51 protein-coding genes and 2 pseudogenes (2 of these 53 cut by a window edge) are annotated in these 57,671 nt (G+C 50.6%); 31 read left to right on the top strand and 22 right to left on the bottom strand.

Annotated features, from left to right (window positions below; genetic code table 11):
* Together ACO0LL_RS09595 and ACO0LL_RS09590 are read left to right on the top strand one after the other, a co-directional pair.
* Positions 1–1,204, top strand: partial view of an efflux RND transporter permease subunit gene (locus ACO0LL_RS09595; protein WP_422950623.1) — the 3' portion only. It extends 1,967 nt beyond the left edge of the window; only the last 1,204 of its 3,171 coding nucleotides appear in the window; its start codon lies off the left edge, out of view; its stop codon occupies positions 1,202–1,204.
* A 353-nt stretch (positions 1,205–1,557) separates the two neighbouring features.
* Positions 1,558–1,857 (top strand): annotated as a pseudogene (locus tag ACO0LL_RS09590) (Arm DNA-binding domain-containing protein); the annotation flags it as partial.
* 43 nt (positions 1,858–1,900) lie between these two features.
* Here the strand turns inward: ACO0LL_RS09590 and ACO0LL_RS09585 are convergent.
* Positions 1,901–2,227 (bottom strand): annotated as a pseudogene (locus ACO0LL_RS09585) (helix-turn-helix domain-containing protein); the annotation flags it as partial.
* A 78-nt stretch (positions 2,228–2,305) separates the two neighbouring features.
* Between ACO0LL_RS09585 and ACO0LL_RS09580 the strand changes: the two are divergent.
* Positions 2,306–2,524: a group I truncated hemoglobin gene (locus tag ACO0LL_RS09580; protein ID WP_422950622.1), complete on the top strand. Its 219-nt coding sequence runs from the start codon at positions 2,306–2,308 to the stop codon at positions 2,522–2,524.
* 229 nt (positions 2,525–2,753) lie between these two features.
* Here ACO0LL_RS09580 and ACO0LL_RS09575 read toward each other — a convergent pair whose 3' ends face one another.
* Positions 2,754–3,881 carry a sensor histidine kinase gene (locus ACO0LL_RS09575; protein ID WP_422950621.1) on the bottom strand — a complete coding sequence of 376 codons (1,128 nt, stop codon included), beginning with the start codon at positions 3,879–3,881 and terminating at the stop codon, positions 2,754–2,756.
* A 638-nt stretch (positions 3,882–4,519) separates the two neighbouring features.
* Here ACO0LL_RS09575 and ACO0LL_RS09570 point away from each other — a divergent pair.
* The gene (locus ACO0LL_RS09570; protein WP_422950620.1) at positions 4,520–8,293 is read left to right on the top strand and encodes a chemotaxis protein CheB; all 3,774 of its coding nucleotides are present in this window, start codon (positions 4,520–4,522) and stop codon (positions 8,291–8,293) included.
* Between the two features lie 138 nt (positions 8,294–8,431).
* Positions 8,432–9,049: a PAQR family membrane homeostasis protein TrhA gene (gene trhA, locus ACO0LL_RS09565; RefSeq protein WP_422950619.1), complete on the top strand. Its 618-nt coding sequence runs from the start codon at positions 8,432–8,434 to the stop codon at positions 9,047–9,049.
* Between the two features lie 51 nt (positions 9,050–9,100).
* On the opposite strand, the gene ACO0LL_RS09560 is transcribed toward trhA, so the two are convergent.
* From ACO0LL_RS09560 to ACO0LL_RS09520, 9 genes are all read right to left on the bottom strand, one after another.
* Entirely contained in the window at positions 9,101–9,331 is a 231-nt protein-coding gene (locus tag ACO0LL_RS09560) for a hypothetical protein (protein ID WP_422950618.1), read from the bottom strand.
* A 138-nt stretch (positions 9,332–9,469) separates the two neighbouring features.
* A complete protein-coding gene (gene rng / locus ACO0LL_RS09555) occupies positions 9,470–10,942 on the bottom strand; it encodes a ribonuclease G (RefSeq protein ID WP_422950617.1) in 1,473 nt (490 codons plus the stop codon).
* A 21-nt stretch (positions 10,943–10,963) separates the two neighbouring features.
* Entirely contained in the window at positions 10,964–11,581 is a 618-nt protein-coding gene (locus ACO0LL_RS09550) for a Maf family protein (RefSeq protein WP_422950616.1), read from the bottom strand.
* 20 nt (positions 11,582–11,601) lie between these two features.
* Positions 11,602–12,072, bottom strand: a complete 471-nt coding sequence (rlmH, locus tag ACO0LL_RS09545) for a 23S rRNA (pseudouridine(1915)-N(3))-methyltransferase RlmH (RefSeq protein WP_422950615.1) — start codon at positions 12,070–12,072, stop codon at positions 11,602–11,604.
* 98 nt (positions 12,073–12,170) lie between these two features.
* Positions 12,171–12,914 (bottom strand): ribosome silencing factor, encoded by a 744-nt coding sequence (rsfS, locus tag ACO0LL_RS09540; protein ID WP_422950614.1) that lies wholly within the window; start codon positions 12,912–12,914, stop codon positions 12,171–12,173.
* A gap of 4 nt (positions 12,915–12,918) precedes the next feature.
* Positions 12,919–13,593, bottom strand: coding sequence for a nicotinate (nicotinamide) nucleotide adenylyltransferase (nadD, locus tag ACO0LL_RS09535; RefSeq protein ID WP_422950613.1), 675 nt, complete (start codon positions 13,591–13,593; stop codon positions 12,919–12,921).
* The gene (gene hemF / locus ACO0LL_RS09530; protein ID WP_422950612.1) at positions 13,584–14,483 is read right to left on the bottom strand and encodes an oxygen-dependent coproporphyrinogen oxidase; all 900 of its coding nucleotides are present in this window, start codon (positions 14,481–14,483) and stop codon (positions 13,584–13,586) included. Before hemF ends, nadD begins: the two co-directional genes overlap by 10 nt.
* A 108-nt stretch (positions 14,484–14,591) precedes the next feature.
* Complete coding sequence (gene purD / locus ACO0LL_RS09525) at positions 14,592–15,866, bottom strand: phosphoribosylamine--glycine ligase (RefSeq protein ID WP_422950611.1); 1,275 nt, start codon at positions 15,864–15,866, stop codon at positions 14,592–14,594.
* 1 nt (position 15,867) lies between these two features.
* Positions 15,868–16,593, bottom strand: a complete 726-nt coding sequence (locus ACO0LL_RS09520; protein ID WP_422950610.1) for a YebC/PmpR family DNA-binding transcriptional regulator — start codon at positions 16,591–16,593, stop codon at positions 15,868–15,870.
* 130 nt (positions 16,594–16,723) lie between these two features.
* Between ACO0LL_RS09520 and ACO0LL_RS09515 the strand changes: the two genes are divergently transcribed.
* Positions 16,724–18,394 (top strand): helicase HerA-like C-terminal domain-containing protein, encoded by a 1,671-nt coding sequence (locus ACO0LL_RS09515; RefSeq protein WP_422950609.1) that lies wholly within the window; start codon positions 16,724–16,726, stop codon positions 18,392–18,394.
* 116 nt (positions 18,395–18,510) lie between these two features.
* Here ACO0LL_RS09515 and ACO0LL_RS09510 read toward each other — a convergent pair whose 3' ends face one another.
* The gene (locus ACO0LL_RS09510) at positions 18,511–18,681 is read right to left on the bottom strand and encodes a hypothetical protein (RefSeq protein WP_422950608.1); all 171 of its coding nucleotides are present in this window, start codon (positions 18,679–18,681) and stop codon (positions 18,511–18,513) included.
* A gap of 218 nt (positions 18,682–18,899) precedes the next feature.
* On the opposite strand from ACO0LL_RS09510, the gene ACO0LL_RS09505 reads away from it, so the two are divergent.
* The 4 genes from ACO0LL_RS09505 (at position 18,900) to ACO0LL_RS09490 (ending at position 23,402) form a co-directional block, all read left to right on the top strand.
* Complete coding sequence (locus ACO0LL_RS09505; RefSeq protein WP_422950607.1) at positions 18,900–19,811, top strand: DMT family transporter; 912 nt, start codon at positions 18,900–18,902, stop codon at positions 19,809–19,811.
* A 29-nt stretch (positions 19,812–19,840) separates the two neighbouring features.
* On the top strand, positions 19,841–20,815 hold the full coding sequence (locus tag ACO0LL_RS09500) for a quinone oxidoreductase family protein (protein ID WP_422950606.1): 975 nt from the start codon (positions 19,841–19,843) through the stop codon (positions 20,813–20,815).
* An 11-nt stretch (positions 20,816–20,826) separates the two neighbouring features.
* Positions 20,827–20,970 (top strand): hypothetical protein, encoded by a 144-nt coding sequence (locus ACO0LL_RS09495; RefSeq protein ID WP_422950605.1) that lies wholly within the window; start codon positions 20,827–20,829, stop codon positions 20,968–20,970.
* A 170-nt stretch (positions 20,971–21,140) separates the two neighbouring features.
* Positions 21,141–23,402 carry a DUF1631 family protein gene (locus ACO0LL_RS09490; RefSeq protein WP_422950604.1) on the top strand — a complete coding sequence of 754 codons (2,262 nt, stop codon included), beginning with the start codon at positions 21,141–21,143 and terminating at the stop codon, positions 23,400–23,402.
* A gap of 44 nt (positions 23,403–23,446) precedes the next feature.
* Here ACO0LL_RS09490 and ACO0LL_RS09485 read toward each other — a convergent pair whose 3' ends face one another.
* Positions 23,447–24,082, bottom strand: coding sequence for a DUF4136 domain-containing protein (locus tag ACO0LL_RS09485; protein WP_422950603.1), 636 nt, complete (start codon positions 24,080–24,082; stop codon positions 23,447–23,449).
* A 289-nt stretch (positions 24,083–24,371) separates the two neighbouring features.
* On the opposite strand from ACO0LL_RS09485, the gene pepN reads away from it, so the two are divergent.
* From pepN to ribA, 4 genes are all read left to right on the top strand, one after another.
* Positions 24,372–27,050 carry an aminopeptidase N gene (gene pepN / locus ACO0LL_RS09480; RefSeq protein ID WP_422950602.1) on the top strand — a complete coding sequence of 893 codons (2,679 nt, stop codon included), beginning with the start codon at positions 24,372–24,374 and terminating at the stop codon, positions 27,048–27,050.
* Positions 27,051–27,093: 43 nt separating this feature from the next.
* Positions 27,094–28,095 (top strand): class 1 fructose-bisphosphatase, encoded by a 1,002-nt coding sequence (locus ACO0LL_RS09475; protein WP_422950601.1) that lies wholly within the window; start codon positions 27,094–27,096, stop codon positions 28,093–28,095.
* Between the two features lie 375 nt (positions 28,096–28,470).
* On the top strand, positions 28,471–30,345 hold the full coding sequence (ilvD, locus tag ACO0LL_RS09470) for a dihydroxy-acid dehydratase (RefSeq protein WP_422950600.1): 1,875 nt from the start codon (positions 28,471–28,473) through the stop codon (positions 30,343–30,345).
* A 343-nt stretch (positions 30,346–30,688) separates the two neighbouring features.
* Entirely contained in the window at positions 30,689–31,321 is a 633-nt protein-coding gene (ribA, locus tag ACO0LL_RS09465) for a GTP cyclohydrolase II (RefSeq protein WP_422950599.1), read from the top strand.
* Positions 31,322–31,369: 48 nt separating this feature from the next.
* On the opposite strand, the gene ACO0LL_RS09460 is transcribed toward ribA, so the two are convergent.
* Entirely contained in the window at positions 31,370–32,212 is an 843-nt protein-coding gene (locus ACO0LL_RS09460) for an HDOD domain-containing protein (protein ID WP_422950598.1), read from the bottom strand.
* A gap of 83 nt (positions 32,213–32,295) precedes the next feature.
* Positions 32,296–32,601: a hypothetical protein gene (locus ACO0LL_RS09455; RefSeq protein WP_422950597.1), complete on the bottom strand. Its 306-nt coding sequence runs from the start codon at positions 32,599–32,601 to the stop codon at positions 32,296–32,298.
* A gap of 19 nt (positions 32,602–32,620) precedes the next feature.
* On the opposite strand from ACO0LL_RS09455, the gene ACO0LL_RS09450 reads away from it, so the two are divergent.
* The 4 genes from ACO0LL_RS09450 to ACO0LL_RS09435 all read left to right on the top strand — a co-directional run bounded on the left by ACO0LL_RS09450 (position 32,621) and on the right by ACO0LL_RS09435 (position 38,148).
* A complete protein-coding gene (locus tag ACO0LL_RS09450; RefSeq protein ID WP_422950596.1) occupies positions 32,621–33,277 on the top strand; it encodes a hypothetical protein in 657 nt (218 codons plus the stop codon).
* 428 nt (positions 33,278–33,705) lie between these two features.
* Positions 33,706–34,383 carry a tetratricopeptide repeat protein gene (locus ACO0LL_RS09445; protein ID WP_422950595.1) on the top strand — a complete coding sequence of 226 codons (678 nt, stop codon included), beginning with the start codon at positions 33,706–33,708 and terminating at the stop codon, positions 34,381–34,383.
* 444 nt (positions 34,384–34,827) lie between these two features.
* The gene (locus ACO0LL_RS09440; RefSeq protein ID WP_422950594.1) at positions 34,828–36,912 is read left to right on the top strand and encodes a TonB-dependent siderophore receptor; all 2,085 of its coding nucleotides are present in this window, start codon (positions 34,828–34,830) and stop codon (positions 36,910–36,912) included.
* Positions 36,913–36,933: 21 nt separating this feature from the next.
* Complete coding sequence (locus ACO0LL_RS09435; RefSeq protein WP_422950653.1) at positions 36,934–38,148, top strand: PepSY-associated TM helix domain-containing protein; 1,215 nt, start codon at positions 36,934–36,936, stop codon at positions 38,146–38,148.
* Positions 38,149–38,192: 44 nt separating this feature from the next.
* Here ACO0LL_RS09435 and ACO0LL_RS09430 read toward each other — a convergent pair whose 3' ends face one another.
* The 3 genes from ACO0LL_RS09430 to zwf are packed head-to-tail and all read right to left on the bottom strand — an operon-like array spanning position 38,193 to position 41,244.
* Entirely contained in the window at positions 38,193–39,095 is a 903-nt protein-coding gene (locus ACO0LL_RS09430; protein ID WP_422950593.1) for an SIS domain-containing protein, read from the bottom strand.
* A gap of 5 nt (positions 39,096–39,100) precedes the next feature.
* The gene (gene pgl, locus ACO0LL_RS09425) at positions 39,101–39,769 is read right to left on the bottom strand and encodes a 6-phosphogluconolactonase (protein WP_422950592.1); all 669 of its coding nucleotides are present in this window, start codon (positions 39,767–39,769) and stop codon (positions 39,101–39,103) included.
* A gap of 14 nt (positions 39,770–39,783) precedes the next feature.
* Positions 39,784–41,244: a glucose-6-phosphate dehydrogenase gene (gene zwf, locus ACO0LL_RS09420; protein WP_422950591.1), complete on the bottom strand. Its 1,461-nt coding sequence runs from the start codon at positions 41,242–41,244 to the stop codon at positions 39,784–39,786.
* A 361-nt stretch (positions 41,245–41,605) separates the two neighbouring features.
* Between zwf and edd the strand changes: the two genes are divergently transcribed.
* From edd to ppc, 4 genes are all read left to right on the top strand, one after another.
* Positions 41,606–43,447 carry a phosphogluconate dehydratase gene (gene edd / locus ACO0LL_RS09415; RefSeq protein ID WP_422950590.1) on the top strand — a complete coding sequence of 614 codons (1,842 nt, stop codon included), beginning with the start codon at positions 41,606–41,608 and terminating at the stop codon, positions 43,445–43,447.
* A 22-nt stretch (positions 43,448–43,469) separates the two neighbouring features.
* Positions 43,470–44,111 (top strand): bifunctional 4-hydroxy-2-oxoglutarate aldolase/2-dehydro-3-deoxy-phosphogluconate aldolase, encoded by a 642-nt coding sequence (eda, locus tag ACO0LL_RS09410; protein WP_110257141.1) that lies wholly within the window; start codon positions 43,470–43,472, stop codon positions 44,109–44,111.
* A gap of 64 nt (positions 44,112–44,175) precedes the next feature.
* Positions 44,176–45,810: a glucose-6-phosphate isomerase gene (gene pgi, locus ACO0LL_RS09405; RefSeq protein ID WP_422950589.1), complete on the top strand. Its 1,635-nt coding sequence runs from the start codon at positions 44,176–44,178 to the stop codon at positions 45,808–45,810.
* 251 nt (positions 45,811–46,061) lie between these two features.
* Positions 46,062–48,818 carry a phosphoenolpyruvate carboxylase gene (gene ppc, locus ACO0LL_RS09400; RefSeq protein WP_422950588.1) on the top strand — a complete coding sequence of 919 codons (2,757 nt, stop codon included), beginning with the start codon at positions 46,062–46,064 and terminating at the stop codon, positions 48,816–48,818.
* Positions 48,819–48,948: 130 nt separating this feature from the next.
* Here the strand turns inward: ppc and ACO0LL_RS09395 are convergent, their stop codons facing one another.
* Together ACO0LL_RS09395 and ACO0LL_RS09390 are read right to left on the bottom strand one after the other, a co-directional pair.
* Positions 48,949–49,509 carry a porin family protein gene (locus tag ACO0LL_RS09395; RefSeq protein ID WP_422950587.1) on the bottom strand — a complete coding sequence of 187 codons (561 nt, stop codon included), beginning with the start codon at positions 49,507–49,509 and terminating at the stop codon, positions 48,949–48,951.
* Between the two features lie 193 nt (positions 49,510–49,702).
* The gene (locus ACO0LL_RS09390; protein WP_422950586.1) at positions 49,703–50,827 is read right to left on the bottom strand and encodes an ABC transporter substrate-binding protein; all 1,125 of its coding nucleotides are present in this window, start codon (positions 50,825–50,827) and stop codon (positions 49,703–49,705) included.
* 134 nt (positions 50,828–50,961) lie between these two features.
* Here ACO0LL_RS09390 and mobB point away from each other — a divergent pair, with 134 nt between their 5' ends.
* The 3 genes from mobB to ACO0LL_RS09375 all read left to right on the top strand — a co-directional run bounded on the left by mobB (position 50,962) and on the right by ACO0LL_RS09375 (position 52,464).
* Positions 50,962–51,555: a molybdopterin-guanine dinucleotide biosynthesis protein B gene (gene mobB, locus ACO0LL_RS09385; RefSeq protein ID WP_422950585.1), complete on the top strand. Its 594-nt coding sequence runs from the start codon at positions 50,962–50,964 to the stop codon at positions 51,553–51,555.
* 63 nt (positions 51,556–51,618) lie between these two features.
* Positions 51,619–51,819, top strand: coding sequence for a YjfB family protein (locus ACO0LL_RS09380; protein WP_422950584.1), 201 nt, complete (start codon positions 51,619–51,621; stop codon positions 51,817–51,819).
* 198 nt (positions 51,820–52,017) lie between these two features.
* Positions 52,018–52,464, top strand: coding sequence for a hemerythrin domain-containing protein (locus tag ACO0LL_RS09375; RefSeq protein WP_422950583.1), 447 nt, complete (start codon positions 52,018–52,020; stop codon positions 52,462–52,464).
* Here the strand turns inward: ACO0LL_RS09375 and ACO0LL_RS09370 are convergent.
* Positions 52,452–52,670, bottom strand: a complete 219-nt coding sequence (locus ACO0LL_RS09370) for an RNA-binding S4 domain-containing protein (protein WP_422950582.1) — start codon at positions 52,668–52,670, stop codon at positions 52,452–52,454. The genes ACO0LL_RS09375 and ACO0LL_RS09370 overlap by 13 nt on opposite strands.
* 36 nt (positions 52,671–52,706) lie before the next feature.
* Positions 52,707–52,988: a hypothetical protein gene (locus ACO0LL_RS09365; protein ID WP_422950581.1), complete on the bottom strand. Its 282-nt coding sequence runs from the start codon at positions 52,986–52,988 to the stop codon at positions 52,707–52,709.
* A 234-nt stretch (positions 52,989–53,222) separates the two neighbouring features.
* Here ACO0LL_RS09365 and ACO0LL_RS09360 point away from each other — a divergent pair, with 234 nt between their 5' ends.
* The 6 genes from ACO0LL_RS09360 to ACO0LL_RS09335 form a co-directional block, all read left to right on the top strand.
* Entirely contained in the window at positions 53,223–53,477 is a 255-nt protein-coding gene (locus ACO0LL_RS09360; protein WP_422950580.1) for a DUF2282 domain-containing protein, read from the top strand.
* 76 nt (positions 53,478–53,553) lie between these two features.
* The gene (locus ACO0LL_RS09355) at positions 53,554–54,477 is read left to right on the top strand and encodes a DUF692 domain-containing protein (RefSeq protein WP_422950579.1); all 924 of its coding nucleotides are present in this window, start codon (positions 53,554–53,556) and stop codon (positions 54,475–54,477) included.
* Positions 54,477–55,298 carry a putative DNA-binding domain-containing protein gene (locus ACO0LL_RS09350; protein WP_422950578.1) on the top strand — a complete coding sequence of 274 codons (822 nt, stop codon included), beginning with the start codon at positions 54,477–54,479 and terminating at the stop codon, positions 55,296–55,298. The genes ACO0LL_RS09355 and ACO0LL_RS09350 overlap by 1 nt, the downstream gene beginning before the upstream one ends.
* A gap of 52 nt (positions 55,299–55,350) precedes the next feature.
* Entirely contained in the window at positions 55,351–55,830 is a 480-nt protein-coding gene (locus tag ACO0LL_RS09345; RefSeq protein WP_422950577.1) for a DoxX family protein, read from the top strand.
* A gap of 199 nt (positions 55,831–56,029) precedes the next feature.
* A complete protein-coding gene (locus ACO0LL_RS09340; RefSeq protein WP_422950576.1) occupies positions 56,030–57,211 on the top strand; it encodes an efflux RND transporter periplasmic adaptor subunit in 1,182 nt (393 codons plus the stop codon).
* A gap of 3 nt (positions 57,212–57,214) precedes the next feature.
* Positions 57,215–57,671, top strand: partial view of an efflux RND transporter permease subunit gene (locus tag ACO0LL_RS09335; protein WP_422950575.1) — the 5' end (the start) only. 2,684 nt of this gene lie beyond the right edge of the window; 457 of the gene's 3,141 nt are visible here — the first part of the coding sequence; the start codon lies at positions 57,215–57,217; its stop codon lies beyond the right edge, outside the window.

The raw sequence follows: 57,671 nt of genomic DNA, 5'->3' as shown, positions 1-57,671 counted from the left end.
AGGTCTATCAAATATCTGGGTACCGCCGATCAGAAACCGTATTGACATGCTTGCCACTGGAATCAAGAGTCCTGTAGGCATCAAGGTCTCTGGGGCCAATCTCAAAGAAATCGACCGTATGACAGCTGACATTGAGCGCGCCATCAAGGATGTACCCGGCGTATCTTCAGCCTTGGCTGAACGCCTGAATGGTGGCCGTTACATTGATGTTGATATCAACCGCGATGCCGCTGCACGCTATGGACTGAACATTGCTGATGTGCAGAGTATCGTCTCCGCCGCGATTGGTGGTGACAACATAGGCGAGACAGTAGAAGGCTTGCAGCGCTTTCCCATCAACGTGCGCTATCCCCGGGAAATACGCGATTCTGTTGAGAAACTGCGCCAGTTGCCTGTACTTACCGAGCGCGGCGCTCAAATCCAACTTGGCGATGTTGCTGAAATCCGCATCGACGACGGCCCACCCATGCTCAAAAGTGAAAATGCGCGTCTGTCAGGCTGGGTGTATGTGGATATCCGTGATCGTGACCTCAGCTCAGTCGTACATGAAATGCAGGAAGTCGTTGCCCGAGAGGTCAAGTTGCCTGCTGCGTATTCGATTACCTGGTCAGGTCAGTTTGAATATCTGGAACGCGCCACAGCAAAACTGAAGATAGTGGTACCAGCGACCTTATTGATTATCTTCGTCTTGCTCTATATGATATTCAAACGCTTGGACGAAGCTACGCTGATCATGGCGACCTTGCCCTTTGCTTTAGCTGGTGGAATTTGGCTATTGTGGGTGCTTGGTCATAATCTGTCGGTCGCCAGTGGTGTCGGGTTTATCGCGCTAGCAGGTGTTTCGGCTGAATTCGGTGTGATCATGCTGCTGTATCTGAAACAGTCGTGGGAAAACCGCGTCAGGGCAGGCAATGATACTCAGGAAGATTTGCTTGATGCCATCCGTGAAGGTGCGGTAATGCGGGTGCGGCCAAAAGCGATGACGGTTGCCGTTATCATCGCCGGGCTGGTGCCGATCATGTTTGGTGCCGGAACAGGATCAGAAGTGATGCAAAGAATTGCTGCACCTATGGTAGGAGGTATGATCACGGCTCCCTTGTTGTCGATGTTTGTAGTACCGGCCGTTTATCTGATACTACGTCGTCCAGGATTGAAAACTGCAAAGAAGATTCAAAAAAAGAGAATAATTATTCCATCTCAATAAATGAGATTTCGCGATGGACCCATAGTTATCCTTGCCCATTAAAACGTAGTGAAAATGACGGATGTCCAGTACCGTCCGTCAATTCAAGTATGTTAATGCCGCTTGCAATAATCTCTATAGCGGAATCCCGGCTGCTTTACATCAAAATAATATTGTATTGTTTTTTTGTTGATCTATCTACGTCTATTATCATGCATTTTAAAATGTAAGTGTTTGATTTTTAAAAGTAATTTGTTCATTGTTGTCTATTAATGTATCATTCAATCGCGATAAAAATGTGTAGCTAAGAGTGTAGTCAGCTACAAATTTATATAATCCGACTAGGATGAAACGTGGGTACAAGAACAAAGGAAATGCTTGAATCGCTTCTGTTAAAACATTGGATGCGGGCAGTTGAGAACGGCGAAGCTCTCACGGTCAAAGATCAACAAACAAATGAAATTATACAACTCCCATTGCCGCTCGCCAGATCAGATGGAGATGGCCTAACTTTTACGCTTTCTAAATCAGGAACTGCATCTTGGGTTCTTCGTTATCGACATGCTGGACGTGCCAGGGAGCTTACGATTGGCAATTATCCCGATATTGGGCTATCCAAAGCAAGAAGCCGTGCGCGTGAGCAGCGAGCAGAAATAGATCGATGTAGCGACCCGGTGTGCGTTTGCTAGCTCAATTGACCCTGTCAGTTTGATCCACCTTCCACTTCCTGGCGAAGGCGGCCACCCGGTCATACGACCCTTCATATCCCAGTTCTTTCAGATCGAGATGAAGCTGCTTTAAGCTTCGTCGCTGCTTACGATTTTTACCCGCTTCGGTTTTAAGCCAGCTTGAAAGCTGTAATGCATATTTATCGATGGCGCTTGTTGTTTGTCGATCCGCATAGGCTGGCTCTGTGACTTCAGAGCGCAGATAGCGCCGGACAGTGTTGCGAGAGATACCCAGTCGTCTGGCAATCTCGCGTAATGGAATCTGGTCACGAATGTGCCAGCGTCGAATAATACCTAGCAATGCCACGTCAATCACTCCTGCTCCCTACTCATCAAGATAAGTAGGCTTGTGTGCTAAACGTGGGTCAATTTTAGATGCAATTTATCCAGCAAAGTGGTCAATTTTCAGTGCAAATCAACAGGTGGGCCATGTGTATATCAAGGTCGTGATATGGATAGTGCACACGAAGGGTTGAAAATTAGCTCTTCTGCCTTCTATGCAGTGACCGAGGATCTGCAAATCGCCATGGAGAACTGTCAGATACCATCTTATACGGCAAACAAATTGATCGCTAAGTTGGCATCAATGAAAAGGGTTATTGTAAAAAAATAGTCCTCAAAAAAGACTCATGGAAATGCTGCGCATTATTTGGGGCAACGATACTTTTTCAGACTAAGTGCACCGGTTTTAATTGCGTACTAGAACCGGACTTTTTACACGTCCTTTGGCATGGCGATGGTGCATCCTTTGTTTGCCTCAATTTCGGCCCGGACAGCTTCCAACTCGAACTGGTGGCGGCCGATGAAGATGACTGCCGCGCCTTGGTCTTAATTCATATCCCTCAAGATTGCGGGACAAATGGACGGCAGTCCACAGGAATATCTATAAGAAAAGTTGTCCCCAGTTCTTCAGAGCTATCAACCAGAACACTGCCGCCATGACTTTCCGCGACGGTTTTTACGAAATGTAGTCCAATACCCCAACTGGGAGTGGTAGTAACATTATCTTCACGACGTAAATAATCAAAAATATTGTTGTGCATGTCTTTCGGAATGGGGTTACCCATATTGTGGACGCTCAGCATTAATCTACCGTGGGCCTGGTGAACTCTGGTGCTCACTGTTTTATTGTCACCATATTTGATCGCATTGTTAATCAGGTTTTCCAAAGCTCTGCGTAATGAGTCCTTGCACCAATATCCAATGACCGCTTCATTCGTTTCACATCCAATATTACAATCAAAATTTTGATAATATTGGTCACATACCTCGCTAGCTAATTCACTTAGGTCGAATTGCGAGAGGTCAAGCGTTAAATTGGTGTTGCCTTGTAGCGTAAGCGCATCCACCAATTCACCCATCATGGCACCTAAGCGCTTGGCGTTAGAGGCGATTTTAGAGGAAAATTTCTTAGCTACTTCCATGTCAGTAGTCATACTGATCAGTTGAGCGCCATTGGCTATGACTGCCAGAGGTGTGCGCATATCGTGCGAAAGAGCAGCGGCCAATTTACCGCGCAATATCTCGTGACTGGCTGTGAAAGCCCGAATCGCTTCGCGTGTAGCAGTGTTGATAGACTGATCGATAATTGTCCAGTGGTGCTCAGTCAGCTCCACATGTCCTTTCGCAACGATAGCAATTATCTCCCTGAAAATCTGGTATTCGTGAATTACCTGATCGGGACCATACAAGGTCATGCGTGCTCGTTCACCGCCATGAACGGAAGCAGCATTGTTATTGCTGGTCGCATCTTTGCGAGGGTAGTCTGGACTTAAAGCTTCAGCAATATTGTCGTAGAAAGCCGGAAGCGTATTGATTAATACCGGCCCAAGCAAGCTGCTGGCACCCGGAACACGCGCTCTGATTTCCTGTTCCCAACGCGCCATCACTGCTTCGCGAATGGAAATAAATTGCAGAGAAATAGGGGATAGTTCACCCGCTGCCGTGCTTTGATCTGTTGCCAATGTCATGCCTACTCCACAAAGAGCCGATTCAATAACAAAACTGTAAAGCATATTCAGTTGCTATGAGCCGCCCCCATTAGGGAGCCTGATGTAAATCAGGTAAGCAGCTATGGCGTAACCGCGCATTTTACCACCACCTGCCAGTAGCACGGATCACAGCATATTTTGTCAATAAATACGCCAATTCAATTGTTCCGGAAATGGGAAGTTTTTCAGCCAACAATATTCGCAAAAGAGCTGTTGAATTTATATAAAAGTGATGACTTTTAATTATTAATTAGTTAATTTCAATCAAGCTGAAAAAGCGTTGATTTTTTCTGACGATGCGCAAATTCCTACAGTGGGTAAGGTAGCTTTCCTGCATACATCAGCGCCCTGAATTTTAATAATCTAAGGGTGCAAGATACTAAGCTGCGCTCGTATATGACTTCATCAACCGTCTTGATCTTGTTATTGAGAGGTACAAATCCAGGATAGGTGTGGAGTAAGCGCGCAGCTCGATGCCGCCAATACGTGAGGCTTAATGGCATCCATTATCGAGCGCAGCAACGTCGAATCAAGATCGAAGCCTCTGGTGCATTTTTGCGCTGTGCTGATGGGTTGTAAAACCTGATATTTTGACATTTTAAGGTAAGATACCGAGCTTGGCTTTAGCACTGACCCTAGACCCTCACTTCAATTTCTTTATGATGGATAAAATGCTTAGTAATAACAATATTGTGTCCGTCGTGGGAATAGGAGCGTCAGCAGGCGGTTTGGAAGCAATAGGCCAATTAGTCGAGGCATTGGATGACCAGCTGGGGCTAGCGTATCTGGTAGTTTCACATCTTGACCCGCGACATGAAAGTCTGCTCCCAGAAATTCTCGCCAAGCGCACGTCACTGACGGTCGAAACTGCTGGTGAACAGGTGCTTAAGCCTAACCACATTTACGTGATCCCACCAGACACGGCACTTACTTTAGTTGGCAATCAGCTGCATTTGCAGCCTCGTTCACTATTAAGAGTTAAGCACTTGCCCATCGACATATTGTTCGAATCCCTTGCCGAGCAGCGACCAGGTGCTGCGGTCGGTATAGTCTTGTCGGGTACTGGTAGCGACGGCGCTGAGGGTGTTAAGAAGATCAGGGAGGCCGCAGGTGTCACACTGGTGCAAACTCCAGCTAGCGCGGCATTCCCCGGAATGCCTCAGGCGGCGATAGATACCGGCTGTGTTGATCTAGTCATGCGTCCGGCAGACATTGCTGACGAGCTCGCACGGATGGCGCGGCATCCCTACTTTGTTAAGCTGGAAGATAACGCAGGTAATGAGGATACGTCTCCCCACAGCACCATGGTGAAAATCTTTGATCTCATCAGAAGCGTTTATCAGGCTGACTTCACGCAATATAAACCTAATACCATACAACGCCGCCTGCAGCGCCGCATGGCGCTGGTGAACGAAACCGATGTTCACTCCTATTTAAAGGTGTTGAAGGATAACCCCGTCGAATTAGCAGCGCTTTACGACGATTTGTTGATTCGCGTTACCACCTTCTTCCGAGAGGATTCCATCTACACGGCATTATCCCAAACTGTGTTTCCAATGTTGTTGAAAGATCGGAATCACGTTGAGCCAGTGCGTATATGGGTGCCGGCGTGCGCAACGGGTGAGGAAGTATATTCGCTCGCAATCAGCCTACTGGAATATTTAGGCGAAAATGCGCAAGATGTCACCATTCAGATTTTCGGTACCGATCTCAATGAAGCGGCAATTGAGCAAGCTCGACACGGCTCTTATCCAGAAAGCATTTCCGATCGTGTGTCAGCTGCTCGGTTGCAACGCTTCTTTGTGCACGAAAACAAGCGCTATCGTGTTGCTAAGCAGGTACGCGAACTGTGTGTATTTGCGCGCCAAAATGTGGCACTCGATCCACCTTTCTCGAGAATGGATGTCATCAGCTGCTGCAATTTGCTGATCTACCTAGATTCTGGTTTGCAGCGCCGCGTGCTGAAACATTTCCATTATGGTTTGAAACCAGATGGCTTCTTAATCCTTGGGCCTGCGGAGAATGCGGATGAGGAAGGCCAATTTTTCAAGCGCGCCGACAGCCATCAGCGCATGTTGTATCAGCGCGCCATGCCCACACGCGGCTCACTTGATTTGGTATTAGGTGGGTCGACGCCGGACAAACGTACAAGTGCAGTGGTGGACTCATCGCCATCCTTGTCGCTTGACCACACTCAGGTGCAACGTAAGGCTGACGGGCTGCTTCTGTCTCGATTCTCACCAGCGAGCATTCTGGTCGATGATCGCATGAACATTGTGCAGTTTCGCGGGCAAACCAGCCCTTATCTGGAACATGCCAGCGGCACTGCAAGTCTGAATCTGCATCGGGTTGCGCATCCCGGCATTTTGATGCAGTTGGTGCCCTTGCTGAATGAAGTCCAGGGATCGGGGCGTGCAGTTTTTAAAGACGACCTGCGGATAGAAACGTTGACCGGCATGCGGGAAGGTACCGTGGAGCTGATACCGTTGCGTGAACCGTCGACCAAAACCGGCTTTTGCTTGATTTTGTTTGATGCAAACGTGCGCCCCGCTAAAACTGAAGGCCGACCTGAAATACCGGAAACTGAGAAGGATGCGCGCATTCGTCAGTTAGAGGTAGAACTCGACAGTATGCGGGATTATCTACAGGCCACGAATGAAGCGTATGAGGCGGCACTTGAAGAATCGCGATCAGCGCAAGAGGAGTTGCAATCAGCGAATGAAGAATTTCTGAGCGGTAATGAAGAACTCGTCATTGCAAGAGAAGAGTTGCAAGCTTCTAATGAAGAACTGACGACAGCGAACGAAGAACTCATGAGTCGTACCCGTGAGCTGAGTGTGATGAATACGGAATTGGCACGGGCCCGAAAACTCGCCGACTTTAACGCCAGTTACGCTGAATCAGTGATCGATACAGTGGCCCACCCTTTAGTCGTTCTGGATCAAGGATTAATCATCCATCGGGCAAATCATGCGTTCTACGACGTGTTTTTAACGAATCCAAGCGATACCCTCAATCGTCGGCTTGTGGATCTGGGGGACGGACAATGGAACTCTCCAGAACTACGCAAGTTGCTGGACCAGGTCGTGTTGGGCAATAGCCCGATCACCTCTTATCGCGTGGAGCATGATTTTCCCGGCGTGGGCGTAAAAGTCATGATGGTCAATGCCAGAAAAGTTCCGGCGATGGACAACCGGTCCGCTCGATTATTGCTGGCTTTTGAGGACGTCACTGTCAGCGATGAACGATTGACTCGTCTACGCAGCGACGACCACCGCAAAGATGAGTTCATTGCACTATTGGCGCATGAGTTGCGTAACCCTCTAGCGCCGATCCGCAACGCGGTCCAGTTGCTGACAATGAAAATAAGTGATGAAAGCCTACGTCGGCCGCTTGTATTGATTGATCGCCAGGTAAGCACGTTGGCAAGATTGATCAATGATCTGATGGACGTTTCACGTATTACGCGCGGAAAAATGTTCTTTGAGCAGCATCCAGTGAATCTCAAGGATGCCATATCTCAGGTAATTAGTACAATTGCGCCGTATATGGAATCTCGTGGGCATCACCTCACTGCGTTGATGCCTCCCACTGAAGTCATTGTGATGGGCGATGCCACGCGTCTGGAACAGGCGATTGGTAATCTGCTCAATAATGCGGGGAAATATACTGACCATGGTGGCTACATAGAGATCGCGCTCAGCGTCGATCACAGCGAGGCGGTGATTTCAGTCAGCGACAACGGCGTCGGGATCGACGCAAATATCTTGCCACATATTTTTGATTTATTTGTTCAGTCCGATATGACACGCACGCGAGCGGAAGGCGGGCTTGGCATTGGCCTGAGTCTGGTCAGACAAATCACTGAAGCTCATGGCGGAACAGTGGTTGGACACAGTAACGGCTCAGGCACAGGAACCATTTTCACAATACGATTGCCTATCTCTACTTCACCCGTCGCTGAGAGTAGCGGCGACACCGTTGACGAGGAGAATACGTTCACCTTCCAAGCGCGCCGCATCCTGGTGGTGGACGACAATGCTGACGCGGCAAATACCGTAGCTGAATTGCTCCGCAGTTGGGGACATGACGTCATTCTGGCTTATGACGGCTTCGCTGCGCTGGAAGTGGCATCGACTTTTACGCCTGAGGTGGCATTACTTGATATTGGACTGCCGACGATGAATGGTCATGAACTGGCAGTCAAGTTGCGTCAGAAGATATCTGGAAAGTTATTTTTGATCGCTGTCACCGGATATGGCCGCCCAAGTGACTACAAGTCGAGCGCAGATTCTGGCTTTGATGTGCATTTGGTAAAGCCAATTAGTTTTGGGCCATTGCAAGTGCTGCTGGCAAATTTAAAGGCCACCGATGCCAGCGCTGAAGGCTGATGTGCTGAAATCAGCGTCATCCAACAGACTTGCGGGTAGCATGTAGCAGTCTTGGCCAGGAAGTGGGTAACGCGGCTATGCAAAATACAATTGCCGGGCCGAAGGTTTCAATAGTGAGAAATTTGTAGGAAGGTACGCATGTATTATGGAGAGCGCTTCAACAGCATTACCCACGCGGTAGGTGCTGTGCTGGCGGCAGTGGGCGGCGTAGCGCTGATCACGATAGCAGTTCGCAGTGGTGACTATTGGAAGATTGTTAGTTTTAGCATTTACGCTGCCACGTTATTTGCCCTGTATTTTACATCTGCGCTGTATCACAGCTCCCAAGGGCCAGCCAAAGATGTATTGCGTCGGCTCGACCATTGCGCGATCTACTTGCTAATTGCTGGTACCTATACGCCATTCACACTGGTCAGCCTCAAGGGGACTTGGGGTTGGTCGCTGTTCGGCGTGGTGTGGGGGCTTGCCGTTGCTGGTGTCCTGCAAGAATTGTGGTATGCCAAAGGAGCACGGCTAATCTCGTTGCTAATTTATGTTGTGATGGGCTGGGTTGGTGTTATCGCTGCGAAGCCGCTCATCAATGCGCTCACGATGGACGGCTTCTGGTGGCTGGCAGCAGGGGGCGCACTCTACACGGGCGGTATCGCGTTTTATGCCACAGATCACAAATGGCGTCACGGACATGGAGTTTGGCACTTGTTCGTACTTGGCGGAAGCATTTGCCATTTTGGCGCGGTATTGCTGTACGTGGCGTAATAGAGCGTCAAGCACACCCATTTGACTACTATGGCATTGCCATTTGCTGATTTAGTATCGAGATTCGCCTTTCCCAAACAGCTTAATTGCAAAGATGGATGCGTTACATAATTGAGGCCAAGAGCCGTAAGTGCCTGCGAATAACCATGCCCAGTTGTCCGGCCCCATCTTTTTTTCCTCTTCGCTCAAAGCAAATCGCATCTCTTCTGAAAGTAATGCGAGAGTTAGTGCATTGCGATAGTTTAGGTAGTCTTTGTCGCTTAAGCGATCTGCATTGCTCATGTAATGGTATTTATCTTTACAAAAAATTCATTTTGATGGGCGGTGGATATCTCAAAATAATGTGTAGCTAACTTTGTAGTTAATTCAGTATATTTTTGAAATAACCCCATAACCACATGATTTTAAAAGATAAAAATATCACATCAAAATAATGTCGTACTGCTCCTGATGAAACACACTTTCGACTTGCAGTGAAATCGGCTTGCCAATGAAGTCGCCAAGCATGGCCAGATGCTGGGATTCTTCTTCGAGGAACATATCGACCACGACTTGTGAAGCCATGATGCGGAATTCTCTGGGGTTGAATTGTTTGGCTTCGCGCAGCAGTTCGCGCAGGATTTCGTAGCAGATGGTGCGGGCGGTTTTGACCTGGCCTTTGCCGCTGCAGGCTGGGCAGGGTTCGCACAGCACATGGGCCAGTGATTCGCGCGTGCGTTTGCGGGTGACTTCTACCAGGCCGAGGGCAGAGAAGCCGGAAACAGATAGCTTGGTGCGGTCGCGTGACAAAGCCTTGTTGAGTTCTGACAGTACGGCAGTCTTGTGCTCTTCATTCTCCATGTCGATGATGTCGAGAATGATGATGCCACCGAGGTTGCGCAAGCGTAGCTGGCGGGCGATGGCGTGGGCGGCTTCGAGGTTGGTTTTGAAGATGGTGTCATCAAAATTGCGGCCAGCGACAAAGCTGCCGGTGTTGACGTCGATAGTGGTCATGGCCTCGGTCTGGTCGACGATGAGGTAACCACCAGATTTTAAGTCCACTCGGCGGCCCAGGGCGCGTTCTATTTCTTCTTCCACGCCATGCAGGTCAAACAGCGGGCGTTCGCCTATGTAATGCTGCAGCTTGCCGAGTACGGATGGCATATAGTGCGTCGCAAACTCTTGCAGCATGATGTAATTCTCACGCGAATCGACTTGTATGCTGTCGGTTTCTTCATTGACGAAGTCACGCAAGACGCGCTGTGCCAGATTAAGATCCTGGTACAGCAGGGTCGTTGGTGGCTGGGTCTTGGCTAATTGCAGTATGGTGGACCAGGTGCGGCGCAGGTAATCGACGTCGGCTTTGAGGTCTTCATCCGAGGCATCCTCTGCCATGGTGCGGACGATGAAACCACCTTTTTCTTCTGGCTGTTGCAGGTTTTGTACTTTGGTGCGCAGGGCTTCGCGTTCGGCTTCGTTTTCTATTTTTTGCGAGATACCGATATGTGAATCTTGCGGCAGATAGACCAGCATGCGGCCCGCGATGGAAATCTGTGTCGAGAGGCGGGCACCTTTTGTGCCTATCGGGTCTTTGACTACTTGCACAGTGACGGACTGGCCATCGAACAGCAATTTTTCTATCGGTGTCAGCGGTGCATTGGTATTGCCATTCGCATCTTGCGAGCGGGCATCCCAGATGTCGGCTACATGCAAAAAGGCGGCTCGTTCCAAACCTATGTCGATAAAGGCAGACTGCATGCCTGGCAAGACGCGCACGACTTTACCCAGGTAGATATTGCCGACCAGGCCGCGTGACAATGTACGTTCTATATGGAGTTCTTGTACCGCACCCTGGAACATCAGGGCAACGCGGGTTTCTTGAGGGGTGATATTGATGAGGAGGTTTTCGCTCATAAGCTTCTCTGATACTTCAATTTATGGAATAAAGATACCTGCCTGACGCAGTAGCTGGCAGGTTTCAAATAAAGGTAATCCCATGATGCCAGAATAACTCCCTTTGATGTGTGAAATAAAACGGGCAGCCGCACCCTGTATGCCATAGCCACCCGCTTTGTCGTAGGGTTCATTGCTATTGCAGTAGGCCAGTATCTGCTGTTCATCGAGCTTAGCAAAACTGACTTCCGAGCATTGTGTGACGGCGGTACTACCCAGTGCAGAATGTACTGCAATGCTGGTCAGCACCATATGTGTCTGGCCTGCCAGCATGCTCAGCATTTGTATGGCTTCTTGCTTGTCGGCAGGCTTGCCCAGTATTTGCTTGCCGAGTACTACGGTGGTGTCAGCGGCGAGCACGGGGCGTGGCAGCATTTTGCGCAGATGCATGATTTCCCATGCCTTGTCTGCTTTTTCCTGGGTGACACGGCTGACATAGGCTTCTGGTGCTTCGCCGGGCAAGACGATCTCGGTCACATCTGGTCCGCGCGGTGCGGCATCGCGTAGCAACAGCAAGTCAAACTCTATGCCTGCCTGGTGCAGCAATTCGCGGCGTCTTGGGCTTTTTGATGCCAGGTAGATTTTATTTTCTTTTAGCATGGCGGTCTCCTTGGTATAGCTCATACCCGGTGATAAGGGTGGTTCTGGGTAATTGACCAGGCGCGGTATAGTTGTTCGGCCAGCAGCACTCGTACCATGCCATGTGGCAGGGTCAGGCTGGAAATGCGTATCAGGGTATCGGCCCTGGCCTTGAATTCTGCATCGAGACCATCAGCTCCGCCGATGATGAAGACCACATCACGGCCATCCTGCTGCCACTGCGTGAGGTTTTGCGACAGGGCGACGCTGGTCCAGTCCTTGCCGCGCTCATCCAGGGCGACGATGCGGGCATTTTTGGGTATCACGGCCTCGATTTTGGTGCGCTCCAGGGCCATGACGCTTTCAGCCGTTTTGCTGCCTGAGCGCTCAACTGGTTTGATTTCCTTGAGGATGACGCGGCATTCTGGCGGCATGCGCTTGGCATACTCCTGAAAGCCTGTTTCTATCCAGGAGGGCATTTTGTGGCCGACAGCGGCGATGATCAATTGCATGTTTGTGTCTGCTTGCTGCAAATAGGGTCTTGAAACTGCGTATTGCTTAAACAAATGGCTGCACCAGGCAGCCATTTGGATTCAAAACTAAACAGAGATTATTCCTCTGTTGCTTTCTTACGTGCCGGAGCGCGTTTTGCTGGCGCTGCGGCAGCATTGGCAGTACGTTTTTCTGCCGCTTGCTTGGCAGAGGCAACAGCAGTTTTAGTTGCTGCCACTTTGACGCGGCCACCGGTTGGGATCTTGGCTGGTTTGGCGGCAGTAGTGCCATCAGCAGCTTTGCGGGTTGCTGGTTTACGTGCTGGCTTGCCTTCAGCATCGCCAGTAGTTTTGGTAACGCGCGGTTTGCGCGCTGGTTTCTTTTCATCTTCCAGCGTGGTCTGGATAGCCATCATGTCATGTGTTACTTCCAGCGTAGCAGCTTTGCCAGCCACTTTGCGGACGCGTTTAGGCTTGTCGCTGTCTTCTTCTGCCTCGACCTTTTTAGCCGAAGTACGCTTGGCCGCGCCGAATTTGACAGGCTTGTCGCCCCACAACTCTTCCAGGCGGTAGTAAGCGCGGATGGCTGGTTGCATGATGTGGACGACGATGTCGCCCAGATCGACCAGTACCCATTCGCCAGTCGCTTCACCTTCCATACTGACGATAGTGCCGCCGTTTTCCTTGACTTTGTCGCGTACGGACGCGGCCAGAGCCTTGGTTTGACGGTTGGATGTACCAGAGGCGATACAAACGCGGTCAAACAGGCTGGTCAGGTGTGTGGTTTCAAACAATTGTATGTCTTGCGCCTTGACGTCTTCCAGAGCGTCAATGACCAGAGTTTGCAGTTTTTTAATATCCATATTTTTATTGGTAGATAGTTTGTTGTTGTAGGTAGTCTAGCACCTTGTGCGGGACTAGCAATCTTGTTGTCGGGTTATGCTGTTTTAATTCAGTACGTAGTTGGGTCGCAGATACATCTTGCGCCAGATTTCTCTCCAGATAAGTGCCACCGGCTGGCCGTGTGCGCATTTCCAGGGCGCTGATGGCATTTTTCTTCCAGACGTCAGCAATGTCGGGGCTGCTGATATCGAGGCTGAAACCCGGGCGTGATGCAGCACACAAATGCGCTACTTCAAGCAAGGCCTGCCAATTGCGCCAGGTGTGCAAATTTTGCAACTGATCTGCACCCATGGCAAATACCAGTGATGCCTCATCGCCAACTTCTCTGCGTAGCTGGTGCAAGGTATCGATGGTGTAATTACTTTTACCCTGTTCTGCGCGGATGATTTCTTGCTCATCTATCCTGACAGGGCAGAGTTGCCAGTCTTCAAAAGCCAGCTTCAGCATGGCCAGTCGTTGTGCTGCTGAGGCTTGCAACTCATTCTTTTGCCATTGCTGGCCTACGGGAATGATGCGCAATTCATCCGGCTGCAATGCCGTCGCCAGGCTATGGGCAAGGGCGACATGCCCCAGATGCACAGGGTCAAAGCTGCCACCGAGTACCAGGATACAAGGTGGTGCTGCAGTTGTTATACCCATTCCCGGTGTACCAGAAAGTCTGTAGCCAGTGCTGCTTCCGGGCTGCCAACCTCCGGTTTCCAGTCATAACGCCATTTGACGATGGGGGGCATGGACATCAGTATGGATTCTGTCCTGCCGCCAGACTGCAGGCCAAAATGCGTGCCGCGATCAAATACCAGATTGAATTCTACATAGCGGCCACGGCGATAAGCCTGGAAATCACGCTCACGCTCGCCATATTCCTGGTTTTTGCGACGTTCCAGGATAGGGCGATAAGCTGGAATAAATGCATCACCGACACTGCGCATCATGGCAAAACTACTGGCAAAATCCTGCTCATTGAAATCATCAAAGAAGATGCCGCCCACGCCACGCGCTTCTTTACGGTGTTTCAGGTAAAAATACTCGTCACACCATTTCTTGAAGCGGGCATGCAAGCCTGTGCCGAAAGGCTGGACCGCCATTTTACATGTTTGGTGAAAATGCGCCGCATCTTCAGTAAAACCATAATACGGCGTCAAGTCCATGCCGCCGCCAAACCACCAGACATCTTCCTGCCCTTCGGCGCGGGTAGTGAAAAAGCGTACATTCATGTGCACAGTGGGCGCATACGGGTTGCGTGGATGAAGAACCAGCGAGACACCCATGGCTTCCCACTGACGGCCAGCCAGCTCAGGACGGGCGGCAGCGGCGGATGGTGGCAGGTTTTTACCCATGACATGCGAGAAATTCACACCACCACGTTCAAATACCTTGCCTTCTTCTATCACACGCGAGATACCGCCTCCGCCTTCAGGGCGTTGCCAGGTATCGGTAATAAAAGTATGGCCATCAACTTCTTCAAGAGCCGCGACTATAGCAGCCTGCAAGCCCAGGAAGTAGTTTTTAACCGCAAGTGTATCTGTCATTCTGCTATCTACTCTAAAAAACGCAAGGGGCTGGACTAGTCTTTGGACTATTCTCAACCCGCTTTAAAAGATCGGTGGCGCACATGAAACATGTACGCCTGGCAAGGATTAATGCTTGCGGTTCAGCGCACGCCAGCCTATGTCGCGGCGGTATTGCATACCGTCGAAATGGATTTTTTCCACTACGTCATACGCATGTTTTTGCGCCAGTTTGACGGTGTCACCCAGGCCAACCACGCACAACACACGGCCACCGGTCACGTTCAAAGTCTTTTCATTGAGCGATGTACCAGCATGGAAGGTCACGGTGTCTGCGGTCTCTGCCGGGATGCCGGTGATTTTGTCACCTTTGCGTGGCGCATCAGGGTAACCAGCAGCGGCCATGACGACACCCATGGCTGTGCGCCTGTCCCATTCCAGCTCTACCGTATCAAGCGTTCCATTGACTGCATGTTCAACCACGTGCAGCAAATCTGTTTTCAGGCGCGCCATGATAGGCTGAGTTTCCGGGTCACCCATGCGGCAATTGAATTCCAGGGTTTTTGGATTGCCCTGGTCATCGATCATCAGGCCAGCATATAAAAAGCCGGTGAAGACGATGCCATCCTTGGCCATGCCTTGTACCGTAGGCACGATGATTTCGCGCATGACGCGGGCATGCAATTGTGGCGTCACGATAGGGGCTGGGGAGTAGGCACCCATGCCGCCCGTATTCGGGCCTTCGTCATTGTCGAGCAGGCGCTTGTGGTCCTGGCTGGTTGCCAGTGGCAAAATATTCTTGCCATCAACCATGACGATGAAACTGGCTTCTTCACCTGCCAAAAACTCTTCAATGACTACGCGCGCGCCAGCATCACCGAGCTTATTGTCAGACAACATCATATCGACAGCTGCATGCGCTTCTTCAGCGGTCATGGCAACAACCACACCTTTACCAGCCGCCAGGCCGTCGGCCTTGATGACAATAGGTGCGCCCTTGGCATTGATGTATTCATGCGCAGGTGCCAGCTCAGAAAAGGTCTGGTATTCAGCCGTGGGAATAGCATGCCTGTGCATGAAAGCCTTGGCGAAATCCTTGGAGCTTTCCAGCTGTGCAGCTTCTTTGCTCGGGCCAAAAATTTTCAGGCCACGGTCGCGGAAGATATTGACGATACCGGCAGCCAGCGGCACTTCAGGGCCGACTACGGTAATGCCTATGTTTTCTTGCTCGGCAAAGTCTGCCAGTGCTGCCGGGTCTGTGATATTGATGTTTTTCAGACGGCTGTCAGCGCCGGTACCACCATTGCCGGGGGCGACAAAAATAGTTTGTACACGTTCAGATTGCGCCAGTTTCCAGGCGAGGGCATGTTCACGGCCACCAGAGCCGACTACGAGTAATTTCATCTTAATCTTCTATGATGGCGTTGGTGAATACTTCTTGTACATCGTCGAGGTTTTCGAGGGCATCCAGCAGTTTTTGCATCTTGATGCCTTCGTCACCAGCAAATACGGTCTCAGTATTTGGTTTCATGACGACTTCAGCGACTTCTGCCTTGAAGCCGGCTTTTTCCAGACTGGCACGCAAGTCAGACAGGCTGAATGGTGCGCACAATACTTCTATGCCGCCTTCTTCATCAGTGACTACATCATCAGCACCGGCTTCCAGGGCCGCTTCCATCAGGGCATCTTCATTCGTGCCTGGGGCAAAAAACATCTGGCCGCAGTGCTGGAACAAAAAGGCGACCGAGCCTTCAGTGCCCATATTGCCACCGTATTTGTTGAAGGCATGGCGTACTTCTGCTACTGTGCGTACGCGGTTGTCTGTCATGCAATCGACCACGATGGCGGCACCGCCTATGCCATAACCTTCATAACGTACTTCTTCGTAATCTGCGCCTTCTAGTGTGCCAGCGCCGCGTTGTATCGCGCGCGTGACGTTTTCTTTTGGCATATTGGCGTCAGCCGCCTTATCTACTGCCAGACGCAGGCGGGGATTGGAATCGACATCCTCACCACCCATGCGTGCTGCAACCGTGATCTCCTTGATCAGACGCGTCCATATCTTGCCGCGTTTGGCATCGGTTGCTGCTTTTTTATGCTTGATATTGGCCCATTTACTATGTCCTGCCATGATCGCTCTTTCCTGAATTGACAATAGCTCACCCTGAGGGCGGCAATTTTGCCTGGCTTGGTTTTATAATGAAGACCAGTATTTTACCATAGTGGCACCGACCGACTTCCCCAAATCACCCTCCAAAACTATGTCAAAACCTCTGTTGATCGCTAAAAACACCGAATTCGACTTGAATTTATTGTCAGACTGGGCCAATCGCCATGGTTGTATTACTGGCGCGACGGGTACAGGCAAGACCGTTACTTTGCAAACCCTGGCCCAGGCGTTTTCTGGAATTGGCGTACCAGTCTTCATGGCGGACGTCAAAGGTGACCTGTCCGGCATGGCCAAAGCAGGTAGCGCCACCAGCAAAATCCAGCAAAGGCTGCAAGCCCTGCAAGTCGATGAACCCAAATGGCAGGCTTGCCCGGTCACATTCTGGGACGTGTTTGGCAAACAGGGGCACCCGGTACGTGCCACAGTATCTGATCTTGGCCCTTTGCTGCTAGGGCGCATGTTGAACCTGAATGAAACCCAGGGAGGGGTCTTGCAACTGGCCTTCAAGATCGCCGACGACCATGGTTTGCTGTTATTGGATACCAAGGATTTGCGCGCCATGCTGCAATACCTGGCGGAGAATGCGTCTGAATTCCAGACCGAATACGGCAATATTTCTGCCGCCAGTGTCGGTGCTATCCAGCGTTCATTGCTGACCATCTCTGAGCAGGGCGGCGAGCAATTCTTTGGCGAACCCATGCTGAACCTGGATGACATGATGCAGACTGACGGCGATGGCCGCGGTTTTGTAAACATCCTGGCGGCAGATCAATTGCTGCAGTCACCACGCCTGTATTCGACCTTTTTGCTATGGATGCTGTCTGAATTGTATGAGCATTTGCCAGAAGTGGGCGATGTTGATCAGCCCAAGATGGTGTTCTTCTTTGATGAGGCTCATTTGCTGTTTGATGAGGCACCTAAAGTTTTGCTGCAAAAGATAGAGCAGGTGGTGCGTTTGATACGCTCTAAAGGTGTAGGTGTGTATTTCGTCACGCAAAACCCTCTGGATATTCCTGATACGGTGCTGGGGCAACTCGGTAACCGTGTTCAGCATGCTCTGCGCGCTTATACGCCCAAGGATCAAAAAGCAGTGCAGGCTGCGGCAGAAACTTTCCGACCCAATCCCAACCTCGATACTGCAGCGGTGATTGCCGAACTCGGAGTTGGTGAGGCCCTGATTTCCTTCCTTGATGATAAAGGTCGGCCCAACATCGTGCAACGCGCACTGATCGTGCCGCCATCGTCACAGATAGGGGCAATCACTGCTGATGAATGCCAGCAAGTCATACAAACTTCCATCGTCGCTGGTGTGTATGAAAAGCATATAGACCGCGAATCTGCGTATGAAAAACTGACAGGTCGGGTAGCGGCCCGTGCTGCTACGGCGGATAAGGAAGATAGTCTGCAACCCGGCAGCAGGGCAGAGCCTGCAGCGACAGATGCCAATGGCTGGGGTAATGCACCTTCGGCTGCGTCTTCGCCGGCAGTACCATCGGCACCAGCAGTACCAGCAGCCCCGTCGGTTTCAAGCCGTCCCGTATTCAATTCAGGTCGTGCAGCTCAGCCTGCGCCAGCGCAAGAAAGTGGTGGTGGTGTAGGTGATACGCTGAAAAGCGTGTTTGGCAACCTGCTTGGTGGCGGTGGTTTGCGCCGCAAGGATAATGTGGTCGAGACCATGATCAAATCGACGGTCAGGACCATGGGTTCTCAGGTGGGGCGCGAAATTATTCGCGGTGTGCTAGGTTCCATAATGAAGAAATGAGCTTGCCGGTATTTCGCATGGCATCTCAGATGGGATTTCACGCGGGATTTCGTGCGATATTTCGCGCAGTATTCACATTTGTCAGCAGAGCCCCAAAGCTCTGCTAACAAGCAAAATTATTCCTGATCCTGGTTGTTATTGACCAGACGCCTGAAAATGCTGTTCAGGGAGCTGTCGTTCTGCTTTGGCGATACATTTTTAGTCTGTCTTTGCGGCATATCCGTTGTCATCGCACGTTTAGGGCGGAGTACCGGCTGATCTGCATACTGTAAGCGTGGTGTGTACATTTGGGTTTCTCCTGCAATGTGGTTCATGCTTATCAGTGTAGGGAAAGATGCTTGATTTAATAGTTACACAAAGTCACTTTTGGCAACTAAATGTAAAATCTCATGTGAAACATTGTTAGTTCTTTGCTACGCGGAAATTAATTGCTTTCTGAAGTGCAATTTATGTGTGAAATTACGAATTTAGACCGTGTAACAGTTTGCCGCTCATTCAACGATTTATGCTTACAGAACAAACGAAATTACTTGCCCGCCGTCATTATCTGACTGGCCTTGCCATTGCACTGGTTGGTGCCATCCTGTTTTCTACCAAGGCCATCGTCGCCAAACTGATTTATCGTTACAACGTCGATGCAGTCACGCTGATCTGTTTTCGCATGGCATTTTCGCTTCCCATTTTTGCGGCGATTGCCATCTGGCAAATGCATAAGTCCGGTAGCCTGAGCAAAGCGGATCGCTGGCGGCTGGTTGCCTTGGGCCTGGTTGGCTATTACCTGTCGTCTTTCCTGGATTTCCTTGGCTTGCAATATATCAGCGCGGGTCTGGAGCGTTTGATCCTTTTCCTGACGCCATCCTTTGTTTTGCTGATATCCGCCTTCTTTTTGAAGCGTGCCGTCAGCAGGCTGGAATGGGCAGCTTTGCTGGTGTCTTACCTTGGCATCGTCCTAGTGTTTTTCCACGACCTTAAATTGGGTGGCGAGTATGTGTTACTGGGGTCTGCGCTCGTGCTGGGCGCTGCAATTTCTTATGCCATCTACCTGATACAGTCGGGTCAACTGGTGCAAAGACTGGGTTCCTTGCGACTGGTATCGTATGCGATGTGTGTTTCCAGTGCCGCCTGCATAGGCCAGTTTTTTATTTTACGTCCTGCCAGCATGCTGGTGCAGCCGCTTGCTGTATATTCATTGTCTATAGTGAATGCCGTCATGTGTACCGTATTGCCAGTGTTCATGACCATGATTGCTGTAAAGCGCATAGGCGCAGCGACAGCTTCGCAGGCAGGCATGATAGGGCCGGTATCGACATTGTTTCTGGGCGCTTATTTTATTGGCGAACCCATCACTAGCTGGCAGCTGGCCGGCACAATATTGGTCATGGGCGGCATGTATTTGCTGTCCAGGAAAAAAACCTAAACGCAGAAAAACTTATTCAGGAGGGGTAAATGGTCAAGGCAATCCGCATACAGCAAACCGGTGGTCCGGAAGTCATGGAATATGTCGATGTAGAGCTGGGCACCCCCGGCGCGGGCGAGGTGCTGGTAAGTCAAAAGGCTTGCGGCCTGAATTTTATTGACGTGTATTTCCGCACTGGTTTATATCCACAAGCGCTGCCGGGTGGCCTGGGCATGGAAGGTGCAGGCATCGTTGAGGCAGTTGGCGCAGATGTTAAATACGTGCAAGTTGGTGACAGGGTTGCCTATGCCGGACGACCAACCGGTGCTTATGCTGAGGCCCGCATTATGCCTGCAGATAATCTGGTGCGCCTGCCTGACAGCATCAGTTTTGAGACTGCCGCCGCCATGATGCTGCAGGGGCTGACGGTGCAATACCTGTTTCACCGTACTTTCCCCTTGCAGGGCGGGGAAACAATATTGTTCCATGCTGCCGCTGGTGGGGTAGGCCTGATTGCCTGTCAGTGGGCACGTGCCATTGGCGTCACCATGATAGGTACGGTGGGCTCGGATGAGAAGGGTGAACTAGCCAAAGCGCATGGCTGCGCCCATGTCATCAACTACAACAAGGAAAATTTTGTTCAGCGAGTTCGTGAAATTACGGACGGAAAAGGGGTGCCTGTCGTTTATGATTCCATCGGGAAGGACACTTTCATTCCATCGCTGGATTGTCTCTCGCCCTTGGGCATGATGGTCAGCTTTGGCAATGCGTCTGGGCCGGTGCCTGCATTTGGCCTGAGTGAGCTCGCTTCACGCGGTTCTTTATTCATTACACGCCCGAGTTTGATGAGTTATACGGCCAAACGTGATGATCTGGAGCAAATGGCTGCGCACTTATTTTCCATGGTGGAGAGCGGCAAAGTTAAAATAGACATACGCCAGCGTTACCCTTTAAGTGAGGTGGCGCAAGCCCACCGTGAGCTGGAAGCCCGTAAAACAACGGGTTCCAGCATATTGATTCCCTAAAGCAAGAAAATATGACAGAAGTAACACCACCATCAAAAACGACAGATAAAGAAAGCGGTAGCCCAAAATTTGGGCGCCTGCTGCTGGTTCTTATTTTTGCCGTCATGCTCATAGTAGTTATTACGCTGGGGTCAGAGGCTTACTATACTAATTAGTGAGCCTTGAATACGGGGTCGTGCAATTTTGCAGCTTTGTTGTTTTACTGCACTATTCGGTAGGATTCTGGCATTGCGCAAGCCTGTGCGGCTTGGCAGAATGCAAGTTTTTGGGCACGTACGCTGGCGCCTGAGTATGATTGATAACCTGAGCATAATAAAAAAGAGCGATGGATACTATTCCACTGAATAATGCCAAGACGAGCGAGTTTTCCAGCTCTAGCCGTTTGCTGATACTGCAAAGTTTGGTGCCTATCGCCACCAATCTGGTTTCCTCGCAAATTGAGGCATTTACTGGCCGCCTGACCGAGGCTTTGTTCAAACTGTCTGATCAGACCATCAGGCCAGAAGAGGTTGCGACCAGTTTTGCTGCCTACCAGCAGTTAAAGCGTAATGGCACTACCTTCTACCGCCTGGTTGCAGGCCAGGTCAATGCGGCGCTCGCCAAAGAAGTCAGTGTCGTCAATACCCGCAAACGTGCCAGGACGGATGAAGGCAAGCAGGATTTTTCCCTGGTCAGTTTTGAAGAGATGGAAAGCAAAGTGCTCAGCCGTAACCTGAGCCAGTCGCTGGAAGTGACCAATGCCGAGTTGCTGGTCGCCCTGAATGTGCGCATAGGCCATATCCTGCGCCGCACACCGATCAGTGTTTCGCAAAACCCTTTTCGTCCGGAATTATTTGTCAAGGCCGTCCACCAGGCGTGGATGGAGCTGGAACCCAATCCCGAGACCCATCATCTGATCTTGCGCTTGCTGCGACCGGAATTGTTCCTGCAACTCGGTGCTATTTATCGCGAATTGAATCAGGCCCTGGTAGAGCGCGGTATTTTGCCAGAACTGAATGATGGTTATCGTAACAAGCAAAAAAAGAACATGATGTCAGGCTCAGACGATATCAGTAACCGCGACCCTTATCTGGAAAATAAGCTGCGCAATATCTTCTCTGGCAATGCGCCTGCCGGGTCTTTTGGCAATACCGTTACCGGAGGTGGAGGTAATGGGGGCGGTGGCCATGCCATGGATGGCGGGGGTATGCCCTATACCGGTGGGCAGGATGCTGGTGGCGGCAATGGAAACGGAAACGGCGGTGGAGGTGGCTATGGCGGTGGTAGTCATGGCGGCGGTGGCATTGGCAGTGGTAATGCGCCCGACATGGTCACCATAGACAGGCAGTTTTTTGATTACCTGACCAGCGTACAAAGGGATTTTTCTGCCAATCCCATGCCTACCGATACGGCACATCTGCGGCAATTGTCACAGCAACCCAATGCTGGTGGACTGACCCATATAGATCAAAGCACGATAGAGTTGCTGGCGCGTATTTTTGACTATGTCTTTAACGACACCAGCATACCCGCCGATATCAAGAATCTTATCAGCCAGTTGCAGATACCGACTTTGAAAGTGGCTTTACTGGACAAGGATTTCTTTTTCAAGGAAAGCCATCCGGCACGGGTATTGATAGACACGCTGGCAAAATCCAGCGTCCTGCTCAATAGCGACACCACTTCAGAAGACCCGCTCTATCAGATGATAGAAGGCATAGTTGAAAGGGTGCAACAGGATTTTGACCAGCAGATAGAACTGTTTTCAGATGTCGTTGCCGACCTCGAAGCATTCCTCAAGGATGAGGAGCAGCAAACCGAAGTTGCGATCAGCGAACCGGTAGCCGTCGCGCTGAAACAGGAAAAAATGCGCCTGGCGCGCGAGTTTGCCGAAAATGATGTTGCCATCAGGGTTGAAACCGGTGAGGTTGCAGGTTTCCTGGAAACCTTCCTCAAGGAGCAATGGATCAGGATTTTGACGATATCGCATAACGTCAAGGAAGAAAAACCCAACGCCCTCGAAAATGCTCTGAGGACGATGGATGACCTGATCTGGAGCCTGAAACCCAAGAATAGTGCAGAAGAACGCAAGGAGCTGGTCAGCAAACTGCCAGCCATGCTGTCGCTGCTGAATGCCTGGCTCAATGCGATCAAATGGGATGAGCCCGAACGCGTTATCTTCTTTTCCAAACTGGCTGAGCGCCATGCCGCAATTGCCCGCGCCCCGCTGGAGTTTTCACCACGTCGCCAGCTTGAAATTGCCGTCAATATCGCCCAGCGCGCCAGTGAAAAACGCCTGAACCGCCATGTACAGGATCAGATAGAGCAGCCGGTTGATGAATGGGCGCGCGTTATAGAAACCATGGAACGCGGCATCTGGGTCGATTTCACGAGGCAGAATGGCGTTACCACGCGCTTCAAGCTGGCCTGGGTCAGCCCCAAACGTACCCGCTATATCTTCACGAATCGCCAGGGGCATGACGCCTTTTCGGTTTCCAGTGAAGAATTGATTACCCAGTTCCGCGAGGGCAGGGCTATACAGATTGTGGCTGAATCGGTGGTTGATCGCGCCCTGGTCGAGGCACTGCGCGATCCTCCGGCAGCTTAGTCAATACAGGCGGCATAGTCACTCCATCAGAGTGACTATGCCGGTTAATCCTTTATGGTCAATTCCACATTGCTGGTGCTGCCATTCTTGCCTGGGAAGTCTTTCAGTGCGCTATCCATCAGGTAAGGAATATACAGCGAAATCTCAGGATTGAATTGCTCGCTACTGGCCTTGATGTCCGCCAGTTTCTTGTTGCCGTTTAATTCTGTAATACGTATCTGTAGCTGGTGCAGGTAGGTGCTGCGCACACTGATATCCGTCCAGCCACGGGGATAGCCTGGCCAGCCCCAGTAACCCGGATAATAAAGATAGTGGCGGCGATAAATGCCCCGGCTGAAATGCAGGCCCCAATATGGGTCATAGATACCAGGCTGCCACAATGGAGATGCCTGGATTTCCCTGAGAGTACTGGCATACTGCAATTCAACTTTCAGGACAGGCGCTGTGCCGGTCGCCACCTCCTTGAAACCCAGAGTTTGCAGGCGGGTTCTGAGCAAGTCTTCATACAGCTTGTGCTCGGGATTGTTTTCCTGCCCCGGTGCACGTTCAAAGATATAAGACTTATCCTGTGTGGCGCCTGGCCATTCATGGAAGACGCTGACCTGGCTAGTGAATGTTGTCGCACATCCGCTCAGCAGCAGACTGCAGGCGAGGGCGAAGAATAGGGTGAACTTTTTCATTTTTACTGCTCCTTCAAACATACTTTTACTATAGTTCCATAGTATGCCTGATTAAGAAAATTTGTTGCTCTTACTGTAACGGGTTGTATCGACTTTGTTACCACATCCCAATTTTCATGTCGGGAAGAGGCGAGTGATAAAAATTTAATGTTTTAATCAAACTTTTTGCCTTAATTTGCATCTATTCAAGTGAATTTATCCCTGTACGGGCACAGCTTGGTAAAATGGCGGTCTTTACAGGGTTCAAAAGACTTTGTCATTCAACTTATTTTCGCGAGATATTCCATCCATGCGTAACGATATTGCCAGCAAACCAGAGACAATTTTCCGTAAAGACTATGTAGCCCCGGGATTTTGGGTAGATACGGTAGAAATGGGTTTCGACCTTGATCTGAGTGCCACCCATGTAGCCACCCGCATGACCATGCGCCGCAATCATGACAGCAGCGAGAAAGACCTGGTCTTGTTTGGCGAATCCCTGAAATTGCTGCAATTGCGCATGAATGGCGTGAACCTCAAAAAGTCTGCCTACAAGATAGAAGGCGAGACCTTGCGCATAGCCAATGCACCGGATGAAGTCACGCTGGAAATTGAAACCCTGATCAATCCGCTCAAGAATACCTCCCTGTCCGGCCTGTATGCATCCAACGGTAATTTCATTACCCAGTGCGAGGCAGAAGGCTTCCGCAAGATCACCTGGTTCCCTGACCGCCCTGACGTCATGGCGAAATACACTGTCATGCTGCGTGGCGACAAGAAAAAATTCCCTGTGCTGCTCAGCAACGGTAATCTGATAGAAGAAGGTGACCTCGGTGATGGCCGCCATTTCGCCAAGTGGGAAGACCCGTTCAAAAAGCCTTCTTACCTGTTCGCGCTGGTCGCTGGCAAGCTGGTTTGCCAGGAAGAAGACTATAAGTTGAAATCTGGCCGTAAAGTCTTGCTGCAAGTCTGGGTAGAAGACGGTAATCTGGATAAAACTCAGCATGCCATGGATTCCCTCAAAAACAGCATACGCTGGGATGAAGAACGCTTTGGCCTGGAGCTGGACCTTGACCGCTTCATGATCGTTGCCACTGGCGACTTCAATATGGGCGCGATGGAAAACAAGGGCTTGAATATTTTCAATACCAAGTTTGTGCTTGCAAATCCATCTATCGCTACTGACGTTGATTATGCAGGTATAGAATCTGTCGTTGGTCATGAATACTTTCATAACTGGACAGGCAACCGCGTTACTTGCCGCGACTGGTTCCAGTTATCCTTGAAAGAAGGCCTGACGGTTTTCCGTGATCAGGAATTTTCTGCCGACCTGGTAGGTACAGCCACGGGTCGCGCCGTCAAACGCATAGAGGACGTGCGCCTGCTGCGCCAGGTACAATTCTCAGAAGATGCCGGCCCTATGGCTCATCCGGTACGTCCTGATTCTTTTGTAGAAATCAATAACTTCTACACCGTCACGATTTATGAAAAAGGTTCAGAAGTCGTACGCATGTATTACACCTTGCTGGGTCATGATGGCTTCCGCAAAGGCATGGACCTGTATTTCGAACGCCATGATGGCCAGGCCGTTGAATGTGATGACTTCCGCGCTGCGATGGCAGATTCCAGTGGCCGTGACCTGACTCAGTTTGAACGCTGGTATAGCCAGGCCGGTACGCCACGCGTGAAGGTTGATGCGACTTACGATGCAGATGCACAGACTTATTCCATAACCCTGAGCCAGTCTTGCCCGGCTACACCAGGCCAGGCAGAAAAACTGCCTTTCCACATCCCGGTTGCCATGGGTTTGCTGGGTGCAGATGGCAAGGACATTCCTTTGCATAGCTCAGCGTACGAAGCACAGGCTGGTGCGACCAGTCTGGTACTGGAACTGACAGAAGCCAGCCAGACTTTTGTATTTACCGGTGTTAGCAGCAAACCAGTACCATCCCTGTTGCGCAATTTCTCTGCACCAGTCGTGCTGGAAATCGACTACAGTGATGAAGAACTGGGACTCTTGCTGGCGAATGACAGCGACCCGTTCAACCGTTGGGAAGCTGGTCAACGCCTGGCCACACGTCGCCTCGTCAAACTGACGACTGCAGTACAGCAAGGTGAAGAGCTGAGCCTGGACAGCATGTTCATCGAAGCCCTGCGCGCTACTCTGAATGATGCCAGCCTTGACCCAGCTTTCCGTGAACTGGTGTTGACACTGCCATCCGAAGCCATGATTGCTGAAGAGTTCAAGGTCGTTGACCCACAAGCCATCCATACCGCACGCCAGTTTGCCCGCGCCACCATCACAGAACATCTGCGCGCTGATTTGTTGAGTGCTTATGAAGGTCACCTGACTCCAGGCAAATACAGCCCGGATGCACAATCCATGGCCAAACGTGGTTTGAAAAACCTGGCCCTGTCTTATTTGCTCGAGTGGTCAGATGAATCCACTTTTGATCTGGCGAAAACCCAGTTCGATGAAGCAGAAAACATGACAGACCGTCTGGCGGCTTTGACATCCCTGACTAACTTCAGTGGCAATGACAAGCAAGCCAAATCGGCAGCCAAGTCCTTAAAAGCCTTTTATAAAGACTTCAAGAAAGAAGCCCTGGTTATCGACAAATGGTTCATGTTACAGGCAACTGCACGTACCACCGATGTTGCCAAGGTGCGTGAATTGATGACGCATCCAGCATTTACATTGAACAATCCTAATCGCGCACGCAGTTTGACGTTTGCTTTCTGCAATGCCAATCCATCCCGCTTCCATGCGGCTGATGGCAGTGGTTATGCCTTGTGGGCAGAGCTGGTGATTGCACTTAACAAGCTCAATCCGCAAGTCGCAGCTCGCCTGGCACGCAGCATGGACCGCTGGAAAAAATATCCAGAAAGCCTGCAAGTGCATATGAAGGCGGCACTGCAAAAAGTAGCAGATACCAAGAAGCTGTCGAAAGACGTGCTGGAAGTAGTCAGCAAGGCACTTGCGTCTTAAGCAAACAATTTACAAGAATTACTGAAAAAATCGAGAGATCAACATGAAACGTGTAAGCCTGACCCAGTACCTGGTCGAAGAGCAGCGCCTGAATAATTCGATACCGGCAGAACTGCGCCTGCTGATCGAAGTCGTCGCACGCGCCTGCAAGACCATCAGCCATGCAGTAGGCAAGGGCGCATTAGGTGAAGTGCTGGGCACAGCCGGTAGCGAAAACATTCAGGGCGAAGTGCAAAAGAAACTCGACATCCTGTCGAATGAAATCTTGCTCGAAGCCAATGAATGGGGCGGCCACCTGGCAGCCATGGCATCGGAAGAAATGGAAAGCATACATCCGATACCTAACCGCTATCCGCAGGGCGAATACATGCTCCTGTTTGATCCACTCGATGGTTCCAGTAATATCGACGTCAACGTCTCCATCGGTACCATCTTCTCGGTATTGAAAGCACCAGACGGCATGGGCAAACCAACCGAGCAGGATTTCCTGCAGCCAGGCAGCAAGCAGGTCGCCGCCGGCTATGCCGTATATGGCCCGCAAACAGTGCTGGTGCTGACGACAGGCAATGGCGTCAATTGCTTCACCCTCGACCGTGAAATGGGTTCATGGGTGCTGACACAGCGCAATATGCAAATCCCGGCAGACACCAAGGAGTTCGCCATCAACGCTTCCAATACCCGCCACTGGTATCCACCAGTCACGCGCTATGTTGATGAAATGCTGGCAGGCGGTACTGGCCCTCGCGGCAAAGAATTCAATATGCGCTGGATCGCCTCCATGGTTGCTGACGTACACCGCATCTTGAACCGCGGCGGTATCTTCATGTACCCGGCCGACAAGCGTGAACCAGACAAGGCCGGCAAACTGCGCCTGATGTACGAAGCCAACCCCATGTCCTTCATCGTAGAACAGGCTGGCGGCGCATCGACCGACGGCAAGCAACGCATGCTGGATATCCAGCCAGAAAAACTGCACCAGCGTGTGGCGGTTTTCCTGGGTTCAAAAAATGAAGTGGAAAGAGTGACGCAATACCATCAAGAATAACTGGCCTGAATGTAATAAACAAAAAACGCGAAGTTTGATGCTTCGCGTTTTTTTATTGGTTGTTAGTGTTTTGGATATAGACCTCTCAACACAGCGGGAGGAAATACTTCTTGCAAGAAGTCTTCGTTACGCAGGCGTGTGGCATACCACACGAATTCCCTGCTACACCACGGAGACACAGAGTAAACACCGAGAAAATCAAATCTTAAAAAGACGCTCAGGTTTTCTCTTGCCTTTCTCTGTGTCTCCGGGGTGATCTTTTTGGTTTGATACTTAAAACGACCTAATTCTCAATAAATTCCATATTTGACATATGATTATACGAAGCGCATGCTGATATAACATTTTCATTTTATCGCCAGCCTGGAGTAAGACATGCCCGCATACCGTTCCCGTACCACCACCCATGGCCGCAATATGGCCGGTGCCCGCGCCCTGTGGCGTGCGACTGGCATGAAAGATGGTGATTTCGATAAGCCTATCGTTGCCGTCGTCAATTCCTTTACCCAGTTCGTGCCTGGTCATGTACATCTCAAAGACCTGGGCCAGATGGTGGCGCGTGAGATTGAAGCGGCTGGTGGTGTAGCAAAAGAATTCAATACGATAGCAGTGGATGATGGTATCGCCATGGGCCATGGCGGTATGTTGTACTCACTGCCTTCACGCGAACTGATTGCTGACTCTGTTGAGTACATGGTCAATGCCCACTGCGCTGATGCCATGGTGTGTATCTCCAACTGCGATAAAATCACGCCCGGCATGCTGATGGCAGCCATGCGTTTGAATATCCCTGTCGTGTTTGTTTCCGGCGGCCCTATGGAAGCGGGCAAGGTGCTGGAGACTTTGCATCCCAAACAGACTGGTGAACAAAGAATAGTAAAGATTGATCTGGTCGATGCCATGATCAAGGCTGGTGACAGTAATGTGTCGGATGAGGAGATAGGCCGTATAGAGCGTTCTGCCTGTCCTACCTGTGGCTCATGTTCTGGCATGTTCACTGCAAACTCCATGAATTGCCTGACCGAAGCACTGGGTCTGTCCTTGCCTGGCAATGGTACGATTTTGGCGACACATGCTGACCGCAAGGAACTGTTCTTGCGCGCAGGCCGTTTGGTGGTTGAGCTGGCCAAGCGCCATTACGAACAGGATGATTATTCCATCCTGCCACGGTCGATTGCCAACAAGGCGACCTTTGAAAATGCCATGGCGCTGGATGTATCCATGGGTGGCTCTACCAATACCGTCTTGCATTTGCTGGCTGCAGCGCATGAAGCGGGCGTGGATTTCAAGATGGCAGATATCGACCGCATCTCGCGCAAAGTACCTTGTCTCTGCAAAGTCGCACCGATGACCGATAAATACCATATCGAAGACGTGCACCGCGCTGGCGGCATTATCTCTATTCTCGGTGAGCTGGCACGCGCTGGTTTGCTCGATACTACGCGCCCGACCGTACATAGCCCGACCATGGCAGATGCGATTGCGCAAAACGATATTGCCGTGACTGACAATGCTGCGGTACGCAAGCTGTTCAGTGCTGCTCCAGGCGGTGTACCTACCCAAACAGCCTTCTCGCAAGACAAACGTTTTGACAGCCTCGATACTGACCGTGAAGCTGGCTGCATACGTGATAAGGCGCATGCTTATTCTCAAGATGGTGGCCTGGCAGTCTTATACGGCAATCTGGCAGAAAAAGGCTGTATCGTCAAAACCGCAGGTGTTGATGAAAGTATCTTGAAGTTCACCGGCAAGGCCCGCGTGTTTGAAAGCCAGGATTCTGCGGTAGAAGCCATCCTCGGCGATACTGTGCATGAAGGCGATGTCGTCATCATCCGTTACGAAGGCCCTAAAGGTGGCCCCGGCATGCAGGAAATGCTGTATCCAACTTCTTACATCAAATCCAAGGGCCTGGGCAAAGCCTGTGCTTTGTTCACTGATGGGCGTTTCTCTGGTGGCTCTTCCGGCCTGGTGATTGGTCATGCCTCGCCAGAAGCTGCCGAGGGTGGAACGATAGGTTTGGTGGAAGAGGGTGATATCATAGAAATCGATATTCCCGCTCGCAGCATCAATCTCAAAGTCAGCGACGCCGACCTGGCACAGCGCAGGGCGGCGATGGAAGCACGCGGGCCAGATGCCTGGCAGCCGGTAGGCCGTGAGCGTTATGTCTCACAAGCCTTGCAGGCTTATGCTGCTTTGGCAACATCGGCTGACCGTGGTGCGGTCAGGGATATCACGCAATTGAAACGCTAAATCAATATTTGATCCTTATTTTGATTGCTATTAAAGCAGATTAAAGTAGCTTAAAGCAGAGTGTGTTGACCTGGTTCACACACTCTTTTTTATGGACTTTGAATAAGTCTGCGCAAGAACTACCCCGGCACTATCTCCAGCATTGTTTGTATACTCTGCAAAGTTCCAGGGCTTTACTTGCTTTTCGCGCTCTTGCCCATACATGACATGAAATAAAACGATCGTTCACCGCAACAGGTAGGAAATGCGCGCCTCGTTTATACTCTAGTCTGGGCCGACAATTGTTATTGTCATTTGGCCATGATCTTAAGTTTTATCCAGAATAAGAATCCGCGAGAACTGTATGTCTAGCAATGACCAGCCTGTCAACTCAAGCAAACAGGCTTTGGAATATGTTGATTCCTGTAACCTGCCCACGACCTGGGCAACTTTCCGCATGCATGCCTTTGTCGAAACGGCAACAGGCAAAGAGCATATCGCCCTGACCCTCGGTGATGTGGCTGATGGCCAGCCTGTACTGGCACGCATACATTCTGAATGTCTGACCGGTGATGCCCTGTTCAGCAAGCGCTGTGACTGTGGCCCGCAACTGGAACTGGCCCTGCAAAAAATCGCCCAGGAAGGGCGCGGCGCTTTGCTGTATCTGCGTCAGGAGGGCCGTGGTATAGGTTTGCTCAATAAGGTGCGTGCCTATCATCTGCAAGACGATGGTGCTGACACGGTAGAAGCCAACCAAAAGCTCGGCTTTGCAGCCGACTTGCGCGACTATAGCCTGTGTGACCCCATGCTCAAACATCTGGGCATAGAATCTGTACGCCTGATGACGAATAATCCACGCAAGATTTCAGCGATGGAAGGCATGAATGTCAGAGTGCAGGAACACGTCCCGCTGATCGTCAAGCGCAATCCCTATAATGAGCGTTATCTGAGTACCAAGGCGACCAAGCTCGGGCACTTGATACAGCCTGATTTGTAGGCGTTTGCAAGCGGCAGGATGGTCTTACGGCCTTATGGTTTTACAGTCTTACACTTCGACTTCTTCCTGCAGCTTCTCAAATTCTATCGCGGCTTCGGCCAAAACTTCATCAAGCAGGGCCTGGTCCAGGCCCAGGCTTTCCCATGATTGCCCGGTAATTTCTGGCGGTGCAAGGTCGGGTGTGGTGGTCACGCCCAGTGCATGGGCTATGCCATCTGCGACATGGACTATGGTTGCCAGGAAACCCAAACCGGGTTTTTCTGGATGATGGTGACCAGAGATAGCCTTGATCATGACTTCTGAAAAATTCCACTGCACGGCCAGGGTTTCACCAACCAGGGCGTGATCAATGCCCAATAACTGTTTTTCAGTTTCATATTGCGTGGTCTGCAGTTCCTGGCGTTGTGCCAGCACATTCTCATAAGCCCCGGTGTAGCAGGTCGCTAATACCAGTGCGCCTATGTCATGCAATAAGCCCGCAGTAAAAGCGACATCTGCATTGAGCTTGAGTCTGCGGGCCAGTATGCGGGCCGCAATGGCAACCGCATTTGAATGCCGCCAGAAATCCTTGTGACTGAAACCACGGCAATTATTTTCAGGGAAGCAGCCTGTCAGTGCTGCAGTGATCACGATCTGCCGCACGGTACTCAAACCCAGCAATGAAATCGCCTGCTGCACCGTCGTCACCTTGACCATGGTGGAGTAATAGGGCGAATTTGCATAGCGCAAGGTCTTGGCTGTCAGTGCCATGTCATGGCTGACCTTTTGTGCCAGCTCGTGCATATTCAATTCTTCATCATCAATGTTATTCAGCAATTCCATCACGATGGCAGGCAAAGTCGGCAAGTCCTTGACGCTGTCTATAATCTGGGCAAGAGAGATGGGATTCATAAATCTGGCTCCTATGAAGAATCTATGAGGAATATTTCTCATAGCTTGCCTGAAATAAGGGAGACTGACTTGAATTTTTATCATCAGCGTGCATTTGCAACAACGTGAACAGCACATTTTTGTGCGGTTTCAGCATTGTTGCATTTAGAATCCCTTCCTTTGTTTCCCGACCAATTAAATAATATGCTTGATTTTTGCGTATCAAGAATCGTCAGACTCAGTTGCACCGTATTGATTTGCGCAGCAATTTGCGCTTGCGGCAAGCAGCAAGCGAACATTAAACCAGATTCGTTCGCATCAGAAAGTGTGGCTGCATCCAGCAGTGCCAGCGCATCATTAAATAGCCAGGCAATAAAACCTGTCACTGCAGATACTGCAGACGGTTTCATTGGCATGCTGAAGGCAACAATGAAGTCCTATGACGAGGCAGTTTTGCGCAAATGGATAGATGACTTCAATGCTCTGCAACTGAAGTCGCACGGTGTGGCAAAAGCCGGCGAAGATTTACCGCCATTGCCAGCAGGTGTCGTACAGATTGAACTCGAAGACCTGGGTGAGCATGTGCTGTTGCAATTGCGCGAAGTGCTGACTGCGCATAGCGATGATGTAGATGGTGGTACAGATCAGTTTCGTTCGGTTTTCTTCAACAAAAGTGATATGGCCTTGCTGACAGATATCCCGACCAAAAGCCAGGCCATGCCTGACACCAGCATGCGCATTGCCATAGGGAGCCAGCAAAGCTGCATGGGTGAGAGTGCTGGTGACGGCTATGCGATTTTTGACCTGAAGCAAATGGGCAAAACCTATCTCAATGAAAAATTCCAGGACCAGGTGCAAGGCTTTGAAGTAAAGCCCGTCAAGACCGGCACGATACAATTATTGACACGCAGCGAAACAGATTTCCAAGGTAAGGAAGAAGATTCGAAGCAATGCGAAATAGGTAGCTGGGTCGATGTGCTGGAAACTACTTATACCATTCATTGTGATGCCAAATCAGGCAAATGCACATCGCAAAAGAAACAAAAGACCTACCAAGCCTGCAGTGCAGTGGGAGCCTGTGACTGACAAATTTTTCGCTAGCGAGAATTCAAACCTGGGTGAGCGCAATCCGGATACGAAACAATTACGCGCAAACATTTCAAACAGGTATTTCAAAAGTTATTTTATATGCAATAATACGATCCTATCTGGCATAACTTGTCAGATCATGAGAGGTGGAAATCGGCCATGAGCTAACCGCGGAGGATCAATCCGCATGCCGACATTCGGCATTGTTTTATCGAATCCGCGCTCGCCGCGTCATCAACCAAAATGCATCGTTTCGATGCAAAACAATAATGCATGAAACAAGTCGTCATTGAAAAAGCGCTGCATGCGCTATAGAAGGGAAATAAGTGCCAGTTACTTCGAAATCTAGTAATACCCCGCGATTTGGGAGCTCGCTCTTCGCAGTTTTTGTTACGACAATCATAGTTTTCGTTAGCGTCTCTGCTATGGCCGAGATTCCACACTCTGAACTAGACGCATTGTTCGAGAAAGCGTCGCGCGGAGACAATTTGGCGTTTACAGCTCTTCAAAAAGAAGCAGAGCGAGGCGACGCGTCGGCGGAACGCTTTATGGGCATTATGTATCTCACTGGAAAAGGCGTAAAACAAGACCAAGGCGAAGCGAGAAAGTGGCTGCTGGGGGCAGCGGAAAAAGGTCTTGCTTCAGCGCAATCCAACCTGGCGAATATGTATGCACGCGGCGCAGGAGTTCCGCGCAATCAGTCTGAAGCATTACGGTGGTGGACAAAATCGGCCGTTCAAGGTTACGCCATTGCACAATACAACTTGGGACAGGTGTACATGAATGGGAACGGCGTGCCTGTTGACATGGTTGCGGCAGTATCGTGGTATCGAAAAGCGGCGGAGCAACGAGAACCAAATTCGCAGTTCAATTTAGGCATTGCCTATGCCAATGGAGATGGCGTTCCCCGAGATTTGGTTCAGGCACACATGTGGTGGCGGATAGCATCAGTAACGGCAGGTTCGGCTGGACCGGGTGAACAAATTTTTGTTCAGGCATGGAACAACATGACGGATATAGCAAAGGACATGACCACAGCCCAAATTGCAGCCGCCAACAAACAAGCAAACGAATGGATTTCCGTGAATCTAAAATCGCCATGAAGGTCGTGTGCAAATGCCCAGGCGCCATTCGGTGAATGGGCCGCTACAGAAATTGATTGGCAGCAAAGGGCGCAACGGTGACATTCACGATCTGGCACATCCTGTTAGATTGAGTCAAAAATTATATTTTTTATAATTCACATATGTGTCTCAAGTTGGATTAAATCGTTAAATATTAATGAGAATGATTTGCAATTGCATTTATAAATAAGTAAAATAGGCCACAGTTCTTACTTCCGCAGCTTTTACTTCTAATGCTATCGGAGAAATTTTCTCTGCATAGGCGGTTAATTTCCAGGCTTATTTATGAATTCTTGCTCATCCCGTTCGTCCAGTTTTTCCGCTTTTTCCGCTTTGCCCCGCAACAATCCCGCGTCACTACCAAAAAATTTGCATGCTGTCAGTTCACTGACTCCCTTGAGTCCGATTGCATTGGCGCTTTCAATGATGCTGGCAGCCCCAGCTTTTGCAGATGACCCTGCAGCAGCCAAAGGTGCCAAGGCAGAACTGCCTGAAGTGGTGGTAACAGGTGTTTCTGGTAATGAGCCCAGCACAGAGAAAACAGGCGCGTATACCGCGAGAAAAAGTAATTCCGCGACCAGGCTTGATTTGTCCTTGCGGGAAACGCCCCAATCCATCTCGGTAGTCACCCGCGCAAAAATGGATGACTTCAAGCAGGTCAATGCCAATGATGTGCTGGCCAATACGACAGGCGTGTCAGTAGAAAAAGTGGAAACTGACCGCACTTACTACATGGCCCGTGGCTTTGATATCGTGAATTTCCAGTACGATGGCGTAGGCATTCCATTCACTGGTGGTAACGTCGCAGGTGATATTGATACTGCTATTTACGACAGGGTAGATATCGTGCGCGGTGCAAACGGTTTGATGTCTTCTACTGGCAACCCGTCTGCCACCGTCAACTTCATGCGCAAGCGTCCGGTCTATCAATTCCAGGCTTCTGCAGGATTGACGCTGGGCTCATGGAACACACGCAGGCTGGATGCTGATGTATCTGGTGCACTGAACAGCGCTGGCACGGTTGCTGGTCGTATTGTGGTGGCAAAGCAGGCCGGTGATTCTTATCTCGACCGCTATTCACCTGAAAAAACCGTCGTGTACGGCGTGATTGAAGCCAATCTCGGTGATGCTACCGTATTGAGTGTCGGTCATTCACATCAAAAGAGTGATGCCAAAGGTGGCATGTGGGGTGCTTTGCCACTGTATTACACTGACGGCAGCCCGACCAATTACAGGACATCCACCAGCACCGCTGCAGACTGGTCACGTTGGCTGACCCAGGATGACCGCAGCTTTGTCGAATTGAGCCATCAGCTCAACAACGACTGGCAAATCAGGACGACATTGAGCCGCAACAGATCAACCGCCGACTCCAAACTGTTTTATGCCTATGGCACGCCAGACCGCAAGACTGGCCTGGGTTTATATAGCTACCCATCCTTGTATAACGATGTGAATACCCAGACCCTGTTTGACTTGTCAGCCAGTGGCAAGTTTACCTTGGCAGGACGTAAGCACGACCTCAGTTTTGGTATCAACTGGTCGAAATCGAAGATGGATGATATTTCCCATTACGGCGTCGGTATAGGCACTGCATTGCCTGATATCAGCAACTGGACTGGCAATTATCCGCAACCTGCATTCAATGCCTATACCGATGGCAGTGCTTATGAAGATACCCGCAAGACGGCATTTATTGCATCCCGTTTCAACCTGGCGGATCAATTCAAACTGATCCTTGGTGCAAACCATACCAAGGCAGAAAGCACAGGTTTTGCGTACGGTGTCAGCAGCCAGAAAAATGCCAGCAAGACTACACCTTATCTGGGTGTGATCTATGATCTGACGCCGTATGCTTCTGTGTATGCCAGTCATACAGAAATCTTCAATCCGCAAAGCGAAGTGGATGTGTCTGGTAAAACCCTGGACCCGGTCAAAGGCAAGGGTGATGAGCTGGGTATCAAGCTCGAATTGTTTGAGCGCAAACTCAACCTGTCTGCGGCTGTTTTCAAGATACAGCAAAACAATGCGGCTGAGCAGGCTGGCTATATCGGCACCAAGAGCTATTACCGTGGCATTGATGCGCAATCACAAGGCTTTGAACTGGATGCCAGCGGTGAACTGGCAAAAGGCTGGAACCTCAGCGCAGGCTATACACAGTTGAGTCTCAAGGGCAGTAATGACCTGGATGTCAAAACCTATGTGCCACGCAAATTGTTCCGTCTGTCCAGTACTTATCAACTGCCTTTCATGCCACAGGCTAAAGTCGGTGGCAGCCTGAACTGGCAATCAGATACTTTCCGTGATGAGGGTTCAGGTAACATCATACGCCAGGGCAGTTATGCAACGATGAATCTGATGGCGCGTTATGACGTGAGCCAGAACTTCAGCGTATCAGCCAACCTCAATAACGTCAGTGACCAGAAATATGTCACCAGCCTGTACTGGAGCCAGGGTTATTATGCTGCGCCAAGAAATGGCAGTGTTACGGTAAACTGGAAGTACTGATAAACAAATAGTCCCATGTTGATGCGTCCTGTCTTTGTTTTACTGCACCGCTGGTTTGGGCTGGCGGTGGCTGTGTTCCTGTTCATCTCTGGTCTGACCGGTGCTTTCATCTCCTGGGATCATGAGCTGGATGCCTTGCTCAATCCGCATTTGTTTGAGGCACATAGTCAGTCGCAAGGCAAGCCTGTCAAACCCGATAAACCCATGTCCGGGCTGGAGCTGGCGAACAGGGTAGAGGCGCGTGACCCCCGCATCTGGGTGACCTATGTATTGAATGAGGCAGAGCCAGGGCATACCAGCCAGATGTCGGTAGAGGGCAGGATCGATCCGACAACCGGCAAGGCTTATCCACTGGGTTTTAATCAGATTGCAGTCGATCCTGTCACTGGCGATGTGCAGGGCAAGCGGCAATGGGGTGAGATATCCCTGAGCCTGGAAAACCTGCTGCCATTTTTATACAAGCTGCATTACACCATGCATATACCCGAAGTATCGGGCATAGAGTTGGGCATTTTGTTCATGGGCATCATAGGCATAGTGTGGGCGCTGGATTGTTTTATCGCGCTATGGCTGTCTTTCCCTAACTGGCGTAGCTGGCGCAAGTCATTTGCTTTTCGCTGGCGCCAGGGTGGACATAAACTCAATTTTGACTTGCACCGCTCCAGTGGAGTCTGGTTGTGGCTGTTCATGCTTTTACTGGCGATTACTTCGGTATCAATGAACCTGAATGCACAGGTGGTGCGCCCTGTGGTTTCCTTGTTTTCACCGCTGAGCGCGGATGTCTTTGCCAGCCGCGTACCGCAAGCACCGGACAAACCTCTGATACCCGTCATCAGCCGTGAACAGGTCACTGAACTGGCGAAACAAGAAGCTCAAAAACGCGGCTGGACCTTGCCTGCTGGCGGCATATTTTATTCACCCGCATTTGGTGTGTATGGTGTGGGATTTTTTGAGCCTGGCAATGATCATGGCGACGTCGGCCTAGGTAATGCATGGCTGTATTTCGATGGCAAGGATGGTAGTGCCCTGGGAGGTAAAATTCCCGGCACCGGATCTGCTGGTGATATTTTCCTGCAGGCGCAATTCCCCTTGCATTCAGGCCGCATACTCGGCCTGACCGGGCGTATCATGATTTCATTGCTGGGCCTGGTGGTTGCCATGCTAAGTGTTACTGGCGTGATTATCTGGATGAGAAAGCGACGTGCAAGAGTAGTCGCCGCAATCCAGCCGGTTTGATTTTCTTTGCTTCAGCTTATTTTCAACTTATTTTCAACTTGTCTTCAGCTAATCTTGGGTACGAGGCGTTTTTCACTGATACTGGCCTTGGCTCTTTCCAGCATGTCGATGGCCGCAGGGCCGCGCAGCAGGGTGACAGCCACTGCCAGTGCATCGATATAAGTCAGATGGGCGAGGCGTGAAGTCATCGGCGTATAGATGTCGGGGTCTTCTTCCACATCGACACCGATATGCACATCAGCCAGTTCTGCCAGCGGGCCACCACTGGCACACAGTACCAGTATCTTGGCACCAGCCTGTTTCGCCAGTTGCACACTGTCGATCAGGTCGCGGGTACGGCCTGTACGTGAAAATGCCACGACGACGCAATCGCTATTCAATAAGGTGGCTGACTGTGCTTGTAAATGGGCGTCGCAAAATACGGTAGTCGGTATGCCAAAGCGGAAAAACTTCAACTGTGCATCAATCGCCAGCGCGCCCGAATAACCGAGTCCATAACATTCTATGCGGCGGGCTCGCGCCAGCAGGCTGACTGCGGCTTCAAAGGTTGCCGTGTTGGCATTATTGCGTGCTTCCATCAATGCGGCGATGGTGCGGTCAAATACCTTGGGCAAGACATCGCGTACATGATCAGCCTGATTCACATCCAGATGCAAAAACGGGATGCCAGTGGCCAGGCTCTTGGCAAATGCCAGCTTAAATGTCTTGAAACCATCAAAGCCCAGACTCTGGGCAAAGCGGGCCACCGTGGGTTCACTGACATCACAAGCCTGGGCCAGAACCCGTATCGACATTTCCAGCGCATCATGCGGCTTTTGCAGCAAAAATTCTGCTACCTGGCGCTCGGCGCGGCTCAAGGCTGTGCTGGCAGTGCGTATGCGTGCCAGCAAACCTTTTTCAGGAGGAATATTGGGCTTATTGTCAGAGAACGGATTGGCCATATACATGTGTTTTACGGACACCAGAAAACATCTATGGTACAGCCTGCTTCACGCAACAAGGACGCAACCGGCAGATTATTTTCTATCGCCTGTTCCAGCACCTGACGTTTTTCTGCACCAGTGATCACCAGCCAGATACGTTTGGTATTGAGCAGGCGTGGCAAAGACAGCGACATGCGGCTCTGGCGGGTTTGCGGATGTACAGCCGCCAGGCAGGCCAGGTCATCATGCTGAGTGGGTGCGCCAGGGAAGAGAGAAGCGATATGCCCGTCCGCACCCATGCCCAGCAAGACTGCGCTAAAGGCTTGCGGCAATTGTTCGTTCAAGCGCACATTGATGGCCTCAGTCGCCACTTCCGGTGTGCTGGAGGCATTTTTCAGGGAGACCAGTTGCCAGCGCTTGTCTGCGGCAGAGCCAGACAGGCAGCGGCGGAACAGGCCTTCATTGCTTTGCGTATCCTGGTCCGGCACCCAGCGTTCATCAGTGGCCACCAGTTTGATGGGATTGTGCGCATCTATATTCGACAGCAACTGGTCCAGGCGTTGATATACAGGCGCAGGCGTAGAGCCGCCAGCCAGGGCAAAGCTGCTGCCATCTGGCGTGGTCTGGATAACATCCAGCCATTGCTGGCTCAGGGCTTCAGTCAGTGCCGTGAAGTTTTCAAAGGTATGGTATTTCATGGTCATTTTATCGCTTAGCTTTCAACGAATTCTTCACCCCAGGCTGCCCCGTGCTGTGCCAGCAAATAACTGGCGGCAGACGGACCCCAACTACCGGAGATGTATGACTTGAGACCTTCGCTATCGTTTTGCCAGGCGCTCATGATAGGGTCTATCCAGGCCCATGCCGCGCTCAGTTCATCATCACGCACGAACAGGGTCAGGTCGCCGTGCATGGCATCAAGCAAGAGGCGTTCGTAGGATTCAACGCGGCGTGAATTGGATACTTCAGCAAAATCCAGGTTCAGGGCAACGTCAGACAGACGTATGCCTTCGCCCGGTTCTTTGGCTTTCATATACAGTTGGACGCTTTCTTCTGGCTGCAAAGAAATCACCAGACGGTTAGAGCGCAAAGGTCCTTGCGATTTGCCAAAAATGGAGTAGGGAATAGGTTTGAAATTGATCGTGATTTCAGCGCTGCGGCTGGCCATGCGCTTGCCTGTACGCAGGTAAAAAGGTACACCAGCCCAGCGCCAATTATCGATTTCGGCACGGATGGCGACAAAGGTTTCTGTGCGTGAAGACGGTGGTACGCCAGGCTCATTCTGGTAAGCGATAACTGGTTTGCCATCAACAGCACCGGCACGATATTGGCCGCGCACGGTTTTTTTGCTGACTTCATCCGGCGTGAACTTGTGCAGGGCGCGCAAGACTTTGACTTTCTCATCACGGATGGCGTCCGGGTTTGCATTCACCGGTGGCTCCATGGCGACGATGGAAACCAGTTGCAGCAAATGGTTTTGCACCATGTCGCGCAGTGCGCCAGTATGGTCGTAGAAATCACCGCGTGACTCAACACCTACCTGCTCGGAGATGGAAATTTGCACATCCTGTATCCACTTCCGGTTCCATAAAGGCTCAAGGAAGGAATTGGCAAAACGCAGCGCCAGCAGATTTTGCACCATCTCTTTACCAAGATAATGGTCGATACGGTAAATCTGGTTTTCGTTCAGGTAAGAACGCAGGGACTGATTGATTTCCTTGGCCGACTGTGCATCGCGGCCCAGCGGTTTTTCTACCACTACGCGAGCATTGCCTTCGACCAGACCATGCTTGGACAATTGTTCGACCACAGGGATAAAGATGTCCGGGCCAGTCGCCAGGTAAAACAGGGTGGCGTTGGTTTCGCTGGTTTGCAGGCTACCTTTGAGCGCCGCAAAATCTTCCGGGATGCGCGCATCGATTTTGGAATAATGCGTGGTCGCCAGAAAGGCTGCACGTTTTTCCTCAGTAGCACCATCTACATCAGACGCATAAGATTCTATGGCGGTAGCAACACGCACACGGAATTCTTCATCCGTCAGTTTTTCCCGTGCAGCACCGATAAATTTGAAATCCTGATCCAGCCTGCCATTCACAAATGCGCTATACAAAGCAGGGATGATCTTGCGCTTGGCAAGATCGCCAGTGCCGCCAAATAAAACAAATGTGGTCATGCTGACTCCGTGTTGTGTCGGTTGTTATGTTGGGTGCAACACAGACGGCAGGTATATGTTGCCGTATGTTCCGTGTGTTGCGGGGTGCTAATTGGGCTTGCTGTTTCTTTGCGCTGCTTTTTGCATGCATTGCAAAAGATGTACTACATTGATGATAGTGATTTATCTTGATTATGCCAGAAAATATTCAAAAATGTAGTTTCATTACGATAAATTTGAGGTTTTTGCTAAAAAAAGAAGCTAAATATCAAAATACTGAAAGTTTGTTACAGAAATGAAGGGATTTATGCTATCTTTGTTGGCATTGATTCAGTATGGCTACAGCTTTCTTATTTTGCCCAAACGGGCCACAGGTGTTTATATGACGACATCCCCATCCACTGCGTTGCACCCTGTTATCGACAAGGTCACTCAGCGCATTACCGAACGCAGCAAATCCCTGCGCAGTACTTATCTTTCCCAGTTGGAGCATATGCGTGGCCGTGGTCCGCGTCGTGCCAGCCTGTCTTGCGCCAATCAGGCACATGCCAATGCGGCCATGGACAGCAATACCAAGATCTGGCTCAACCAGGCACAAAAACCAAATATCGGCATCGTCACTGCCTACAACGATATGTTGTCGGCGCATCAGCCATATGAACATTATCCGGCACAAATACGCCAGACAGCCCTGCGCTTTGGTGGTACTGCGCAAGTCGCAGGCGCTGTGCCTGCCATGTGCGATGGCGTGACGCAGGGGCGCCCTGGCATGGAGTTGTCGCTATTCTCACGCGACGTGATTGCCCAGGCCACTGCTGTGGCCCTGACCCATGATGCCTTTGACGCGACGCTTTGTCTGGGCATTTGCGACAAGATCGTACCGGGCTTGTTGATAGGTGCGCTGGCCTTTGGTCATCTGCCAACTATCTTCATACCAGCCGGCCCTATGGGTTCTGGTTTGTCGAACAAAGAAAAAGCCGCAGTGCGTGAACGCTATGCACAAGGTAAGGCGACCAAGGAAGAATTACTGGCTGCAGAAAGCGCTGCCTACCATAGCGCAGGCACCTGTACTTTCTATGGCACCGCCAACAGCAACCAGATGTTGCTGGAAGCCATGGGCCTGCATTTGCCAGGTGCAGCCTTCGTCCATCCTGGAGATCCATTACGCAGTGTGCTGACAGATGCAGCAGTAGAGCGTGTCCTGCAATTGACGGAACAAAGTGGCAACTACAAACCCATCGGTCAACTGGTCAATGAAAAAACCATCGTCAACGCAGTCATCGCACTGTTGGCAACAGGTGGTTCCACTAATCACACTATCCACTGGATTGCCGTGGCTCGTGCCGCGGGCATCATTATCGATTGGCAGGATTTTGACGAATTGTCAGGTGTCATCCCATTGCTGACGCGGGTTTATCCTAATGGCACGGCTGATGTGAATGCATTTGAAGATGCCGGTGGCCCTGTCTTTGTGATACGCGAATTGCTGTCAGCTGGCCTCATGCATGCAGATGTCATGACAGTGTATGGAAATGATGGTTTGAACTCACACACCACTCGCCCGGTACTGACTGAAGATGGCAAGGTCAAATGGGAAGCGCTGCCAGCAGAATCGACTGACACTACCGTCGTTCGTAATGTGACTGATCCTTTTGCACCTACCGGTGGCCTGCGTTTATTGCACGGCAATCTGGGTCGTGCCATCGTCAAGGCTTCTGCCGTACCTGAGGATGCCTGGATCATCAAGGCACCGGCCAAAGTATTTGAATCTCAGGATGCCCTGGTCAAAGCCTATAAAGCAGGCGAGCTGAATATGGATTTCGTCGCCGTGGTTATCTTCCAGGGGCCGCAAGCGAATGGCATGCCTGAGCTGCATCAGTTCACTCCCGTATTGGGCAGTCTGATGTCGGCTGGTTATAAGGTTGCACTGGTGACGGATGGTCGTATGTCCGGTGCATCCGGCAAAGTACCTGCGGCCCTGCATGTGAGCCCCGAAGTAGCACAAGGCGGCCCGCTCGGTAAAGTGCGTGATGGTGATGTGGTTGAACTCAATGTCCACACTGGCGAATTGCGTGCCCTGGTGGATGCCGATGTCTGGTCACAGCGCGCCGTGCGTGAACTCAGCAAGGAAGTCACTTTCGGTTATGGCCGCGACTTGTTTGCCGCACAGCGTCGTGTCGTGACAGCGCCTGAGCATGGCGCATCTACTCTTTTTATAGATTAATTTTCTAAAAGCGAAACCCATCATGAGCTTGAGTAAAACAAATATCATCGCCCAACTGGAACAAATCCGCGTATTGCCTATCCTCGTTACTGATGATGTCGATCAGGCGATACGTTGCGTAACTACTTTGGCAGAGAATGGTTTGCCAGCCGTGGAAATTACCTTGCGCACGCCAAATGCGATGACAGTCTTGCGTGAAGTCGTCAAGGCTTGCCCGACTGTGACGGTGGGTGCAGGTACTATCCTGACACAGGCGCAACTGGATGCCGTCAAAGAAACAGGTGCCGCCTTTGGTATCAGCCCTGGTATCACGCCTGTCCTGGCAAAAGCAGCTGCTGATTCTGGCCTGCCATATTTCCCTGGCGTTGGCGGTGCGAGTGACCTGATGCTGGCGCTGGAGCATGGCTTCAATGTCGTCAAACTTTTTCCTTCCGATATCGTTGGTGCCACCAAGATGGCGAAGGCACTGGGCGGCCCTTTCCCTGACGTGAAATTCTGTCTGACCGGTGGTGTCACAGTAGAGGCGACGCCAGCACTATTACAGCAATCAAACATCCTGTGCGTGGGCGGTTCGTGGATGTGTCCTGCGTCTCTGATTAATGCTGGAGACTGGGCGGCGATTGGCGCGCTGGCGGCAGCCGCTGCCGCAGCAGGCAAGAAGTAAATACAAGTTGGAATAATATTTTTTTAGCACTTTCACTCATCACTTTTCGTCTATAAGCAAGATTATGGTCACTTCCGTATCGCGTACTCCTATCTGGGGTTTGTTGCAGCAACGTGCCACCAACATGCCCAACCTGAAAGATCTGTTTCGTGCTGATCCTCAGCGTTTTGCGCATTTCTCAGCTTCAGCCTGCGGCATCATGCTTGATTATTCCAAGCAACGCATAGACACGACAGCAAAGCTGAATTTGCTGGCGCTGGCCAGGCAGCAAGATGTAGAGTCACGTCGTGACGCGATGTTGCGCGGTGAAGCGATCAACCAGACGGAAAACCGTGCAGTACTGCATACCGTATTGCGCTTGCCCAAGGGCGAATCCTTTGATTTGAATGGTGAAAACATTGCTGCCGATGTGCATCAGGTGCTGGCGCAAATGCGGACATTCAGCGATGCGGTAAGGGAAGGGCGCTGGCAGGGATATACCGGCAAGGCCATACGCACTATCGTCAATATTGGCATAGGTGGTTCAGACCTTGGCCCGCAAATGGCTTGTATCGCTTTGGCACCGTGGTCGCAAAAAAACCTGTCCCTGCATTTCGTCTCCAATGTCGATGGCCGTCATGTCGCTGATGCGCTGGCCAATGCTGATCCTGAGACGACTTTGTTCGTGGTCGCATCCAAGACCTTCTCGACCATGGAGACGTTGACCAATGCCCGCACTGCGCGTGAATGGATGTTGTCGCATGGCTGCCCGGTCGATCAGATACGCCAGCATTTCGTGGCACTCAGTACGAATGTAAAAGCTGCTGCTGATTTTGGTATTGCCCCTGAAAATGTCTTCCCATTCTGGAATTGGGCTGGTGGCCGCTACTCGATGTGGAGTGCGATAGGCCTGTCGATTGCGCTATATGTGGGCGCAGACCGTTTTGAAGAAATGCTGGCTGGTGCGCATGAAATGGATTTGCATTTTGCCCAGGCACCGTTGGAGCAAAACCTGCCAGTGTTGATGGCCTTGATAGGGGTGTGGAATATCAATTTCCTTGGCCTGCAAGCATTGTCGATTGCACCTTACCACCAGCGCATGACACGCTTGCCCGCTTACTTGCAACAACTGGAAATGGAAAGCAATGGCAAGTCTGTCACGCGTGAAGGCCAGCGGGTTGATTACACCACTTCGCCTATCCTGTTTGGTGAAGCAGGCACCAATGGCCAGCATGCTTACTTCCAGTTATTGCATCAGGGCGCAACGATTATCCCTACCGACTTTATCGTAGTCGCTGATGATGATGCAGGTTTGCCCGGGCATAATCAGGCACTGCTGGCAAATTGCTTTGCCCAATCCAAGGCCATGGCCTGGGGCAAGAGCATGGCAGAAGTAAGGGCTGAACTTGGTGACCTGCCTGACAAGGTATTGGCACCGCGCGTGTTTGAAGGCAATCGCCCGACTTCAACTGTCTTGCTGGATTCCCTGACGCCACGTTCTTTGGGCGCACTGATTGCACTATATGAACACAAGGTGTTTGTACAATCCGTGATCTGGGATATCAATGCCTTTGATCAATGGGGTGTGGAGCTCGGTAAATCGCTGGCGCAACAATTGATCAGCCTTGATCCAAGCGCAGTCAAGGAAGATTACGATAGTTCAACCAAGGGTTTGCTGATGGCAGTTGGTCGTAGTCATAAATTGAAGAAGGCTGCTTAGTTCACTTGACCAAGTCGAATCCTTTGTTTTGTTGTAAGCAAGCCTCAATTTGTTTGCCCAGTTTTTGATATATCAGGTTTTATTTTTTGATGTAAGTGTGCTGTCAAAGTGCATGTTCACTCTGTAGAGCGATGTTGCTGGCGCTGTAAATATATTGCCGCAGCGAGAGGCGCAAGAATTTTCATCATTACTGTTTCATCCCTATTTTAAAATTTGTCAGCATGAATACTCACTTACAACCTCAAATAAAAATGAACGATATCAGCGACGACAAAGACCAGAGCCTGCGTGAAGACATACGCAGGCTGGGCCGTATATTAGGCGATACGGTAAGAAACCAGCATGGAGATGAAGTATTCGATCTTATTGAACAGGTACGTCAGAATTCCATACGCTTTCGCCGCGATGCCGATGAGGCCGCGCGCGCAGAGCTGGAAACCACACTCGATACACTGACCAATGACCAGACCACGCAAGTCATACGCGCCTTCAGTTATTTTTCACATCTGGTGAACCTGGCAGAAGACCAACATCACATACGCCGCACGCGCGCCCATTTGATTGCAGGTTCGGCGCCGCGCCAGGGCAGTCTGGCACACACCATAGAAGCCTTGTACAACACTGGCCACAGCAGCCAGCAGTTACTGGATTTCTTTGAGACTGCACATGTATTCCCGGTATTGACTGCGCATCCAACTGAAGTGCAGCGCAAGAGTATACTGAATTGCCAGATGGTGATCACCCGCCTGCTCGACGAGCGTGACCGCATGCAGTTAACACCAGAAGAATCAGACGCCAATGAAGAAGCTTTGGGGCGCGCCATTTTGACTCTGTGGCAAACACGCATGCTGCGCACTTCCAAATTATCAGTGCTCGATGAAGTCGAAAATGGTCTGAGTTTTTACGACTATACTTTCTTGCGCGAGTTGCCGCATCTGTATGCGGGTCTGGAAGATTTATTGGCAAGCAAGGATGTGGCTCTGGCTCAGCATGAATTACCCAGCTTCATGAAAATGGGGAGCTGGATAGGTGGTGACCGTGATGGCAATCCATTTGTCACTGCGACGGTACTGGAAAAAACCCTGGCCATGCAGGCCACGCGCGCCTTTAAATTCTATCTCGATGAATTGCATACCCTGGGTTCGCAATTGTCGATGGCGAATTTGCTGGTGAAAGTATCCGACGATTTGCTGGCGCTGGCGCAGCGTTCACCCGATCATTCACCGCATCGCTCTGATGAGCCATACCGTCTGGCCATCAGTGGCATCTATGCGCGACTTGCCGCAAGTTACAAACAATTGCTGGGGCTGGAACCAACCATCCATGCCAGTGGCGATGCTGAACCTTATGCCACGGCAGAAGACCTGGCTGCTGATCTTGATATCGTTCATTATTCGCTACATGCGAACGGTTCTGCTGCCATCACACGTGGCCGCCTGCGTCATTTGCGTCGCGCTGTCAAAGTCTTTGGTTTCTATCTTGCGCCACTCGACCTGCGCCAGAATTCTGATGTCCATGAACGTGTAGTCCATGAGTTATTGCAAGCAGCCAACCCTGAATTGAAATACCTGGAATTGAATGAAGACCAGCGCATAGAAGTCTTGATCAAAGAGATCAGTTCAGCCCGCCCGCTGGCCTCACCTTACCTGATCTATTCAGAAGAGACCCAGTCCGAGCTGGCAATTTATCGTGCTGCTTTCACCGCGCAACAACGCTATGGCAAAGGCGCAGTACCGAATTGCATCATCTCCAAGACTGACGGCGTGTCAGACATGCTGGAACTGGCCCTGCTGTTGAAAGAATCTGGCCTGTTGCATCCGGCTGAGGGGCGTGTGGATGTGAACATCATCCCATTGTTTGAAACCATAGGCGATTTGCAAAACAGCGCACCTGTCATGGACAGGTTGTTTGGCATACCGGCTTATGCACGCCTGCTGGCCAGCCGCAATAATGCGCAAGAAGTCATGCTCGGTTATTCAGACAGTAACAAGGATGGCGGCTTTTTGACTTCTGGCTGGGAGCTGTATAAAGCTGAACTCGACCTGATAGAAATTTTTTCCAAACATCAGATACGCTTGCGCCTGTTCCATGGCCGTGGTGGTTCTGTTGGTCGTGGCGGTGGCCCCAGCTACCAGGCCATCCTGGCGCAACCTGCTGGTGCCGTGCAGGGGCAAATCCGTCTGACTGAACAGGGAGAAGTGATTACTGCCAAATATGGTAATCCTGAAGTAGGGCGGCGTAACCTCGAAGTGCTGGCAGCAGCTACCATGGAAGCGACTTTGCTGGCCGACGCAGAACCAGCACCAAGGCCAGAATTCTTGACCGTCATGGAAGAATTGTCTGACCATGCCTTCAAGGCTTACCGCAATCTGGTTTATGAAACCGAAGGGTTCGAGAAATATTTCTGGGAGTCGACTGTTATTTCCGAGATAGCCGGCTTGAACATAGGCAGCCGCCCGGCATCACGTAAAAAATCGACAGCAATCGAAGACTTGCGCGCCATACCCTGGGTATTCAGCTGGTCACAATGCCGCTTGATGTTGCCGGGCTGGTTTGGTTTTGGCTCGGCAGTGCAAGCTTATCTGAAGGCACATCCTGATAACGGTTTACAGACCTTGCAGGCGATGTTTAAGGAATGGTCTTTCTTCAGTACTGTGTTATCGAACATGGAAATGGTGCTGGCCAAGAGCGACATAGGCATTGCCAGCCGTTATGCGCAACTGGTCAAGGATGAGTCTTTGCGTAACCGCATCTTCCCGCGCATACAGGCTGAACATGAAGCGACTATAGAAATACTGAAGTCTATTTCAGGTCAGGATGAATTGCTGGCAGCGAACCCCTTGCTTGCACGTTCGATACGCAACCGCTTCCCTTATCTGTCGCCTTTGAATCACGTACAGGTGGAATTGCTGGAGCGTTACCGTAATGGCGACGATGATGAGCGCGTTCACCGCGGCATACATCTGTCTATCAATGGTATTGCTGCCGGTTTGCGCAATAGTGGTTGATATTGTGGAGGATTAGCGGCTGTCTGATTTAGCCTCATCCATATACAAAAAAACCTCTGTGGCAATGTCACAGAGGTTTTTTTTATTGAGATTCGAGCAGACCGCTCAGGTCAGGCTCTTGATCGCAATATTAGAACGCTGCCTGAACACCAATGTTGAAGTTGGTGATGTTGCCGTCGCCGCCAACAAAATCAACTTTACGGCTGGCGATTTCAGCGCGTGCAGCGATGTTAGGCGTGAATGCATAAGTTGCGCCAATGCCTACCACTACTTGTGTGGAATTTTTGCTGGTAGAACCACGCAGGTTGTTGAATGCAGCAGTTGCTTCACCTTTGGAATAAGCCAGACCCAGTTTTGTGAACAGGCCCCAGTTATTGCCAACTTGTGCGCGGTATGTACCTGCCAGGTCGATGCCAGTTGCTTTCATTTCTGCAGCGATACCATAGACATTCGCTTTAACTGTGCCCAGATTGTAATAGCTGCCTTCTACACCCCAGTTGGGAGTGATGTTGTAACCACCCAGGATATTGAAGGATGTGTCATTGGTTTTGCAGCTGGATGTGCCAGCGCAATCCATATTCCAGCGAGCCTGGCCAACAGTAGCGCCAGCATAAAACTGCGCATTAGCAGTTGTACCGATAAACAAACCGGAAATTGCCAGAGCGGCAGCGATAATTTTTTTATTAAACATGATGTACCTGATTGATTTTTTTGAATAGCGCAAACTTGATTCATGCATTTACCGGATAAGTAAATTTTAAATTCTCATGTTGCGGTGCAGCACTTTATTCTAAAATCATCAGAATGTCAAAAAACGTTATTTATTCTTGTCTATGCATGTCGTTTTTTGTATGAATGTCTTATTGATATTTATGTGATCTTGATCAGAACAACAAGCCTCCGCCTTTTCTGAAAAGTGCCATATCAACATAATTGGACATGCGGTGCGTACTCTCTGATGGGGTCAGGGTGACGCCACCGAGGTCGATGACGCTTTTTTGTGTTGCCAGCGCTTGCAGGCCATCACGCCCGCCTTTTCCTGCCTGTATCGCTTTCGCCAGGGTCTTGGCGACCATGAAGCCCTCAAATGTCAGGGCAGACAGATCTTCATCCCTGAATTTTTTCATCATATTGCTGTGATCTATCTGTATCAGTGATTTTTTGCTCAGAGGATTGGGTACCACCTGGGAAAATACTGTCCATTCCAGCGCTTTGGGGCCTGCCACTTCTGCCAGGGTATCAAGATTGATGAGTGACATGCCGGCAACAAAGGTGCGGGGAGCCTGTTTTCTGAATTCTTTGAGGAAGATGCCTGTGCCCAGAGTGTCGGCAATGGCGATGACGATGCCGGGGTTGCTGCGAGCCAATATCGCAGATTCTCTTTCCATGTCCGCGGCAGACGCACCTATGCGCACCAGCCCGCTCATGAGCATATTACGTTTGCGCAACTCGGTAACAACATATTGGTACATGTCTTGGTTCAGGGCGTTTTCCTGATAAGCGATACCTACACTTTTGATGCCCAGTTTATCGAAGTAAGAGAAGATATATTGCATCTCTTGCTCAGGGCTGGGCCTCCAGAACAGGACGCGGGAGTTGTAAGTCTTGACTGATGCCACCAGCGGAGCAAACAGGGTCTGGCCGCTTTGCGAAAACCTGGCATTTGCCAACACGGCATCGGTGACGGCAGCCCCTATGCCACCCAGCAGATAATCTGCCTTGTCTTTTTCCAGTAAATCGCTGACTGCCTGTGCCGACACTGCAGGGTTGCCCTGATCGTCACGTACCAGGTATTTGATGCGCTTGCCACCTATGCCACCACTGACATTGATACTGTCAAAGTAAGTCGTGATACCTGCCACATAGTCGCGGCCAATGCTACCATTCGGTCCGGACAAGTCTATTGCCTGACCAACGACAATGACATTGCCTTGCGCCTGTACATTCATGGCGAACAGCAAGCATAGCAGGGTGAAGCAAAAGGACCATAGTCTGAAGGGAAAACGCATACTGATAACCTGTCAAATATTGCAATGTAACAATTGTTACATTCAAATATGACTATGGAATGACGAGGCAGGTATACAGCTCATACTCCTAAGTTATATGCATATAATGAATTTGAAAAAAGTCTGGAGGCAGTGTGGCTGGCAGTGAAAAGAATGATGTGATTGATGAGGCTGGTGTGACTGGTGTGGTTGGTGCGACTGAAGCAGGTCAAATACTTGGCGTAATAGGGTGGTCAGGCAGTGGGAAAACCAGCTTACTCGAACATCTGGTCAGGGAGTTGACCGCCACAGGGCATAAGATCAATATCGTGAAGCATAGTCATCATGATGTCACGATAGAACCGCCGCACAAGGATAGCTCGCGCTTGCGCATGGCGGGCGCGCAGGATGTCTTGCTGGCATCCCCTTACCGTTATGTGATTGCACATGAGCTAAGGCAGGAAGCCGAGCCATCGCTGAACGAGTTGTTGAGCCGCCTGTCGCCGGCAGATTTGACACTGGTCGAGGGTTATAAATGGGAGACCATGCCCAAGATTGAGGTTTACCGCCCATTCCTGGGCAAGCCGGCTATTTATCCCGAGGATGTACATGTGGTTCTGGTAGCATCCGATGTTGCCGCACCGGCAGACTTGCGTCCTGGCGTGCAATGGCTGGATTTAAACCAGCCGCAACTGGTGCTGGACTGGGTTCTTGCTACGATGCAAAACAATATTTTAAAAAAAACCTGAAGTACCCCTAAAGACTTTGCTCAAGCGGCCGTTATCTACAGTAGACAGATAAGGAGAATTGTCATGGATGTAACCGGTATTGCCAAGGTGGCAACAACACTGGCAGATGTAGGTACTAGCCAGGCGGTAAGTATTGCTGTTTTGAAAAAGGCACAGGATATTACTGCTGAAAGTGCTACTGCGCTTATTGAGGCTATTCCAGATAATAAATCTGTCGCCAATCTGCCACCTAATCTGGGCAGGAATATCAATACGACAGCTTGAATGCTGTTTTTGTTAACAGATATTCAAACAGATGACCAAAAAGCGCGCTGATAGCGCGTTTTTTTGTTTGTGACTCCTGAAATGTTTCCTGGTGGTTGTCTTATTGGCCACCCCTGGCGACCTCTGGTCTGATCTGACGCAAGCACATTATCTTTTGATCAGCGATAATCTCGCCATCTCTTTCTATCTGGATCTGGTATGGAACAAAATTCTTGGGGCTGGTCCGACCGCCTGAGTCTCAGTTATGAACCTATGGATGATACCCATAAGGAGTTTGTCGAACTCTGTGCGGCCTTGTCTGAAGATAATCCGGCCACTTTCGTCGCCAGGCTGGATGCCCTGATCGTGCATTCCATTGCGCATTTTGAGCAAGAGAATCAGTGGATGGCCGAAACTGCATTCCCGCCTGCAGGTTGCCATAGGCAAGAACATGATGCAGTGCTGGAAGTGATGCAAGAAGTCAGGCGCAGGGTAGAGCTGGGTGAGACCGATCTGGCAACGCGCCTGGCAGAAGAATTGCCGTTATGGTTTGAGCATCATGTCGATACCATGGACAATATGCTGGCGCGTTTCATGGCAAGCAATCCTGAAAAGATTGCCGATGCGAGCATCGATACTACTGCTGCCCAGGTTCAGCCTGCCTGAACCCGTATTTCTATATCGCCAAGGCTGACAAGCTGGCCCGCACGGATTTTGGCGGTCTTGCGCAATTCCTGCTCACCATCTACGCTGACGTCACCGCTGGCAACGATAGCCTTGCCAGCGCCACCGCTTTCGCACAGACCAACCAGTTTCAATAACTGGTTCAGTTCTACATATTCGCCTTCCAGGCTAAAACTCAGGCTTTGCATATAAATTCCTCTATCCTGCAATAAAAGGGACGCAGCTTACACTATTTTGCCAGAGGCAAGGCGTGCATCTGCTTTCTCCAGCCACATTCCCAGTTGGGCAATCAGGTCTGCCTGGCTGAAAGAACAGCTTTCTTCTGTAAACAGGCTGCCAGACTCCAGTCTGCTCAACAGGTTTTCCATGACTTCGGCAAATTGTGGTGGCAGGGCGGCTAATAAATCAGTCTGGCTACGCCAGATTTTGCAAAAACCACTGATATTGATCTCGCCACGAGATAAATTGTCGATACTTTGTCGCAATTCTTGGATGAAGTTAGGCATATAGAAACTTTTAGCTTGAAAAAAAGTCATAAGCTAGTAGGATAATCTCATCGCTGCCTGAATCCAAATGAAAATGTGCTGCGTAGAAGATAGTGTAGATAGCGCGACCGAAAATATTTTACGAAATTGTGTAAGTTTGCTTTATCTGCGCCGACTATAAGCTGTAGTTTTAAATTTTCCCATGTGGGATGTTGTGCTTAATTAAGTTCTTGAATCAATTTACAGGAGATGAACATGAGTAATAAAACAATGGTTGCAGTCGCACTGGCAGGTTTGTTGGGTTCCAGCATGGCAATGGCAGCAGAGCCAGCCAAAACAGAAAAATGCTTTGGCATTGCCAAGGCAGGTCAAAATGATTGCGCCACCAAATCAGGCTCTCATTCTTGCGCCGGTCAATCCAAAAAAGACAATGACGCATCTGAATGGAAAAAAGTACCAGCAGGTTCTTGCGAAAAAATGGGCGGCAAGCTGGAAGCCCCTAAGTCTTAACTCTTAGTCTTAAGCCTTAAGTTTTAATTTAAAAATTTGTTATGTTGATGGGCCGTTTTATCGTGGCTGATTTCTTTTGACTGATACGGCTCGCAAAAACAATGAACCCACGCCTGCCCTGCAAGGGGTAGGTGTGGGTTTGCGCACTCAGCACTACCGTGATTTTCTGAATACACCTGCAACAGCGTTGGTACCTGCACCCGCCGACTGGCTGGAGGTGCATTCAGAAAATTATTTTGGTGATGGCGGCTATGATTTGCATGTACTGCAAACTTTGCGCCAGGATTACCCTTTAAGTCTGCACGGTGTGGGCATGGGGCTGGGGTCAGCCCAAGGCTATTCTGATCTGCATATCTCACGCTTGCAGCGTTTGATAGAACGCACGGAACCTGCACTGGTTTCTGAGCACCTTTGCTGGGGAGCCATCGCTGGCAGGCATTTGAATGATCTTTTGCCTTTGCCACTGATGCAAAGCGCCCTCGATCTGGTATGCCAGCGCGTCGATGAACTGCAGTCGCGTTTGCAAAGACAGGTCTTGATAGAAAATGTCTCGACGTATTTGCGCTTTGCCCAGGACGATATGTCGGAAGCAGAATTCCTTGCTGCGCTGGTCAGCCGTACCGGCTGTGGCATTTTGCTCGACATTAATAATCTGTATGTGAACCAACACAATCACGGTGAAGATGCGCAGCAGGCTTTGCGCGTCATGGCGGGTTTGCCAGTTGGTGCGATAGGTGAAATCCATCTGGCAGGGCACTTGCAAACCGATATTTGTCTGGTCGACGATCATGGCAGCCAGGTTGCAGATCCGGTGTGGGCATTGTTTACGCAGGCAACGCAGATGCTGCCTGCCGGCATACCCGTATTAATAGAGTGGGATACGGCAATCCCGGATTTTTCCGTGTTGTTGGGTGAGGCACATAAAGCCAGGCAAATTCTGGCAACAACGCCAAGGCCAACGCCAATACCGGCGCCATCGCAAGAGATAGCGGCAGCCTGATGAGTACGCAGATTGATGCCGCTATGGATGCGCTTTCGCTCTCGGAGATTCAGTCACAATTTGCCCAGGCATTATTGCAGCCATCCTCTGCAGCACAGACCGCTACCTTATTTAATGCTCATCCCCATCAGGATGACAGGCTGGCCTTATACCGCGGCAACCTGACTGCGATCTGGACATCGGCATTGAAAAACGCTTTTCCCGTTCTGTATCAATTGGTGGGTGAAGATTACTTTGAACAACTGGTGCGCGTGTTTGGCCGTGCCTTTCCGTCAGAATCGGGTGACCTGAATCAGTTTGGCGCAAAGCTTGCTGCATTCCTGAAAACCATACCTGATGCCGCAGATTACCCTTATTTTTCTGATGTCGCCGCGCTGGAGTGGCAGATACATTGTGCCTATTATGCTGCTGATGCAGAAGCTCTCAGCCTGACAGACCTGCTACAGGCAGTGGCTGCACCGGGGCAAGATGTACAGACTGTGCGGCTGTTGTTTCATCCTGCAGCCAGTCTATATACTGCTGAACTGGATAGTGTAGCTATCTGGCTTGCGCATCAGGTACATACTGAAGCAGGGTTCCCGGAAAATATCAGACAGGCTTGTCATGGACTTGTCAGCAGGCCCCAATGGTCGGTTGAATTGCACAGAATCAGCAAGGCCAGCTTTTTAGCGTTGACTGCTTTGCAGCAGGGCAGCAACCTGGGTACCGCGCTGGAAATTGCACTTGATACAGACAGTGAATTTGATATCAATGCCCAATTACAATTCTGGTTTGCCAGCGGATTATTTGCCAATTTCAAATTCCCTGAAAATCAGCTGTAAGGAATCCATCAGCAGACAGACTAAGTTGCAGGAGACTAATTGGAGAATTTCTATGTATAACACCCTGCAATACTTTCATCGCCTGAGCACCCGTTTTGATGACAAGCTCAATGTCTGGGGCGGCTCAGCCCTTTGTCTGGCACTCCGGCTATATGTGGGCTGGCAGTTTTTTAAGGCAGGCCAGTTGAAAATAGTGGATTGGCAATCTACCCTGTCCTTGTTCCGTGAAGAATACATGGTGCCCATCATACCGCCAGAGCTGGCTGCCTGGATGGGGGCGGGTGGGGAGTTGGTTTTACCTGTCTTGCTGGCACTAGGTATATTTTCCCGTCCGGCTGCACTGGCTTTGTTTGCCGTTAATTTAATGGCAGTGATTTCCTACCCGCAGTTGTTTGAACTGGAATGTCCAGCGGCAATCAATTCTCACTTTTATTGGGGAATCTTGTTACTGGTACTGGTCAGTTTTGGACCCGGCAAGTTGTCTTTGGATGCCTGGCTGGATAAGGGCAAGTCTGCGAATACTGCAAGTTAAGTTTGTAAATTACGGCACCAAATCAAAGCCAAATTAGAGCTCGCTAAGCCGGGCTCTTTTTTTTTGGTCAATTTTGCACTATTTTTTGTACTATTATTGGATGAACTTATCCTCTATGTATTAGTCCAATCGCTAAACAAAGTCTGGCCTGCCTGGCGGCAGAGCGGATATAGCGCAAATACACTGGAATATCTTCATCATGCAAAACAAATTTCGCTTTCGTAATGCCCAGGGTCAGATTCAATGGCGTACTCCCGTCATGACCGTTGTTGCACTGGCAATTTGCAGTGGTCTCTGGATGTTCTATTCCAGCAAAATGACTGCGCAAGCCAGTACCAATGAAAAAAAACAGGCCGATAAGGAAGTGGTGTATGAATTGGCGGCTGCAGATATCGCCAGCGCAGAACTCAAAGAATTGTCAACGCAACTGCCCATCTCAGGTTCGCTGGTGCCTGACAGCCAGGTCACCGTGCGTGCCAAGGTGATTGCTGAAGTTGCCGATGCTTCCCTGCAAGAGGGCATGGCAGTACAAAAAGGCCAGATCATTGCCCGCTTTATTGCTGCCGACTTGCATGCACGCCTGACAACGCAAGAAGCTGCGGTTGATGAAGCCCAGGCCAGATTGGCGCTGGCGCAAAAGAACCGCCTGTCTAACGAAACTTTGTTGAAACAAAACTATATTTCACAAAATGCCTACGACACTACTCATAATGGGCTGGAACTGGCACAGGCCAGCCTGAAGTCGGCATTATCGCAAAAACAGGTGGCACAACTGGCACTGGCAGACACGCAAGTGCGTTCGCCTCTGGATGGTTATATCAGCAAGCGCCATGTGCAGGCAGGCGAAAAAGTATCGCCAGATACTGCCCTGTACAGCATCGTCAATCTCAGCCACATGACGCTGGAAGCGCAAGTACCCGCAAGTGAAATCCCCCGGGTCAGGACAGGGCAAAAAGTCGCGTTCCAGGTCGATGGTTTTGGCAAGCGCGAATTCGTCGGCAAAGTAGCGCGCATCAACCCGGCGACAGAAACAGGCTCACGTTCCATGATGGTATACATCGCCGTCGATAATGCAGACGCAGCATTGCGGGGTGGCATGTTCGCCAAGGGTAATCTGGTGCTGGAAAAATCAGCACCAGCCACGACCGTGCCGCTGACGGCAGTGCGCCAGGTTAATGGTGCTGACGTGGTCTATCAAATCATTAATGATCAGGTGAAAATGCAAACCGTCAAACTGGGTTTGCGTAGTGAAGACGAAGGCAAGGTACAAATCGTGCAGGGCCTGGATGCCGGTGCAGTGCTGATTTCTTCCCGTCTTGATGGTGTGAAATCCGGTAGCAAGGTGAAGATGCCCAAGCCCGTTCCAGCATCAAAGGTCTGAGCCATGTGGATGACCAAAGTCAGTATACAAAACCCGGTGTTTGCCACCATGGTCATGATAGGCCTGATGGTGCTCGGTATCTTTTCATACAGGGGTCTGGGCCTGGAAAACATGCCCAATGTTGAGTCGCCCGGTGTCTGGATGGAAGTGCTTTACCCGGGCGCTTCGCCAGAAATTGTTGAGAATGACATTACCAAACCGGTAGAAAATGTCGTCAATACCATCAGTGGCGTCAAGCGCATCATGGCCAGTTCGTATGAGGGCAGGGCTGGCATCTGGATAGAGTTCCAGTTGTCGGTCAATGGCGACAAGGTCTTGCAGGAAGTGCGCGACAAAGTGGCCCAGATACGCCCTGGCTTCCCGCGTGATGTGAAAGACCCTTTCATCGTCAAGGGCGGTGATGGTAATGGCCGCCCGGTCGTGCAAATGGCGATCAGTTCTGGTGAGCGCAGCTTGCGTG

The organism is Undibacterium sp. TC4M20W, from assembly GCF_049340245.1.
Taxonomy (GTDB): domain Bacteria; phylum Pseudomonadota; class Gammaproteobacteria; order Burkholderiales; family Burkholderiaceae_D; genus Undibacterium.
This window is presented reverse-complemented; position numbering and strand designations above follow the sequence as displayed.

What these genes read in the sequence shown, in the direction of transcription:
- ACO0LL_RS09575 (WP_422950621.1), bottom strand. Translation starts at nt 3,881, where the DNA reads ATGACATTGGCAACAGATCAAAGCACGGCAGCGGGTGAACTATCCCCT.
- trhA (WP_422950619.1), top strand. Translation starts at nt 8,432, where the DNA reads ATGTATTATGGAGAGCGCTTCAACAGCATTACCCACGCGGTAGGTGCT.
- ACO0LL_RS09560 (WP_422950618.1), bottom strand. Translation starts at nt 9,331, where the DNA reads ATGAGCAATGCAGATCGCTTAAGCGACAAAGACTACCTAAACTATCGC.
- rng (WP_422950617.1), bottom strand. Translation starts at nt 10,942, where the DNA reads ATGAGCGAAAACCTCCTCATCAATATCACCCCTCAAGAAACCCGCGTT.
- ACO0LL_RS09550 (WP_422950616.1), bottom strand. Translation starts at nt 11,581, where the DNA reads ATGCTAAAAGAAAATAAAATCTACCTGGCATCAAAAAGCCCAAGACGC.
- rlmH (WP_422950615.1), bottom strand. Translation starts at nt 12,072, where the DNA reads ATGCAATTGATCATCGCCGCTGTCGGCCACAAAATGCCCTCCTGGATA.
- rsfS (WP_422950614.1), bottom strand. Translation starts at nt 12,914, where the DNA reads ATGGATATTAAAAAACTGCAAACTCTGGTCATTGACGCTCTGGAAGAC.
- nadD (WP_422950613.1), bottom strand. Translation starts at nt 13,593, where the DNA reads ATGGGTATAACAACTGCAGCACCACCTTGTATCCTGGTACTCGGTGGC.
- hemF (WP_422950612.1), bottom strand. Translation starts at nt 14,483, where the DNA reads ATGACAGATACACTTGCGGTTAAAAACTACTTCCTGGGCTTGCAGGCT.
- purD (WP_422950611.1), bottom strand. Translation starts at nt 15,866, where the DNA reads ATGAAATTACTCGTAGTCGGCTCTGGTGGCCGTGAACATGCCCTCGCC.
- ACO0LL_RS09520 (WP_422950610.1), bottom strand. Translation starts at nt 16,593, where the DNA reads ATGGCAGGACATAGTAAATGGGCCAATATCAAGCATAAAAAAGCAGCA.
- ACO0LL_RS09515 (WP_422950609.1), top strand. Translation starts at nt 16,724, where the DNA reads ATGTCAAAACCTCTGTTGATCGCTAAAAACACCGAATTCGACTTGAAT.
- ACO0LL_RS09510 (WP_422950608.1), bottom strand. Translation starts at nt 18,681, where the DNA reads ATGTACACACCACGCTTACAGTATGCAGATCAGCCGGTACTCCGCCCT.
- ACO0LL_RS09505 (WP_422950607.1), top strand. Translation starts at nt 18,900, where the DNA reads ATGCTTACAGAACAAACGAAATTACTTGCCCGCCGTCATTATCTGACT.
- ACO0LL_RS09500 (WP_422950606.1), top strand. Translation starts at nt 19,841, where the DNA reads ATGGTCAAGGCAATCCGCATACAGCAAACCGGTGGTCCGGAAGTCATG.
- ACO0LL_RS09495 (WP_422950605.1), top strand. Translation starts at nt 20,827, where the DNA reads ATGACAGAAGTAACACCACCATCAAAAACGACAGATAAAGAAAGCGGT.
- ACO0LL_RS09490 (WP_422950604.1), top strand. Translation starts at nt 21,141, where the DNA reads ATGGATACTATTCCACTGAATAATGCCAAGACGAGCGAGTTTTCCAGC.
- ACO0LL_RS09485 (WP_422950603.1), bottom strand. Translation starts at nt 24,082, where the DNA reads ATGAAAAAGTTCACCCTATTCTTCGCCCTCGCCTGCAGTCTGCTGCTG.
- pepN (WP_422950602.1), top strand. Translation starts at nt 24,372, where the DNA reads ATGCGTAACGATATTGCCAGCAAACCAGAGACAATTTTCCGTAAAGAC.
- ACO0LL_RS09475 (WP_422950601.1), top strand. Translation starts at nt 27,094, where the DNA reads ATGAAACGTGTAAGCCTGACCCAGTACCTGGTCGAAGAGCAGCGCCTG.
- ilvD (WP_422950600.1), top strand. Translation starts at nt 28,471, where the DNA reads ATGCCCGCATACCGTTCCCGTACCACCACCCATGGCCGCAATATGGCC.
- ribA (WP_422950599.1), top strand. Translation starts at nt 30,689, where the DNA reads ATGTCTAGCAATGACCAGCCTGTCAACTCAAGCAAACAGGCTTTGGAA.
- ACO0LL_RS09460 (WP_422950598.1), bottom strand. Translation starts at nt 32,212, where the DNA reads ATGAATCCCATCTCTCTTGCCCAGATTATAGACAGCGTCAAGGACTTG.
- ACO0LL_RS09455 (WP_422950597.1), bottom strand. Translation starts at nt 32,601, where the DNA reads ATGAAACCGTCTGCAGTATCTGCAGTGACAGGTTTTATTGCCTGGCTA.
- ACO0LL_RS09450 (WP_422950596.1), top strand. Translation starts at nt 32,621, where the DNA reads ATGAAGTCCTATGACGAGGCAGTTTTGCGCAAATGGATAGATGACTTC.
- ACO0LL_RS09445 (WP_422950595.1), top strand. Translation starts at nt 33,706, where the DNA reads ATGGCCGAGATTCCACACTCTGAACTAGACGCATTGTTCGAGAAAGCG.
- ACO0LL_RS09440 (WP_422950594.1), top strand. Translation starts at nt 34,828, where the DNA reads ATGATGCTGGCAGCCCCAGCTTTTGCAGATGACCCTGCAGCAGCCAAA.
- ACO0LL_RS09435 (WP_422950653.1), top strand. Translation starts at nt 36,934, where the DNA reads ATGCGTCCTGTCTTTGTTTTACTGCACCGCTGGTTTGGGCTGGCGGTG.
- ACO0LL_RS09430 (WP_422950593.1), bottom strand. Translation starts at nt 39,095, where the DNA reads ATGTATATGGCCAATCCGTTCTCTGACAATAAGCCCAATATTCCTCCT.
- pgl (WP_422950592.1), bottom strand. Translation starts at nt 39,769, where the DNA reads ATGAAATACCATACCTTTGAAAACTTCACGGCACTGACTGAAGCCCTG.
- zwf (WP_422950591.1), bottom strand. Translation starts at nt 41,244, where the DNA reads ATGACCACATTTGTTTTATTTGGCGGCACTGGCGATCTTGCCAAGCGC.
- edd (WP_422950590.1), top strand. Translation starts at nt 41,606, where the DNA reads ATGACGACATCCCCATCCACTGCGTTGCACCCTGTTATCGACAAGGTC.
- eda (WP_110257141.1), top strand. Translation starts at nt 43,470, where the DNA reads ATGAGCTTGAGTAAAACAAATATCATCGCCCAACTGGAACAAATCCGC.
- pgi (WP_422950589.1), top strand. Translation starts at nt 44,176, where the DNA reads ATGGTCACTTCCGTATCGCGTACTCCTATCTGGGGTTTGTTGCAGCAA.
- ppc (WP_422950588.1), top strand. Translation starts at nt 46,062, where the DNA reads ATGAACGATATCAGCGACGACAAAGACCAGAGCCTGCGTGAAGACATA.
- ACO0LL_RS09395 (WP_422950587.1), bottom strand. Translation starts at nt 49,509, where the DNA reads ATGTTTAATAAAAAAATTATCGCTGCCGCTCTGGCAATTTCCGGTTTG.
- ACO0LL_RS09390 (WP_422950586.1), bottom strand. Translation starts at nt 50,827, where the DNA reads ATGCGTTTTCCCTTCAGACTATGGTCCTTTTGCTTCACCCTGCTATGC.
- ACO0LL_RS09380 (WP_422950584.1), top strand. Translation starts at nt 51,619, where the DNA reads ATGGATGTAACCGGTATTGCCAAGGTGGCAACAACACTGGCAGATGTA.
- ACO0LL_RS09375 (WP_422950583.1), top strand. Translation starts at nt 52,018, where the DNA reads ATGGAACAAAATTCTTGGGGCTGGTCCGACCGCCTGAGTCTCAGTTAT.
- ACO0LL_RS09370 (WP_422950582.1), bottom strand. Translation starts at nt 52,670, where the DNA reads ATGCAAAGCCTGAGTTTTAGCCTGGAAGGCGAATATGTAGAACTGAAC.
- ACO0LL_RS09365 (WP_422950581.1), bottom strand. Translation starts at nt 52,988, where the DNA reads ATGCCTAACTTCATCCAAGAATTGCGACAAAGTATCGACAATTTATCT.
- ACO0LL_RS09360 (WP_422950580.1), top strand. Translation starts at nt 53,223, where the DNA reads ATGAGTAATAAAACAATGGTTGCAGTCGCACTGGCAGGTTTGTTGGGT.
- ACO0LL_RS09350 (WP_422950578.1), top strand. Translation starts at nt 54,477, where the DNA reads ATGAGTACGCAGATTGATGCCGCTATGGATGCGCTTTCGCTCTCGGAG.
- ACO0LL_RS09345 (WP_422950577.1), top strand. Translation starts at nt 55,351, where the DNA reads ATGTATAACACCCTGCAATACTTTCATCGCCTGAGCACCCGTTTTGAT.
- ACO0LL_RS09340 (WP_422950576.1), top strand. Translation starts at nt 56,030, where the DNA reads ATGCAAAACAAATTTCGCTTTCGTAATGCCCAGGGTCAGATTCAATGG.